General features: G+C 72.7%; 45 protein-coding genes, 1 tRNA gene and 1 riboswitch (2 of these 47 only partly in view). Of the genes, 17 read left to right on the plus strand and 29 right to left on the minus strand.

The window, feature by feature from the left end; genetic code table 11:
* A protein-coding gene (locus ACFYP3_RS16610) for an allantoate amidohydrolase (protein ID WP_388832633.1) crosses the window boundary here: on the minus strand, positions 1-180 show its 5' end (the start). It extends 1011 nt beyond the left edge of the window; 180 of the gene's 1191 nt are visible here — the first part of the coding sequence; it begins with the start codon at positions 178-180; its stop codon lies beyond the left edge, outside the window.
* An 11-nt stretch (positions 181-191) separates the two neighbouring features.
* Complete coding sequence (hutU, locus tag ACFYP3_RS16615) at positions 192-1856, minus strand: urocanate hydratase (RefSeq protein WP_388832334.1); 1665 nt, start codon at positions 1854-1856, stop codon at positions 192-194.
* A gap of 104 nt (positions 1857-1960) precedes the next feature.
* On the opposite strand from hutU, the gene ACFYP3_RS16620 reads away from it, so the two are divergent.
* Positions 1961-3325, plus strand: a complete 1365-nt coding sequence (locus ACFYP3_RS16620; RefSeq protein WP_388832337.1) for a diaminopimelate decarboxylase — start codon at positions 1961-1963, stop codon at positions 3323-3325.
* A 124-nt stretch (positions 3326-3449) separates the two neighbouring features.
* Here ACFYP3_RS16620 and ACFYP3_RS16625 read toward each other — a convergent pair whose 3' ends face one another.
* Positions 3450-4292: a MurR/RpiR family transcriptional regulator gene (locus ACFYP3_RS16625; RefSeq protein ID WP_388832340.1), complete on the minus strand. Its 843-nt coding sequence runs from the start codon at positions 4290-4292 to the stop codon at positions 3450-3452.
* Between the two features lie 160 nt (positions 4293-4452).
* Here ACFYP3_RS16625 and ACFYP3_RS16630 point away from each other — a divergent pair, with 160 nt between their 5' ends.
* Positions 4453-4827, plus strand: a complete 375-nt coding sequence (locus tag ACFYP3_RS16630) for a hypothetical protein (RefSeq protein WP_388832343.1) — start codon at positions 4453-4455, stop codon at positions 4825-4827.
* Positions 4828-5113: 286 nt separating this feature from the next.
* On the opposite strand, the gene ACFYP3_RS16635 is transcribed toward ACFYP3_RS16630, so the two are convergent.
* Entirely contained in the window at positions 5114-6496 is a 1383-nt protein-coding gene (locus ACFYP3_RS16635) for a cystathionine beta-synthase (RefSeq protein WP_030659799.1), read from the minus strand.
* A 128-nt stretch (positions 6497-6624) separates the two neighbouring features.
* Between ACFYP3_RS16635 and ACFYP3_RS16640 the strand changes: the two genes are divergently transcribed.
* From ACFYP3_RS16640 to ACFYP3_RS16650, 3 genes are all read left to right on the plus strand, one after another.
* Positions 6625-7659, plus strand: a complete 1035-nt coding sequence (locus ACFYP3_RS16640; protein ID WP_388832346.1) for an SGNH/GDSL hydrolase family protein — start codon at positions 6625-6627, stop codon at positions 7657-7659.
* Between the two features lie 276 nt (positions 7660-7935).
* Positions 7936-9156: an acetyl-CoA C-acetyltransferase gene (locus ACFYP3_RS16645; RefSeq protein ID WP_388832349.1), complete on the plus strand. Its 1221-nt coding sequence runs from the start codon at positions 7936-7938 to the stop codon at positions 9154-9156.
* 295 nt (positions 9157-9451) lie between these two features.
* Positions 9452-10267, plus strand: coding sequence for a hypothetical protein (locus tag ACFYP3_RS16650; RefSeq protein ID WP_388832636.1), 816 nt, complete (start codon positions 9452-9454; stop codon positions 10265-10267).
* On the opposite strand, the gene ACFYP3_RS16655 is transcribed toward ACFYP3_RS16650, so the two are convergent.
* Positions 10251-10595, minus strand: a complete 345-nt coding sequence (locus ACFYP3_RS16655) for a hypothetical protein (RefSeq protein WP_388832352.1) — start codon at positions 10593-10595, stop codon at positions 10251-10253. The genes ACFYP3_RS16650 and ACFYP3_RS16655 overlap by 17 nt on opposite strands.
* A gap of 101 nt (positions 10596-10696) precedes the next feature.
* Here ACFYP3_RS16655 and ACFYP3_RS16660 point away from each other — a divergent pair, with 101 nt between their 5' ends.
* Complete coding sequence (locus ACFYP3_RS16660; protein ID WP_030716449.1) at positions 10697-10927, plus strand: DUF4287 domain-containing protein; 231 nt, start codon at positions 10697-10699, stop codon at positions 10925-10927.
* 115 nt (positions 10928-11042) lie between these two features.
* Here the strand turns inward: ACFYP3_RS16660 and ACFYP3_RS16665 are convergent, their stop codons facing one another.
* Positions 11043-11894, minus strand: coding sequence for a Bax inhibitor-1/YccA family protein (locus ACFYP3_RS16665; protein ID WP_388832355.1), 852 nt, complete (start codon positions 11892-11894; stop codon positions 11043-11045).
* A 145-nt stretch (positions 11895-12039) separates the two neighbouring features.
* Positions 12040-12121, minus strand: a tRNA-Leu gene (locus ACFYP3_RS16670).
* A 410-nt stretch (positions 12122-12531) separates the two neighbouring features.
* Here ACFYP3_RS16670 and ACFYP3_RS16675 point away from each other — a divergent pair.
* The gene (locus ACFYP3_RS16675) at positions 12532-13296 is read left to right on the plus strand and encodes an ABC transporter ATP-binding protein (RefSeq protein WP_388832639.1); all 765 of its coding nucleotides are present in this window, start codon (positions 12532-12534) and stop codon (positions 13294-13296) included.
* 58 nt (positions 13297-13354) lie between these two features.
* Positions 13355-15907: an ABC transporter permease gene (locus ACFYP3_RS16680; RefSeq protein ID WP_388832358.1), complete on the plus strand. Its 2553-nt coding sequence runs from the start codon at positions 13355-13357 to the stop codon at positions 15905-15907.
* An 85-nt stretch (positions 15908-15992) separates the two neighbouring features.
* On the opposite strand, the gene ACFYP3_RS16685 is transcribed toward ACFYP3_RS16680, so the two are convergent.
* The 9 genes from ACFYP3_RS16685 to ACFYP3_RS16725 form a co-directional block, all read right to left on the minus strand.
* Positions 15993-17462, minus strand: a complete 1470-nt coding sequence (locus ACFYP3_RS16685) for a class I SAM-dependent methyltransferase (RefSeq protein ID WP_388832361.1) — start codon at positions 17460-17462, stop codon at positions 15993-15995.
* Between the two features lie 145 nt (positions 17463-17607).
* Positions 17608-18984, minus strand: coding sequence for an NAD(P)/FAD-dependent oxidoreductase (locus ACFYP3_RS16690; protein WP_388832364.1), 1377 nt, complete (start codon positions 18982-18984; stop codon positions 17608-17610).
* Between the two features lie 579 nt (positions 18985-19563).
* The gene (locus tag ACFYP3_RS16695) at positions 19564-20559 is read right to left on the minus strand and encodes an exopolyphosphatase (protein WP_388832367.1); all 996 of its coding nucleotides are present in this window, start codon (positions 20557-20559) and stop codon (positions 19564-19566) included.
* Positions 20556-21098: a DUF501 domain-containing protein gene (locus ACFYP3_RS16700; protein WP_388832370.1), complete on the minus strand. Its 543-nt coding sequence runs from the start codon at positions 21096-21098 to the stop codon at positions 20556-20558. Before ACFYP3_RS16700 ends, ACFYP3_RS16695 begins: the two co-directional genes overlap by 4 nt.
* Positions 21099-21144: 46 nt before the next feature.
* A complete protein-coding gene (locus ACFYP3_RS16705; protein ID WP_388832372.1) occupies positions 21145-21633 on the minus strand; it encodes a septum formation initiator family protein in 489 nt (162 codons plus the stop codon).
* A gap of 91 nt (positions 21634-21724) precedes the next feature.
* Entirely contained in the window at positions 21725-23011 is a 1287-nt protein-coding gene (eno, locus tag ACFYP3_RS16710) for a phosphopyruvate hydratase (protein WP_266787795.1), read from the minus strand.
* Between the two features lie 274 nt (positions 23012-23285).
* Positions 23286-23987: a transglycosylase family protein gene (locus ACFYP3_RS16715; protein WP_388832376.1), complete on the minus strand. Its 702-nt coding sequence runs from the start codon at positions 23985-23987 to the stop codon at positions 23286-23288.
* A 3-nt stretch (positions 23988-23990) separates the two neighbouring features.
* Positions 23991-24163, minus strand: a riboswitch (cyclic di-AMP (ydaO/yuaA leader).
* 279 nt (positions 24164-24442) lie between these two features.
* Complete coding sequence (locus ACFYP3_RS16720) at positions 24443-25477, minus strand: transglycosylase family protein (RefSeq protein WP_388832379.1); 1035 nt, start codon at positions 25475-25477, stop codon at positions 24443-24445.
* Positions 25478-25547: 70 nt separating this feature from the next.
* Complete coding sequence (locus tag ACFYP3_RS16725) at positions 25548-26858, minus strand: cytochrome P450 (protein WP_388832382.1); 1311 nt, start codon at positions 26856-26858, stop codon at positions 25548-25550.
* 121 nt (positions 26859-26979) lie between these two features.
* Here ACFYP3_RS16725 and ACFYP3_RS16730 point away from each other — a divergent pair, with 121 nt between their 5' ends.
* Positions 26980-28206: a globin domain-containing protein gene (locus ACFYP3_RS16730; RefSeq protein ID WP_388832385.1), complete on the plus strand. Its 1227-nt coding sequence runs from the start codon at positions 26980-26982 to the stop codon at positions 28204-28206.
* A 42-nt stretch (positions 28207-28248) separates the two neighbouring features.
* On the opposite strand, the gene ACFYP3_RS16735 is transcribed toward ACFYP3_RS16730, so the two are convergent.
* Both ACFYP3_RS16735 and ACFYP3_RS16740 read right to left on the minus strand, forming a co-directional pair.
* Positions 28249-29241 (minus strand): nucleoside triphosphate pyrophosphohydrolase, encoded by a 993-nt coding sequence (locus tag ACFYP3_RS16735; RefSeq protein WP_388832388.1) that lies wholly within the window; start codon positions 29239-29241, stop codon positions 28249-28251.
* Between the two features lie 28 nt (positions 29242-29269).
* Complete coding sequence (locus ACFYP3_RS16740; protein ID WP_388832391.1) at positions 29270-29893, minus strand: SurA N-terminal domain-containing protein; 624 nt, start codon at positions 29891-29893, stop codon at positions 29270-29272.
* Positions 29894-30070: 177 nt separating this feature from the next.
* On the opposite strand from ACFYP3_RS16740, the gene ACFYP3_RS16745 reads away from it, so the two are divergent.
* Positions 30071-32425 (plus strand): YfhO family protein, encoded by a 2355-nt coding sequence (locus tag ACFYP3_RS16745; protein ID WP_388832394.1) that lies wholly within the window; start codon positions 30071-30073, stop codon positions 32423-32425.
* Here ACFYP3_RS16745 and ACFYP3_RS16750 read toward each other — a convergent pair.
* The 3 genes from ACFYP3_RS16750 to mfd all read right to left on the minus strand — a co-directional run bounded on the left by ACFYP3_RS16750 (position 32413) and on the right by mfd (position 38311).
* A complete protein-coding gene (locus ACFYP3_RS16750; protein WP_388832397.1) occupies positions 32413-33933 on the minus strand; it encodes a protein kinase in 1521 nt (506 codons plus the stop codon). The two genes, ACFYP3_RS16745 and ACFYP3_RS16750, sit on opposite strands and share 13 nt — an antisense overlap.
* Entirely contained in the window at positions 33930-34553 is a 624-nt protein-coding gene (locus ACFYP3_RS16755; protein WP_388832400.1) for a hypothetical protein, read from the minus strand. The genes ACFYP3_RS16750 and ACFYP3_RS16755 overlap by 4 nt, the downstream gene beginning before the upstream one ends.
* A 227-nt stretch (positions 34554-34780) precedes the next feature.
* The gene (gene mfd, locus ACFYP3_RS16760) at positions 34781-38311 is read right to left on the minus strand and encodes a transcription-repair coupling factor (RefSeq protein WP_388832403.1); all 3531 of its coding nucleotides are present in this window, start codon (positions 38309-38311) and stop codon (positions 34781-34783) included.
* A gap of 249 nt (positions 38312-38560) precedes the next feature.
* Between mfd and ACFYP3_RS16765 the strand changes: the two genes are divergently transcribed.
* Complete coding sequence (locus ACFYP3_RS16765) at positions 38561-39997, plus strand: DUF2079 domain-containing protein (protein ID WP_388832406.1); 1437 nt, start codon at positions 38561-38563, stop codon at positions 39995-39997.
* Between the two features lie 86 nt (positions 39998-40083).
* On the opposite strand, the gene ACFYP3_RS16770 is transcribed toward ACFYP3_RS16765, so the two are convergent.
* Positions 40084-42669 (minus strand): ABC transporter permease, encoded by a 2586-nt coding sequence (locus ACFYP3_RS16770; RefSeq protein ID WP_388832409.1) that lies wholly within the window; start codon positions 42667-42669, stop codon positions 40084-40086.
* Positions 42666-43442 carry an ABC transporter ATP-binding protein gene (locus ACFYP3_RS16775; protein WP_388832412.1) on the minus strand — a complete coding sequence of 259 codons (777 nt, stop codon included), beginning with the start codon at positions 43440-43442 and terminating at the stop codon, positions 42666-42668. Before ACFYP3_RS16775 ends, ACFYP3_RS16770 begins: the two co-directional genes overlap by 4 nt.
* 589 nt (positions 43443-44031) lie before the next feature.
* Here ACFYP3_RS16775 and ACFYP3_RS16780 point away from each other — a divergent pair.
* Positions 44032-45489: an MFS transporter gene (locus ACFYP3_RS16780; RefSeq protein ID WP_388832642.1), complete on the plus strand. Its 1458-nt coding sequence runs from the start codon at positions 44032-44034 to the stop codon at positions 45487-45489.
* Between the two features lie 90 nt (positions 45490-45579).
* Positions 45580-46494 (plus strand): hypothetical protein, encoded by a 915-nt coding sequence (locus ACFYP3_RS16785; protein WP_388832415.1) that lies wholly within the window; start codon positions 45580-45582, stop codon positions 46492-46494.
* Here the strand turns inward: ACFYP3_RS16785 and ACFYP3_RS16790 are convergent.
* Positions 46491-47399, minus strand: coding sequence for a LysR family transcriptional regulator (locus ACFYP3_RS16790; protein WP_388832645.1), 909 nt, complete (start codon positions 47397-47399; stop codon positions 46491-46493). The genes ACFYP3_RS16785 and ACFYP3_RS16790 overlap by 4 nt on opposite strands.
* Before the next feature lie 72 nt (positions 47400-47471).
* On the opposite strand from ACFYP3_RS16790, the gene ACFYP3_RS16795 reads away from it, so the two are divergent.
* Complete coding sequence (locus tag ACFYP3_RS16795) at positions 47472-47861, plus strand: RidA family protein (RefSeq protein WP_388832418.1); 390 nt, start codon at positions 47472-47474, stop codon at positions 47859-47861.
* 384 nt (positions 47862-48245) lie between these two features.
* Here ACFYP3_RS16795 and ACFYP3_RS16800 read toward each other — a convergent pair whose 3' ends face one another.
* Positions 48246-48809: a CGNR zinc finger domain-containing protein gene (locus ACFYP3_RS16800; RefSeq protein WP_388832420.1), complete on the minus strand. Its 564-nt coding sequence runs from the start codon at positions 48807-48809 to the stop codon at positions 48246-48248.
* A gap of 81 nt (positions 48810-48890) precedes the next feature.
* On the opposite strand from ACFYP3_RS16800, the gene ACFYP3_RS16805 reads away from it, so the two are divergent.
* On the plus strand, positions 48891-49802 hold the full coding sequence (locus tag ACFYP3_RS16805; RefSeq protein ID WP_388832422.1) for an alpha/beta fold hydrolase: 912 nt from the start codon (positions 48891-48893) through the stop codon (positions 49800-49802).
* A gap of 52 nt (positions 49803-49854) precedes the next feature.
* On the opposite strand, the gene ACFYP3_RS16810 is transcribed toward ACFYP3_RS16805, so the two are convergent.
* The 3 genes from ACFYP3_RS16810 to ACFYP3_RS16820 all read right to left on the minus strand — a co-directional run bounded on the left by ACFYP3_RS16810 (position 49855) and on the right by ACFYP3_RS16820 (position 54408).
* The gene (locus tag ACFYP3_RS16810) at positions 49855-50727 is read right to left on the minus strand and encodes a cellulose-binding protein (RefSeq protein ID WP_388832425.1); all 873 of its coding nucleotides are present in this window, start codon (positions 50725-50727) and stop codon (positions 49855-49857) included.
* A gap of 134 nt (positions 50728-50861) precedes the next feature.
* Entirely contained in the window at positions 50862-53387 is a 2526-nt protein-coding gene (locus tag ACFYP3_RS16815) for an SUKH-4 family immunity protein (protein ID WP_388832428.1), read from the minus strand.
* A gap of 7 nt (positions 53388-53394) precedes the next feature.
* Positions 53395-54408, minus strand: a complete 1014-nt coding sequence (locus tag ACFYP3_RS16820) for an SMI1/KNR4 family protein (protein ID WP_388832431.1) — start codon at positions 54406-54408, stop codon at positions 53395-53397.
* A 230-nt stretch (positions 54409-54638) separates the two neighbouring features.
* Between ACFYP3_RS16820 and ACFYP3_RS16825 the strand changes: the two genes are divergently transcribed.
* Both ACFYP3_RS16825 and ACFYP3_RS16830 read left to right on the plus strand, forming a co-directional pair.
* Positions 54639-55217 (plus strand): YwqJ-related putative deaminase, encoded by a 579-nt coding sequence (locus ACFYP3_RS16825; RefSeq protein ID WP_388832434.1) that lies wholly within the window; start codon positions 54639-54641, stop codon positions 55215-55217.
* Positions 55218-55219: 2 nt separating this feature from the next.
* On the plus strand, positions 55220-55729 hold the full coding sequence (locus tag ACFYP3_RS16830; RefSeq protein WP_388832437.1) for an SUKH-3 domain-containing protein: 510 nt from the start codon (positions 55220-55222) through the stop codon (positions 55727-55729).
* Positions 55730-56430: 701 nt separating this feature from the next.
* Here ACFYP3_RS16830 and ACFYP3_RS16835 read toward each other — a convergent pair.
* Positions 56431-57230, minus strand: the 3' portion of a protein-coding gene (locus ACFYP3_RS16835) for a sensor histidine kinase (protein WP_388832440.1). Its footprint extends 565 nt past the window's final position; only the last 800 of its 1365 coding nucleotides appear in the window; its start codon lies off the right edge, out of view; it ends in the stop codon at positions 56431-56433.

Below are 57230 nucleotides of genomic sequence, written 5' to 3' on the forward strand. Positions count from 1 at the left end.
GAGGGGGTCGCCGAGCCAGGCCCACTGGTTGCCGTTGCGGTCGGTCTCGTACGTCAGCCCGCGCGCCTCGGCCTGCTCCTGGAACCAGGTCCGGCAGTCGGCGTCGGCCCCGCTCCAGGCGTAGCGGCGGTACCCGCCGCTGTCGGCGTGGCGGCCGACGGGTGCGAGCTCGGCCCACATCTCGTGGAAGGTCACGCGGAGTCGCCCTCGCGCATCGGGACCCGCACGCCGCGCTCGTCGGCGACCGACTCCGCGATGTCGTAGCCGGCGTCGACGTGGCGGATGACGCCCATGCCCGGGTCGTTGGTGAGGACGCGGCGGATCTTCTCGCCGGCGAGCTTGGTGCCGTCGGCGACGGTGACCTGGCCGGCGTGGATGGAGCGGCCCATGCCGACGCCGCCGCCGTGGTGGATCGAGACCCAGGAGGCGCCGGAGGCGACATTGACCATGGCGTTGAGCAGCGGCCAGTCGGCGATGGCGTCCGAGCCGTCGAGCATGGCCTCGGTCTCGCGGTACGGGGAGGCCACCGAGCCGCAGTCGAGGTGGTCGCGGCCGATGACCAGCGGGGCGGCGAGGGTGCCGTCGGCGACCATCTCGTTGAAGCGCTCGCCGGCCTTGTCGCGCTCGCCGTAGCCGAGCCAGCAGATGCGCGCGGGCAGGCCCTGGAAGTGGACGCGCTCGCCCGCCATCTTGATCCAGCGGTGCAGGGACTCGTTCTCGGGGAAGAGCTCCAGCATCGCCTTGTCGGTCTTGTGGATGTCCGAGGCCTCGCCGGACAGCGCCGCCCAGCGGAAGGGGCCCTTGCCCTCGCAGAACAGCGGTCGGATGTAGGCGGGGACGAAGCCGGGGAAGGCGAAGGCGCGGTCGTAGCCGGCCAGCTGGGCCTCGCCGCGGATGGAGTTGCCGTAGTCGAAGACCTCGGCGCCGGCGTCCATGAAGCCGACCATGGCCTCGACGTGCCGGGCCATGGACTCGCGGGCGCGGGTGGTGAAGCCGGCCGGGTCCTTGGCGGCGTAGGCGGCCATGTCGTCGAAGTCGACGCCGACGGGGAGGTACGCGAGCGGGTCGTGGGCCGAGGTCTGGTCGGTCACGATGTCGATGGGCGCGCCCTCGGCCAGCATCTGCGGGAGCAGCTCGGCGGCGTTGCCGAGGAGGCCGATGGAGAGGGGCTTGCGGGCGTCGCGGGCCTCGACGGCCAGCTGGAGGGCGTGGCGGAGGTTGTCGGCCTTGACGTCCAGGTAGCGGTGCTCGATGCGGCGGTCGATGGCGCGCGGGTCGACGTCGATGCAGATGGCGACGCCGTCGTTCATCGTCACGGCCAGGGGCTGGGCGCCGCCCATGCCGCCGAGGCCGGCGGTCAGGGTGATGGTGCCGGCGAGGGTGCCGTCGAACTTCTTGGCCGCGACGGCCGCGAAGGTCTCGTAGGTGCCCTGGAGGATGCCCTGGGTGCCGATGTAGATCCACGAGCCGGCCGTCATCTGGCCGTACATGGTGAGGCCGAGGTGCTCCAGGCGGCGGAACTCCTCCCAGTTGGCCCAGTCGCCCACCAGGTTGGAGTTGGCGAGCAGGACGCGCGGCGCCCACTCGTGGGTCTGCATCACGCCGACCGGGCGGCCGGACTGGACGAGCATCGTCTCGTCCTGCTTGAGGGTCTGGAGGGTGCGGACCATGGCGTCGTACGAGCGCCAGTCGCGGGCGGCCTTGCCGGTGCCGCCGTAGACGACGAGCTTGTCGGGGTGCTCGGCGACCTCGGGGTCGAGGTTGTTCTGGAGCATCCGCAGCGCGGCCTCCTGCTGCCATCCCAGGGTGCTGAGCTCGCTGCCTCGCGCGGCACGTACGGGGCGGGGTCCTGACATGGCGTTGCCTCCTCCGATGTTGGTCAATCTATTCACATCCTGACTCCCTGAATAGATTCAGTCAACAGCTGCGGGCCGACCCGCCGGGTGATTGGCTGACGGACATGGCTGTCGAGACGCACACGGCGGCGGGCGCGGCGGGCGCCGCGGCGCGCCGGGACCTGGCCGTACGGGCCGCGGTCGAGCAGGGTCTGGTGGGCGGGACGGATGCCGCGGAGCCCCTGGTCTGCCTGCTGGACGTGACCGGGATCCGCTCCTCCGTCGCCGCCCTGACCAGCGCCTTCGCAGCCGCGGTGGCGCCCGGCACCCCCGTCCTGCACGCCTTCGCGGTGAAGGCGTGCCCGCTCGTGCCGGTGCTGCGGCTGCTCGCGGACGGCGGCCTCGGCTGCGAGGTCGCGAGCCCCGGCGAGCTGGCGCTGGCCCGGGCGGCCGGGGTGCAGCCGGAGCGGACCGTGCTGGACTCCCCCGCCAAGACCGTGGCCGAGCTGCGCGAGGCGCTGGCGCTCGGGATCGCCGTCAACGCCGACAACCCGGAGGAACTGGAACGCCTGGACGCGCTGGTCGCCGAAGCCCCCACGGCGGCCCCTCTGGGGATCCGGATCAACCCGCAGACGGGCGCGGGCACGATCGACGCCCTCTCCACGGCCACCGCGACGTCGAAGTTCGGGATCGCGCTGCGGGACCCCGGGGCGCGCGAGTGGCTCGTCCGGGCCTTCCTGGACCGGCCGTGGCTGACCCGGCTGCACACCCACTCGGGCTCCCAGGGCGTGCCCCTGCCCCTGATCGCGGAGGGGGTCCGCGTCCTCCACTGCCTGGCGGAGGAGATCAACGCGGCGGCCGGCCGCCGCCAGGTCGACACCCTCGACATCGGCGGGGGCCTGCCGGTGAACTTCGCGTCGGACGCCGAGACCCCGACGTACGCGCAGTACGTGGCGGCCCTCCGCGAGGCCGCCCCGGCGCTCTTCTCGGGCCGCTACGGCCTGGTGACGGAGTTCGGCAGGTCCCTGCTGGCCAAGCACGGGCTGGTGCTCTCCCGGGTCGAGTACACGAAGGCCACCGGGGGCCGCCCGATCGCCCTCACGCACGCCGGGGTCCAGCTGGCGACCCGTACGGTCTACGCACCGGCGGCGTGGCCGCTGCGGATCCTGCCGTACGACGCGAAGGGCACCCCGAAGACGGGCCCGCCCGTCGCCCAGGACATCGCGGGCCCGGCGTGCTTCGCGGGCGACCTGCTGGCGACGGCCCGGGAACTGCCGGAACTGGCTCCGGGGGACCTGGTGGCGGTCCCGGACACGGGCGCGTACTTCTTCACGGCCCACTACGGCTACAACAGCCTTCCGCGCCCGGCGGTCCACGGCTTCACCACGATGCCCGGGGGCACGGTCCGTTTCGCCCTGGCCCGCCCGGCCCAGTCGGCGGCATCGATCGTGGCGGAGGCGGGGGGCGGTGAGCGGGACGCGCTGGTGTGACCGGGGCGACGGAGACCGCTGACCGGCACCGGCGGCCACCGCCACCAAGGCCGCTCGGGCGAGGGCAGGAACGACGACCAGGGTGGTTCCTGGGCGGCACGGGGCATGCGGCCCCGCCACGCCCCTACTCCACGAACAGCCCCCGCGCCGCCGCCCGCGCGTCGAAGGCCTCCAGGCGGGCCTGTGCGTCCGGGAGGGCGTCCGCCATCGCCTCCAGCAGGACCCGCCCCAACAGCATCGGCGCGCACGCCGTGTCGAAGGCCAGCCCCGTCCCGACGGGCGCCGGGATCAGCAGGTCCGAGTGGCGGGCCACCGGCGCGAAGGGCGATTCGGCGACCGTCACCACGGTCAGCCCGGCCGCCCGCGCGTGCTCCAGCGCCTCCGCCACCTCCCGGGGGTGGCGCGGCAGCGCGAAGCACAGCAGCGCCGAGGCCCCCGCGCCGGCGGCCGCGTCGATGCGGTCGGCGAGCATCGAGCCGCCCTCGTCGAGGAGGCGTACGTCCGGGTGCACCTTGGCGGCGAAGTACGCGAACCCGCGCGCCTGCGACGACGCCGCCCGCAGCCCGAGCACCGGCAGCGGGGCCGACGCGGCGAGCAGCCGCCCCGCCTCCTCCACCGGCGCGGGATCGGCGAGCATCTCCGCCAGCTGCCGCAGGTTCTCGATCTCGCCCAGGACGGCCTGCTGGTACTCGTTGTACGCGTCCCCCTGCGCGGCCTCGACCCGCTCGGCGGGAGCCACCTCGCGCAGGTGCCGGCGCAGTGCGGGATATCCGTCGAAGCCCAGGGCCACCGCGAACCGGGTCACCGACGGCTGGCTCACCCCGGCCAGCTCGGCGAGCTCGACGCTCGACAGGAAGGGCACCTCCGCCGCCCCGCGGACCATGCAGTGCGCGATGCGCCGCTGCGTCGGCGTCAGCCGGTGCCCCTCGAACAGCTTCTGCAGCCGCGCGGCCGGGCTGTCGCTCATTCCCGTCCCCTCCGTCCCCGTCGATCCATTCAGTCACCGAGCACTCTGCATGTGGTTATGCAGCACGGCAAGCCGCGCCCGCGATGCGGATGGGGCGGACACGGCGGATACGGGGGCTAGCCCCAGTGCCGGGGCCCGCGGCGCTTCCTACGGTGGGGGTATGGACGCCCACGCCCAAGAGCTGAAGAAGGAACTCGACGCCACGCTGGACGCCCGGCGGGAGCTGGGTCCGGAGTACGAGGCCGCGCTGGTGGACTCGTTCGTCGAGAAGGTCGACACCCAGGTCCGACGGCGCCTCGCGGAGGAACGCCTGTCCGCGGCCCGCGGCGACACCCGCCCCGCCGCCTCGTCGGCGGACGGGAACTTCGGCGAACGCTTCGGCTTCGCGATCATCACGCTGGTGCTGGCGGTCCCGCTGTCGGCCATCGCCGCCGCGCAGGCGCACTTCAGCGGTCTTCTGGTCGCCTGGGCCGGGATCGTGGGCGTGAACTTCATCCACGCCAACAAGCGCTTCCGGCGCCGGTCCGCCGCATAGGCAGATGCGCGGGGACCGCCGCACCCTCGGTTGCCCGAGGGGCGGGACGACGGCGGTCCCCGCGAAGGACACGGCCGGGTCAGGGCCGTCCGCGTCCGTGACGTCCGCGCGGTCCGGGAGCCGCTCCGGAGGTGCGCGTACGCCGTTCGGTGGTGCCGGCCGGGCTCCGGTCTCCCGGTCTTCCCTGCCGACGACCACCACTGTGCCCCAGCCGTGTTAAGCCGGTGCTGCCGTCACGTGTCGTGCCCGTACCGTTTGCACGAAGGCCACGCGCGGCCCGTACGGGCTACTTGGGCGACTTGGCCAGGAAGGCCAGCAGGTCCTGACGGCTCACCACACCGGTGGGCTTGCCCTCGACGAGCACGATCGCCGCGTCCGCCTCGCCGAGCACCGCCATCAGCTCGGACACCGGCTCGCCGGAGCCGACCTGCGGCAGCGGGGAGCTCATGTGCTTCTCCAGCGGGTCGGTCAGGGAGGCCCGCTGCGCGAACAGCGCCGCCAGCAGCTCCTTCTCGACCACGGAGCCGATGACCTCGGCGGCCATCACGTCCGGGTGACCGGCGCCCGGCTTGACGATCGGCATCTGCGAGACGCCGTACTCCCGCAGGACCTCGATGGCCTCGCCGACGGTCTCCTCGGGGTGCATGTGGACGAGGGAGGGGATGCCGCCCTCCTTGTCGTTCAGCACGTCACCGATGCGCGCGGCGGGGCCGGCCTCCTCCAGGAAGCCGTGTCCCGCCATCCACTCGTCGCTGAAGATCTTGCTGAGGTAGCCGCGGCCGCTGTCGGGCAGCAGGACGACGACCACGTCGTCCGGGCCGAGCCCCTCGGCGGCCTTCAGCGCCGCGACGACCGCCATGCCGCAGGAGCCGCCGACGAGCAGGCCCTCCTCCTTGGCGAGGCGGCGGGTCATCTGGAAGGAGTCCTTGTCCGACACCGCGATGATCTCGTCGGTGACGTTCGGGTCGTAGGCGGTCGGCCAGAAGTCCTCGCCGACGCCCTCGACCAGGTACGGCCGGCCCGAGCCGCCGGAGTAGACCGAGCCCTCGGGGTCGGCGCCGATGACCTTGACCTTGCCGCCGGACACCTCCTTGAGGTAGTTGCCGGTACCGGAGATCGTGCCGCCCGTGCCGACGCCCGCGACGAAGTGGGTGATCTTCCCGTCCGTCTGCTCCCACAGCTCGGGACCGGTGGTCTCGTAGTGCGAACGGGGGTTGTTCGGGTTGCTGTACTGGTCGGGCTTCCAGGCGCCGGGCTCGCGCGCGAGGCGGTCGGACACGTTGTAGTACGAGTCCGGGTGCTCGGGGTCGACGGCGGTCGGGCAGACCACGACCTCGGCGCCGTACGCGCGCATCACGTTGATCTTGTCCATGGACACCTTGTCAGGGCAGACGAAGATGCACTTGTAGCCCTTCTGCTGGGCCACGATGGCGAGTCCTACACCCGTGTTGCCGCTGGTCGGCTCCACGATGGTGCCGCCGGGCTTGAGGGCTCCGCTCTGCTCGGCGGCCTCGATCATCCGTACGGCGATCCGGTCCTTCACGGATCCACCGGGATTGAAGTACTCGACCTTCGCAAGGACGGTGGCCTGCAGGCCTTCGGTCACACGGTTGAGCTTCACCAGCGGGGTGTTGCCGACGAGGCTGATCATCGAGTCGTGGAATTGCACCATGTTCTCCAAGGAGGGGACTCCACGGGTTCTCCGGGAGGTCTGGCCAGAGTATGCGTAAAGGGATTGGCCGACCGTGCGTACGGGGCAGGTAGGGATCAATGAGGACCGAGGAGGTGGCCTGAAGGGTGTCCAGGGCGAGAACGGCCCGCCGGATCGCGGCGGGGGCAGCGTACGGCGGAGGCGGACTCGGACTGGTCGGGGCCGCCGCGGTGGGTCTGGTGCTGGCCGAGGTGCAGTTCGCCAAGCGCACGGTGGGCACCGGTCTGGGCGATCCGCCGCGCGCCGACGGGCTGTACGGCAGCGAGTTCGGCGGCCCGGAACAGAGCCCGGGACCGCTGCGTCTGGGCATGCTGGGCGATTCCACGGCCGCGGGACTCGGCGTACGGCGGGCCCGGCAGACGCCGGCGGCCCTGCTGGCGTCCGGGCTGGCGGCGGTGGCCGAGCGCCCGGTGGAGCTGCGCAACGTGGCCCTGTCGGGGGCCATGTCGGACGATCTGGACCGGCAGGTGGGGCTGCTGCTGAACGACGAGACCCCCGCCCCGGACGTCTGCGTGATCATGATCGGGGCGAACGACGTGACGCGCCGGATGCCGCCGACGCAGTCCGTGCGCTGCCTGACCTCGGCCGTGCGGCGGCTGCGGATGGCGGGCGCCGAGGTCGTCGTGGGCACCTGCCCCGACCTGGGCACGATCGAGCCGGTGTACCAGCCGCTGCGCTGGATGGCCCGGCGGGTCTCGCGGCAGCTGGCCGCCGCGCAGACCATAGGAGTGGTCGCGCTGGGTGCCCGTACGGTCTCCATGGGCGACCTGCTGGGCCCGGAGTTCGCCGCGAACCCGCGCGAGATGTTCGGCCCGGACTCCTACCACCCTTCGGCGGAGGGGTACGCGACCGCCGCCATGGCCGTGCTGCCGACGCTGTGCGCGGCGCTCGGCCTGTGGCCGGAGTCGGACCGGCTGGACGTGTCCCGCGACGAGGACATGCTCCCGGTGGCGAAGGCAGCGTCCGCCGCGGCGGACCAGGCGGGCACGGAGGTCACGGCCGCCCGCGGTCCGTGGGTCCTCCTCAAGCACCGGCGCCGCCGCCGGGTACCGGGCGAGGACCCGACCCCCGCGCCCGGCTCCGGCACGGGTACCGCCGCCGGGGTCTCCGGCCCGGCCTGACCGCCCGCACCGGCCGCCCCGACCTCGCGCCCTCTCAGCCCCCCGCGCCTGAGGCGCGGGGCCGGGTTCGCTCTCCCCGCCCCGGCGGCGTTTTGCGGCGCGGGGTCCGGGGCAGGGCCCCAGCAGCGGCGCCGCACATCTCGACCTGCGGGCCCCGCCCGAGGGACCGCACCCGCGCGGGAGCGACCGGCATCACACTCCCACCCCGGTGACCTCGACCGTACGGGGCGGTAACTTCGCATGCGGTCCCGCAACGACGCACCCCTTGGAGTCCCGATGCCCGAAGCCGTCATCGTTTCCACCGCCCGCTCTCCCATCGGGCGCGCCGGCAAGGGGTCCCTCAAGGACGTCCGCCCGGACGACCTCACCGCGACGATCATCCAGGCCGCGCTCGCCAAGATCCCCGAGCTGGACCCGCGCCAGATCGACGACCTGATGCTCGGCTGCGGCCTGCCCGGCGGCGAGCAGGGTCACAACCTGGCCCGCATCGTGGCCGTGCAGATGGGCATGGACTACCTGCCGGGCACCACGATCACCCGCTACTGTTCCTCCTCGCTCCAGACCTCCCGCATGGCGCTGCACGCCATCAAGGCCGGCGAGGGCGACGTCTTCATCTCCGCGGGCGTCGAGACGGTCTCCCGGTTCGCGAAGGGCTCCTCGGACGGCCTGCCGGACACGCACAACCCGCTCTTCGCCGACGCGGAGGCCCGTACGGCCGCCGTCGCGCAGAGCGAGGGCTCCTCCTGGCACGACCCGCGCGAGGACGGCCTGATCCCGGACGCCTACATCTCGATGGGGCAGACCGCGGAGAACCTGGCCCGCCTCAAGGGCGTGACCCGCCAGGACATGGACGAGTTCGGCGTGCGCTCGCAGAACCTCGCCGAAGAGGCCATCAAGAACGGCTTCTGGGCCCGTGAGATCACCCCGGTCACCACCCCGGACGGCACGGTCGTCTCGACCGACGACGGCCCGCGCGCCGGCGTGACCCTGGAAGGCGTGCAGGGCCTCAAGCCCGTCTTCCGCCCCGACGGCCTGGTCACGGCCGGCAACTGCTGCCCGCTCAACGACGGCGCCGCGGCGCTGGTCATCATGAGCGACACCAAGGCCCGCGAGCTGGGTCTGACCCCGCTGGCCCGGATCGTCTCCACCGGCGTCACGGCCCTCTCCCCCGAGATCATGGGCCTGGGCCCGGTCGAGGCGTCGAAGCAGGCCCTGAAGCGGGCCGGCCTGACGGTCGGCGACATCGACCTGTTCGAGATCAACGAGGCCTTCGCGGCCCAGGTCATCCCGTCGTACCGGGACCTGGAGATCCCCCTCGACAAGCTGAACGTCAACGGCGGGGCCATCGCCGTCGGTCACCCCTTCGGGATGACCGGTGCCCGCATCACCGGCACTCTGATCAACGGCCTGCAGTTCCACGACAAGCAGTTCGGTCTCGAGACGATGTGCGTCGGCGGCGGCCAGGGCATGGCCATGGTCATCGAGCGCCTGAGCTAATTGGATCACGTCGGGTGCCCAGGCGCCGCAAGGGATCCCGCCGGATCCCTTGCGGCGTACCGGCCCCGGATCCAACCCCGTCGCGGCCTACCTGTGACCGAATCTCCCCCAGGATGTGACCTATCTCCTGGGGGATCGGCATTTGTGCAGGTCAGCAGCGGTTCAGGGGGCGCCGGTGTGACCAAAGCCCTGTCCAATTCGTGACGTAATGCACTGCACGCCATTCCCAGGTCGGGACACTCTGATGTAGGAAGTCGGGGGATCGAATCACCTCAGGAGTTAGTCAGTGAGCGCCATGTCTCTTGCCCTGCTGCTGACCACTGCCGCCGCCGCGGCCGTGGGCGCTGCTGCGCTGCACGCCGTCCACGGTCTGCGCAAGCAGGTCACCGCCCTGCGCACCGAGCTGGCGGCGCCGGTCCGGCACCGCGGTGCGACCGTCCCGCACGCCCGCGGCGCCGTGGAGTCCCCCGCCGCCGAGATACGAGCCGCCGTGGCCGAGGCCCTGGCCGAGGAGCGCGAGCGGGAGCTGGCCGAGGCGCGCGCCTTCTGGGCCGCGCAGGAGGCCCGCGACGCCGCCGACGCCCCGTCGCTGCTGGGCGGCCTGGCCGGGCTCGGCGAGGACAGCCCCGTCTTCCTGCCCCGGCAGGCCGACATGGTGGGTCTGGAGCCCGTCCTGGGCGAGGAGGTCCTCGACGAGCTCCCCGGCTACCCCGAGGACTCGGCCGAGCTGGCCGCCGCCCGCCGGCGCCACCCCTCGCACCCCGACTTCGTACCGGTCCAGGCCTCGCACCCCGGCGCCGACCACGAGCGCACCGTGAGCCGCCTGGAGGAGCTCGCGGAGGCCCGTACGGCCCTCGCCGACGTCCGCCCCGGCCCGCTGGGCACGCTCGACGTGTACGTCTTCACCGACGGCACGACGCTGTGCATGACCCCCGGGCACCGGGAGACCGCCGAGCGCCTCGCCGAGGCCCTGCGTTCGGGCACCGCCCCGGTCCTGCTGGGCGGCTCGGGCATCTCCGGCGCCTACGCGCTGACCTTCTCCTGCGGTGACTCCGAGGACCCCGACAGCAACGTCTACATCCTCGCGGACCGCGTCATCGCATCGCTCTGATCTCCGCCTGCTCCACCAGCCCCACGGCCTCGTCCAGCACCTCGGACGGGGCCGTCGCGCCGTCCGGGCCGGCCGTCGCGGCGCGCAGCGCCTCGGCGAGGTCCAGCCCGGCCACGGCCACCTGGTCCCCGACGACGAACAGGCCGGCGTCCGGCAGCTCCCGCGGCGCCCGTTCGGGGGTCTCCAGCCGCTGCGCCCGTACGGAGAGCTCGCGGGCCAGTTCCAGGGCCACGGCGGCGGCTCCCTGCTGCAGGCGGCTCTGCGGCGCGGCCCGCAGCCGGTCGGCGAAACGTTCCACGACGGCGGTCAGGGGCGAAGTATCAAGCACCCGGCCGACCTTACGCGCCGCCCGGGCACCATTGCCAACGGGCGAACTCTCCGGCACGGTGGCGTGAAGAGAACAGCACGGCGATACCTCCGGAGGCGCCCATGTCCGTAGAGTTCTCCGAACAGACACACCGCAACATGATCGACAGAATCCCCCAGACCACCGGTCGTGAGGTCTCCGACTGGCTCCGCACCGTCGACGAGGGCCCCTCACTCGTCCGGTTCGAGGAGAAGGTCAGCTGGCTCCGCGGCGCGCACGAGCTGTCGTACGGTCAGGCCAAGGCGATCATCCACGAGTACGACCTGCGCAGAGCAGCGCGCCGGTTCGGCTGACCCCCTCCCCCGACCCCCGTTCCCCGGACGCGGGAAGGCCCCGCGAGCGGTGTGCTCGCGGGGCCTTCCCCATGCCGTGTACCGCGCCGCAGGCCGAGGTGGCCTGCGGGTCCTGCTAGTCGTCGCCCGAGAGGATCGAGAAGATGCGCAGCATCTCCACGTAGATCCACGCCAGGGTGACGGTGAGTCCGAGGGCCGCCAGCCAGGCCTCGTCGCGCGGGGCGCCGTAGGCGATGCCGTCCTCGACCTGCTTGAAGTCCAGGGCGAGGAAGCACGCGCCCAGGATGACGCCGATGGCACCGAACAGCAGGCCGAGGCCGCCGGTACGGAAGCCGAGGCCGTCACCGCCGCCGAAGACCGCGAACAGCGTGTTCGTGAGCATCAGGAGGACGAAGCCGAGGGTCGCAGCCATCACGAAGCCGTAGAAACGGCGCGTGACGCGGATCCAGCCCATCTTGTACCCGAGGAGCACGGCGGCGAAGACGCACATCGTGCCCATGACGGCCTGGATGACCACGCCGGGGCTGAGGTAGGTGCTGACGGCGGCGCTGATGACCCCGAGGAAGACACCCTCGAACGCCGCGTAGCCGAGGATCAGGCCGGGGACGGCCTTGCGCTTGAAGGACTGAACGATCACCAGGATGAAGGCGACCAGGGCCGCGGCGAAGCCGATGGCGTACGACTTGCCGAGGTTGGCCGGGTCGACCGGCAGCAGCACCCAGGAAAGGGTCGCCGTGACGATGAGCGTGCCGAGCGTCATGGCCGTACGGCTCACGACGTCGTCCATGGTCATCGCGTCGGCGCGCGCCGGTGCCTGCGGCATCCCCGTGGTCGGGTCGGTCGCGTACGGGTTCGTCGCGTACGGGTTGGTCCCGGCCTGCTGGTGCTGCGGCGTCGCAAAGCCCGCGTGGCCACCGTTGTCGCGGCTGAACCCCCGTCGCGAGAAGACCGGGTTACTGCTCCTCATCTCACTCCTCCGTGGCCGCCGAGCGCGGCCTTGCAACAAGAGTAATGCGCTCGCAAAGAAAGCACCCTACTGCTGGAGGAGGATCTTAGGAGAAGGCAGGGCGAAGCGCAGGAGATAAAGAGCGGGCCTCGCGAGAACTGCGGAGTGCCCGGAGCCGGACTTGAACCGGCACGGCCCGAAGGCCAGCGAGGTTTAAGCTCGCCGTGTCTGCATTCCACCATCCGGGCAGGGCGTGGCGGCCCCCGTGGAAAAAGCCTTCGACGCTTGATCCGAGCCTATCCGTAACGCCGTCGCCGCTGACCGGCCGTCAACCCGATGTTGTCTGATTTTATTGGCGCTTGAGGGTTCGTCAGGCCCGAGAATGCACGGTCGGCCCGTTCGGGACGCCGCTCACCACCTGTACGGGATTGACGGGATTTCGACGGCCGCGCCACCCCGCGCGCCACCCTCCCCGCCACCCCGGGCCACCGCCCCGCGGATCAGGGCTCCTGTCATACCAGAGGAGGAGGCGCGACGCTCCTTGTCAGACTCCAGTGGGCCGGGAAACAAGCTCGACGGCTGATCCGGAGCGGGGGTGCGCGCGGCGAGGATGGGAACGTCCCCGCACCGCAGATCGAGGAGCCGTCCTGTGACCACCATGAACTACGCCCCGCACACCACCCAGGCCGTGGCCGCCCGCGCCACCGGCCTCTCCAAGGTGTACGGCCAGGGCGAGACCCAGGTGGTCGCCCTGGACAACGTCTCGGTGGACTTCGGGCAGGGGCAGTTCACCGCGATCATGGGCCCCTCGGGCTCCGGCAAGTCCACGCTGATGCACTGCGTCGCCGGCCTGGACACCTTCTCCGCCGGCTCCGTCCGCATAGGCGAGACCGAGCTCGGCGCCCTCAAGGACAAGCAGCTCACCCAGCTGCGCCGGGACAAGATCGGCTTCATCTTCCAGGCCTTCAACCTGCTGCCGACGTTGACGGCCCTGGAGAACATCACGCTCCCCATGGACATCGCCGGCCGCAAGCCCGACCAGCAGTGGCTGGACAACGTGATCAGCATGGTCGGCCTCACCGGCCGGCTGAGCCACCGCCCCACCCAGCTCTCCGGCGGCCAGCAGCAGCGCGTGGCCGTGGCCCGCGCCCTGGCCTCCCGCCCCGAGATCATCTTCGGTGACGAGCCCACCGGAAACCTCGACTCCCGCTCCGGCGCCGAGGTCCTCGGCTTCCTGCGCAACTCGGTGCGCGAGCTCGGCCAGACCGTCGTGATGGTCACCCACGACCCGGTGGCCGCCTCCTACGCGGACCGCGTCATCTTCCTGGCCGACGGCCGGATCGTCGACGAGATGTACGGGCCCACCGCCGACGGCGTGCTCGACCGCATGAAGGCGTTCGACGCCAAGGGCCGCACCAGCTGACCGGGATCTCCCTCCCCGCGCCCTCCTCCAGACCCCAGCCCCAGGACTGAGATCCCCCATGTTCCGTACCGCCCTGCGCAACGTCCTCGCGCACAAGGCCCGGCTGCTGATGACGGTCCTCGCCGTCACCCTCGGCGTCGCCTTCGTCTCCGGCACCCTCGTCTTCACCGACACCCTCAAGAAGTCCCTCTCCGGCCAGTCCGCCAAGAGCTACGAAGGCGTGGCCGTCTCCGTCACCTCGTACGGCCAGGGCCGCGGCGAGAACGGCGAGCGGGAGGGCGAGCCCGGCCTCAGCCAGCAGACCCTCGACAAGGTCAGGGCCCTCGGCGGGGTCGAGTCCGTCTCCGGCCGCGTCTCCGGCTTCGCCGGCGTGGGCGACGAGAACGGCAAGCTGATCGGCGCCGGCTGGTCCAACAAGGGCTCCAACTACGCCCCCGCCAAGGACGGCAAGGACCCGCACTACGCCTTCGTCCAGGGCGCCGGCCCGGCCAAGGCCGAGGAGATCGCGCTCGACCGGGCCACCGCGGACGCGGGCGGCTACCACGTCGGCGACAAGGTCCGCGTCGCCACCAACGGCCCGGTCAAGGAGTACTCCCTCGCCGGCGTCTTCACCACCGAGGACGGCGCCGTCCAGGCCGGCGGCAGCCTCGTGCTGTTCGACACCAAGGTCGCCCAGGAGCTCTACCTCAAGCCCGGCTACTTCCAGGAGCTGTCGGTGGCCGCCAAGGCCGGCGTCCCCGCCGACCAGCTGCTCGCCGAGATCAAGCCGCTGCTCGACGACAAGCACACCAAGGCGCAGACCGGCGCGGCACTCGCCAAGGAGCAGGCCGAGCAGATCGAGAAGGGCCTGAGCAACATGAGCACCATGCTGCTCGTGTTCGCCGGCATCTCGCTCTTCGTCGGGGTCTTCCTGATCTACAACACCTTCACCATGCTGGTCACCCAGCGCACCAAGGAGCTGGCCCTGCTGCGCGCCGTCGGCGCGAACCGCGGCCAGGTCGTGCGCTCGGTCCTCGCCGAGGCCCTGGTCGTCGGCGCCGTGTCCGCCGCCATCGGCCTGCTCAGCGGCCTCGGCCTGGCGATCGGCATGCGCTCCCTGATCGGCTCCTTCGGCGCCAAGCTGCCGGGCGGCGACCTCGTGGTCGCCCCGGGCACGATCATCGCGGCCCTGGTCATCGGCGTCCTGGTCACCACGCTGGCCGCGCTGCTGCCCGCCTGGCGCACCGGCCGGATCGCCCCCGTCGCCGCCATGGGCAGCGCCCACCTGCCGGCTTCGGCGAAGTCCCTCCTCGTGCGCAACGTCATCGGCTCCGTCATCGGCGTCCTCGCCGTCGGCCTGGTCCTGCTGGGCGTGGACAAGGGCGGCTCCACCGGCCGCATGATCATGGGTGCGGGCGCGTTCTTCATGCTCATCGGCCTGATCGTGCTGCTGCCGCTGCTCTCGAAGCCGGTCATCTCGGCGGTCCGCCCCCTGCTCCAGAAGGTGTTCGGGGTTCCCGGCAAGCTGGCCGCGCAGAACGCCGTCCGCAACCCGCGCCGCACCGCCGTCACCGCCGCCTCCCTGGCGATCGGCCTGACCCTGGTCACCACCCTGTCCGTGCTCGGCATCACCGTCGGCAAGGTCGTCGACCGCATGAGCACCGAGAAGCTCAAGGCGGACTACCGGGTCTCCATGGCGGGCGACATGGGCAGCCTGGACAAGTCGGTGGCCGAGACCCTGGCCAAGGCTCCCGGCATCAAGGCGGTCTCCCCGCAGACGGCGGGCCTCCTCAAGATCGGCGAGGACTTCCGCGCGACCTCCGGTGTCACCCCCGGCGCCATCGAACAGATGCTCAACATCGAGGTCGTCAGCGGGTCGCTGGACGCCCTCGGCAAGGGCGAGCTGGCGGTCGCCGAGAAGACCGCCAAGAAGGCGAACCTGGCCGTCGGCTCCACGCTCCGGGTCCAGTTCGACGACGGCGAGCAGAGCACCCTGAAGGTCGGCGCGGTCTACGCGGACCTGGAGGGCCTGCTCTCCCCGTACGTCATCGACAACAAGATCCTCAGCGCCCACACCGAGGAGCAGTACACCCCTGAGGTGTACGTCAACGTCGACGGCGGAGCCTCCGCGGCCGGCCAGCAGAAGGTCGTCGACGCCCTCGGCAAGAACCCGGCCATCACCGTCGCCACCCAGCAGGACATGCGCAACGAGATGGGCGGCGTGATCAACACGATGCTGAACGTCATGTACGGCCTGCTCGGCATGGCGCTGATCATCTCGGTGCTCGGTGTGGTCAACACCCTGGCGATGTCCGTCTTCGAGCGGACCCAGGAGATCGGCATGCTCCGGGCGATCGGCCTCGACCGCAGCCGGGTGAAGAACATGATCCGCCTGGAGGCCGTGGTGATCTCGCTCTTCGGCGCGGTCCTGGGTGTCGCCATCGGCGTCTTCCTCGCCTGGGCGGTCGGCACCACCCTCGCGAAGGCCATGCCGAACTACGAGCTGGTCCTCCCGTGGGACCGGATCGGCATCTTCCTCCTGCTGGCCGCCGTGGTCGGCGTCCTGGCCGCCATGTGGCCGGCCCGCAGCGCCGCCCGCCTGAACATGCTGACGGCCATCAAGACCGAGTAGCGGGAGCGGGACACGGAACGACACCGAGACAGGGCCCCGGGGCAACACGCCCCGGGGCCCTGCCCGTTGTGCACATACGTTTCCGCTACGGGGTTCCCGCCACCCCCCAGGTGCGCAGCCGCAGCGGCAGGCCCGAGTCGCCGTCCGCCGCCGACTTGACCGCGAGGACCTGGTTGACGCCGAGCCTGCCGTGCTCGAAGCCGAGGGCGGAGGCCGCCATGTAGAGCTGCCAGACCCGGGCCCGGCCCGGCGAGGTCAGCCGGACCGCCTCGTCCCAGTGCTCCTGGAGCCCCGCCACCCAGGCCCGCAGGGTCAGCGCGTAGTGCTCGCGCAGCGCCTCCACGTCGCGGACCTCGAAGCCGGCCCGTTCCAGCTCGCCGACGGTGGTGCCGAGCGGGGAGAGCTCGCCGTCGGGGAAGACGTAGGCGTCGATGAACTCGTCGATGCGGTACGCCTCCTCGTCGGACTCCGGCGGGCGGGCGATCTGGTGGTTCAGCAGCCGCCCGCCGGGGCGCAGCAGGGCGTGCAGGGTGCGGGCGTACTCCCGGTAGCGGTCGGATCCGACGTGTTCGGCCATCCCGATGGAGGAAATCGCGTCGTAGGGGCCGTCCCTGACGTCCCGGTAGTCCTGGATGCGCAGCTCGACGAGGTCGGCCAGGCCCGCCTCGGCGACCCGCTTGCGGCCGTACGTCGCCTGCTCGCGCGAGAGCGTGATCCCGGTGACCCGGACCCCGTACTCGCGGGCCGCGTGCAGCGCCATGGAGCCCCAGCCGCAGCCGACGTCGAGGAGGCGGTCGCCGGGCCGCAGGGCGAGCTTGCGGCACACCAGGTCGAGCTTGTCCCGCTGGGCCTGCTCCAGGGTGGAGCCGGGGCTCCAGTAGGCGCAGGAGTACACCATCGAGGGGCCGAGCACCCGCTCGTAGAAGTCGTTTCCGACGTCGTAGTGGTGGCTGATGGCCTGGCGGTCGCGCCCTTTGCTGTGCCGCGTCCCGCCGCGCCGGGTCGCCTCCTCGGCGGGGGGCGTGGGCGGCGGCAGGGGGCCGGCGAGCGCGATCAGCTCCCGTACGGCCGCCCGGTGCGCCGGGTCCCGCCAGGTGGCCCCCGGCAGGTCGGGCAGCCGGGGCAGTCGGGGCAGCCGCGGGAGGCCCGCGATGCCCTTGCGGGCCGGCCGGGGACCCGGACGGCCACCCGGCGCGGCGGCGGCCGCGGGGGATGGTTCCTGGCCCGCCGTGGGCGTCCCCGCGGTCCCGGCGGGGGCGGTGGGGGCGGCGGGCAGGGGGTCGCGGACGCGTTCCCACAGGACCCCCGCCACCCGGTCCAGGAGGGCGAACAGGTCGCCGTCGACGGTCAGTTCCCCCGCCACCCATGCGCGCGCCAGGCCCAGCTCCCCGGGCTTCCACAGCACCCGCCGCAGGGCGCGGCGGTCGTGGACGACGAGCACGGGGCCGCCCGGCGGCCCGGCCTCGCTGCCGTCCCAGGCCCGGACGCGCACCGGCAGCGGGGCACCCAGCAGTGTCTCGGCAACAGCGGCCAGCCGCGGCGCGGCGTCGGTCATGGCGCACCTCCACAAAAGGTCCGACCCATCGGTCTACCCATCCGGGGCCCCGGGTACGCCGAAGGGGCCGCCCGCACCACGGATGGCGGGCGGCCCCTTCGGGGACGTGCAGGTACTGCTCAGGGTCCTGCCGGCTGGCGCCGGGTCAGGAAGCCTTGGCCTTCTGGGCCGTGGCGGCCGGAGCCGGGGCCGGCTTGGCGGCCTCGTAGAACTCCTCGCGGGGAGTTTCGAGAGCACCCAGCGAGACGACCTCGCGCTTGAGGAACATGCCGAGGGTCCAGTCGGCGAAGACGCGGATCTTGCGGTTCCAGGTCGGCATGGCCATGCCGTGGTAGCCACGGTGCATGTACCAGGCGAGCCGGCCCTTGAGCTTGATCTTCATCTTGCCCATGACGATCATCGCGACGCCCTTGTGGAGGCCGAGGCCCGCCACCGCACCCTTGTTGGAGTGCGCGTACTCGGCCTGCGGGAAGCCCCGCATGCCCGAGATGACGTTGTCGCCGAGGACCTTGGCCTGGCGCAGCGCGTGCTGGGCGTTCGGCGGGCACCAGGCGTTCTCGACGCCGGCCTTGCGGGCGGCCATGTCGGGAACCTGGGCGTTGTCGCCGGCGGTCCAGATGTAGTCGGTGCCCGTGACCTGGAGGGTCGGCTGGGCGTCGACGTGACCGCGGGGGCCGAGCGGGAGGCCGTAGCGGGCCAGCACCGGGTTGGGCTTGACGCCGGCGGTCCACACGATGGTGTTGGAGTCGACCTCGAGGCCGTTCTTCAGCACCACGTGGCCGTCCACGCAGGAGTCCATGGAGGTGTTGAGGTAGATCTCGATGCCGCGGGACTCGAGGTGCTCCTTGCCCCAGGTGCCGAGCTTGGGCCCGACCTCGGGAAGGATCTTGTCGGCCGCGTCGACCAGGATGAAGCGCATGTCCTCGCGCTTGATCGTGGAGTAGTACTTCGCGGCGTCGCGGGCCATGTCCTCGACCTCGCCGATCGTCTCGGCACCGGCGAAGCCGCCGCCGACGAAGACGAAGGTGAGGGCCTTGCGGCGGACGTTCTCGTCCGTCGTGGATTCGGCCTTGTCGAGCTGTTCGAGGACGTGGTTGCGCAGGCCGATGCCCTCTTCGACGCCCTTCATGCCGATGCCCTGTTCGGCGAGGCCGGGGATCGGGAAGGTGCGGGAGACGGCGCCGAGCGCGACCACCAGGTAGTCGAAGGGCAGCTCGTACGCCTCGCCGACGAGCGGCGTGACGACGGCGACCTTGCGGTCCTGGTCGATGCTGGTGACCCGGCCGGTGAGAACCTCTGCCTTGGGCAGCACGCGTCGCAGCGGGACGACGACGTGCCGAGGCGAGATGCTGCCTGCGGCCACTTCAGGGAGGAAGGGCTGGTAGGTCATGTACGAGCGCGGGTCGACGACCGTGACGGTCGCCTCGCCGTAGCGCATCTTCTTCATGATGCGCTTGGCTGCGTACAGGCCTACGTACCCACCTCCTACAACGAGGATCCTGGGACGCTCCGTGGTGCTCATGGAACGAGTATCCAGCACCCAAAGGGGTGTCGCTCGTGAGCCCCTTCACAAGGAGTCGGAAGGCCTCTGCTACACTCCGCCGCCCACGTGACGGACGTCATGGCGCGCAACGGGAACCACCGTGTCACGGGAGTCGTTGTTCACCCGTCCTGAACTGGCCTCCAAGGCCTGGAGCGGACTGGACCACAGGGGTTCGTCCATACCTCTGACGCGGAACCCGCAGCGTCCGCGGATCACACCAACGCGCGCGAAAAAGGGCCCGGGAGCCTCCGGAGAGGACCAAATGGCCCATCCGTCGGCCCCACAGGCCCCTTTTCCTTGTGAAGAACTTCACGAACTTTATGTGGATCACGGCCCCGAAGACCCCCCAACCCCAGGTTCGAAGGTCGTTCAGGCGATCGACCAGGCGATTGCGCCCAGCATCCCCCGTGAACCTGCGGCAGGTTGGCGCTGCACCAACGCATTGCGGGCGCGCGAGGCAGCGGCCGTCCTCGCCGAGGGCGGACCGTCTGAACGCAGAACACGGCGGCGGCGCTCCGGGGAACTCACCGGAGCGCCGCCGTTCGGCCGGGCAGCAGGTCAGGGATGCCGCCTGTCGGCCTCGACCTCTTCTGCCGTCTTCCATGCGATGCCGTCGAGGATGTCGTGCTCGGAGACGATGACCTCGGTGGCGCCGATCCTTTCCATGATCGCTAGGAGCACCAGCACGCCGGCCCCGATCACGTCCACCCGGCCCGGGTGCATCACGGGGATCGCCGCGCGCTCGGCGTGGGTCGCGGTCAGCATCCGCTCGCTGACCTCGCGGACCTGCTCGTAGGAGATCCGCGCGTGGTGGATCTCCGAGGAGATGTACTCCGGCAGGCCGAGGACGATCCCGGCGACCGTGGTCACCGAGCCGGCCAGGCCCACCAGGGTGCGCGCCTCGGCCAGCGGGACGCTCTCGGCGGCCAGGTCGAGGGCGGCCTCGATGTCGGCCCGCATCGCGGCGACCTGCGCCGGGGACGGCGGGTCGGTGACGACCCCGTCCACGACCAGGTGGCGCTCGGTCATCCGGACGCAGCCCACGTCCACCGAGCGGGCGGCGCGCACGCGGTCCTCGCCGACCACGAACTCGGTCGAACCGCCGCCGATGTCCACCACCAGGAACGGCCGTTCCAGGTGCTCGTGGGCGACGAGCTCCTTGGTGGCGCCGGTGAAGGAGAACTCGGCCTCCTGGTCGCCGGAGATCACCTCGGGCTCGACGCCCAGGATGTCCTTGACGCCCTGCACGAACACGTCGCGGTTCTCGGCGTCCCGGGAGGCGGAGGTGGCCACGAAGCGCACTCGCTCCGCGCCGAGCTCCTCGATGATCGCGGCGTACTCGCGGCAGGCGGCGAAGGTGCGCTCCAGCGCCTCCGGGGCGAGGCGCCCGGTCCGGTCCACGCCCTGGCCGAGGCGGACGATGATCATCCGCCGGTCCAGCTCGATCAGCTCGCCGGTGGCACCCGCGCCGGAGGCGCTGTCGGACACCGTGCAGTCCGCGACGAGGAGCCGGATGGAGTTCGTACCGCAGTCGATGGCCGCGACCCGGGTCACCGGGACTCCTCTTCCGTCTTCTCCCCGCACGGGGTGACGCAGGCGCCCTTGGCCCACCACTCGGGCAGCATCGCCAGGGCCTCGTCACCGAACGGGTTCACGCCCGGGCCCGCGGCCAGGGAGTGACCGACCAGCACGTGCAGGCACTTCACCCGGTCCGGCATCCCGCCGGCGCTCGGGAACCCCTGGAGCACCTCGATGGCGTCGCGGCGCCGGATGTAGTCCTCGTGCGCGGCCCGGTAGGCGGCGGCGAGCTCCGGGTCCTCGGCGAGCCGGGCCTGCATCTCCTTCATGACGCCGTTGGCCTCCAGCGTGCCGATCGCGGAGGCCGCGCGCGGGCACGTCAGGTAGTACAGCGTGGGGAAGGGGGTGCCGTCGGGGAGCCGCGGGGCGGTCTCCACCACGTCCGGCTGCCCGCAGGGGCAGCGGTGCGCGATGGCGCGCAGCCCGCGCGGCGGGCGGCCGAGCTGCTGCTCGAACGCCTCGATGTCCGCGTCGGTCGGCTCGGTCCGGTCGGTCTGGGGCGGGGGCGTCTGCATGCCTGGAGGAAGTCTCTTCGTTCGGTTCTCTGACGGATGGATCTGTTCAGTCGCCGGGGCGGTCGGCCTTGTCGACGCCGTCCCAGACGTTCGAGTACCAGGGACGGTCGGAGCCGGCCTGGCCGGTCCGGTGCGGTTCCTGGGGCTGGGCCCCGGGGTCGCTCATGATGTAGCCGATCTCCCCCGGACGCAGGAAGTGCAGGTGCCTGCGCGCCTGCTGCTCCGCGTAGGCGTCGTCCTGCCAGCGCGCCTTCTCGTCGCGCAGCCGCTCCAGGCGGTCCCGCGCGGTGGCGGCGGCCCGCTGCTGCTCCGCGATCTCCGAACGCTGGGACACGTACTGGCGCATCGGATACGCGAGGGCGACGACCAGGGTACAGAGGACGAGCACGAGGAGCGCGGCCCGGCCGGTGAGGCGGCTGCGTCGGACCTGCCGGCGCGACTGCGAGCGGTAGACGTGGGCGGCGGTCCGCTCACCGAGCTGCTTGAGCCTGGTCGCGGTGGAGAAGGTGGCGAACCGATCCCGGTTCCCGGCCATGGGTCCGCCTCCCCTGTGTGCGCACTACGCAAATACGTCCCCGCACACGGTACGGGACCGAGTGCGGGGACGTACGGAGGCAAGAGCGTGATTAGCCCTTGAAGCGCGGGAAGGCGCTGCGGCCCGCGTACACCGCGGCGTCGTCGAGGATCTCCTCGATGCGCAGCAGCTGGTTGTACTTGGCGACGCGGTCCGAGCGGGCCGGGGCGCCGGTCTTGATCTGACCGCAGTTCACGGCGACGGCGAGGTCGGCGATGGTGACGTCCTCGGTCTCACCGGAGCGGTGCGACATCATGCACTTGAAGCCGTTGCGCTGGGCCATCTCGACGGCGTCCAGGGTCTCGGTCAGCGAACCGATCTGGTTCACCTTCACGAGCAGGGCGTTCGCGGAGCCCTCCTCGATACCGCGGGCCAGGCGCTCCGGGTTGGTGACGAAGAGGTCGTCGCCGACGATCTGGACCTTGGTGCCCAGGCGGTCGGTGATGGTCTTCCAGCCGGCCCAGTCGTCCTCGAACAGCGGGTCCTCGATGGAGACCAGCGGGTACGCCTCGACGAGCTCGGCGTAGTAGTCGGTCATCTCGGCGGCCGAGCGGGACTGGCCCTCGAACTCGTACTTGCCGTCCTTGTAGAACTCGGACGCGGCGACGTCGAGCGCGAGCGCGATGTCCTTGCCCGGGGTGTAGCCGGCCTGCTTGATGGCCTCGACGATGAGGTCGAGCGCGGCGCGGTTGGACTCCAGGTTCGGCGCGAAGCCGCCCTCGTCGCCCAGACCGGTGGAGAGGCCCTTGGTGTGCAGGACCTTCTTGAGGGTGTGGTAGACCTCGGCACCCCAACGCAGCGCCTCGGAGAAGGACTCCGCGCCGATCGGGGCGATCATGAACTCCTGGATGTCGACGTTGGAGTCGGCGTGCGACCCACCGTTGAGGATGTTCATCATCGGAACGGGCAGCAGGTGCGCGTTCGGACCGCCGAGGTAGCGGAAGAGCGGGAGGTCCGAGGCCTCGGACGCGGCGTGCGCGACGGCGAGGGAGACGCCGAGGATGGCGTTGGCGCCGAGGGAGCCCTTGTTGTCGGTGGCATCCAGGTCGAACATGGCCTGGTCGATCAGGCGCTGCTCGGTGGCGTCGTAGCCGACGAGCTCCGGGCCGATCTGCTCGATGACGGCGAGGACGGCCTTCTCGACACCCTTGCCGAAGTAACGGTTGGGGTCACCGTCACGGAGCTCGATGGCCTCGAATGCACCGGTGGAGGCGCCGGACGGGACGGCAGCACGGCCGGTGCTGCCATCGTCGAGGCCCACCTCGACCTCGACCGTGGGGTTGCCTCGGGAGTCCAGGATTTCCCGGGCTACGACGACGTCGATGGACGGCACGAGCATCTCCTTCTGGGATGTGACGCTGGGTGTGCGGTGGCGTGTCAGGCCGTGGGACGGCCTTGCCGCTTAGAGCCTAACCGGCCCGGGGCAGTCGACCGGCCGACCGCCCGACCCCTGGGACGAAAAAGGGGCCGAATACCCCTCTTCCGGGACATAGGTCTCGGCATCCTCGCCCGTCACCCGGCACGCACACCGCCGCCCGGCGCGTGGGGGGAGACGCGCCGGGCGGCGGGAACGCTGTGCGTTGCGTACGCTCCTGCGGCTATTGCCGCAGTGTTCAGCTGAGCTTCAGCTTCTGACCCGGGAAGATCAGGTCGGCGTCCGAGACGATGTCCTTGTTCAGCTCGAAGACCTTCTCCCAGCCGCCCTTGACGCCGTTGGCCTCGGCGATGGTGCCCAGGGTGTCGCCGGCCTTGACCTCGTACGAGCCGTTGCCGGTCTTCGGGGCCTCGGGGGCCGCGGGGCGCTCGGAGCGGGTGGTCGGGGCCTCGGAGCGCTTGGTCTCCTTCTTCGGCGCGGCCTTCGGGGCGACCTTCGTCTCGGTCTTCTTCGCGTCGGCCTTCGGCTTGTTCTGCGTCGAGCCCTCCGTACCGCCACCGGTGGAGGAGGAGTTCGACAGGCCCTTGCCGCAGCTCGGCCAGGCGCCCTTGCCCTGGGCCTTGAGGACCTTCTCGGCGACGGCTATCTGCTGGGCCTTCGAGGCCTGGTTGGCCTGCGCGGCGTACGACTTGCCGCCGAAGGCGGCCCACGTGGAGGACGAGAACTGCAGTCCTCCGTAGTAGCCGTTGCCCGTGTCGATGGACCAGTTGCCACCGGACTCGCACTGCGCGACCTTGTCCCACTCGGACGCGGTGGCGGCGCCGGCGGTGCCCGCGGCCATCAGGGGGGCGGCGACGGCCACACCGGCGACACCGGCGAGCGTGACGATGCGGACGGCCTTGGAGCCGCGACGGTGCTTGCCCTTGCCGGAAAGCAGCATGGATTTTCTCCTCACCGACGCCTACGAGGTGAGCTGTCGGGTTCGGGCGAGTGAGTTGCCCGGCCGTGCGACCTAGCGCACGTCTTGACCCCTAGCCGGTGGCGTGACCGTCTCTCAACGGCCGCTCCCGGCGCCTACCTTGGTTCCCCCGCTCCTGCCTTCGGCGCTTGACGCGACGACTGTTCCCCCCGTCCGCCGGCAGGATTCGGCGATGCGGTCGAAGGAGCCCGCGGTGGCGGGCGACTCAGAAGGTAGACAGGTCTCTCCCCGATGTTCAACGAGGAACATCGGGGAGAGGGGGTCCCTACTTGCGCTGTTCCCGGGGGCGTTTGCGCAGGTGAGGGCGGGGTTTGCGGAAGCCCCGGGGCGGGACACGCCAGTTGACCGGAAGAGACACATGTCTCACTTACAGATAACCGACAATCAGTTCTTTCCGGGCGCCTGAAGTGTCCTTATTACACGGTTAGATCCAGGTTCTGGCCGGGCTTGATCAGGTTGGCGTCCTCGCCGATGACCTGCTCGTTGGCCTCGTAGAGGCCGTTCCAGCCGCCCTTGACTCCCTTGGCAACCGCGATGGTCGCCAGGCTGTCGCCCTCCTGGACCGTGTACGTGGGGGTCGACGCGGCGTCAGACGGGACGGGCGCCTCGGTCGCGGGCGCCCCGCGGTGCTTGCCGCTGCCCTCGGTCGGAGTGGCGCCCGGAGTGGCGCCCGGGGTCGCCGGGGCGGTCGGGGCCGCCGGGTCCGTCGGGGTCGCACCCGGGGTGGTGGGCGGGGTGGTGGGCGCCGAGGGATCCACCGGGAGGGTCGGAGCCGTCGGGTCGACGGGCGGCAGCGGCGTGGTGCCCGGGGTGCCGGGGAGCGTCGGCGCGGACGGGTCGACGGGCGGCGTCGTGGGGGCGTCCGGCGCCGGCATGACGGGCAGTCCGACGGACGGCGCGTCGGGGATCAGGAAGGGGCTGCCGGTCGGACTGGGGGCCGCGTGGGTCGGGGCGCCGAAGTCCTTGGCCGGCTCGCCGCCGGTGGTGGACGGCACGGCGTCGTCCGGGCGGGAGGGCGAGGGGGCGATCGGGCCGGAGCTGCCGGGCAGACCGGGATCCACCTTGGCGGCGGGGCCCTGCTGCTCCAGGCCGGCCGAGGTGGCGCACAGCGGCCACGCCTGCGGACCCTGCGAGGCCAGCACCCGCTCGGCCACGGCGATCTGCTGGGACCGGCTCGCGAGGTCGGCCCGCTCGGCGAAGTCGAGTCCGCCGGCGTTCTGCCACTCCTCCTGGGTGAACTGCAGCCCGCCGTACGCGCCGGTGCCGGAGTTGGCACTCCAGGAGCCGCCGCTCTCGCACTCGGCGACCTTGTCCCAGGTCGCGGTGTCGGCAGCGGTGGCATTGGTGGCGGCTAGCAGCGGCAGAGCCAGCGCGGAGCCAGTGACTCCGGCTGTGACTACCAGCGCGGGGACCTGGCGGGGGCGTCTGTGGCGGCCGTTCCCGGAACGCATGAGGGTGCACCTTTCGCATAACAGCGGGGTAACGGCAGAACCTAGCGGCCTTCGAACGATTGTCACAAGTTCAAGCCGGATCTGACTTTTCATCAGAAGCGGCGCAAGTGTTTTGAGCCGTGAACCGGACGGGAAGAGTACGGAGCCCCCGCATGATCAACCCCCCGCGCCAGCGCAGGTCTTGGGGCGGAACAGCCAGTTCCAGATCCGGCAGGCGCGTCAGCAGCGTCGCGAGCGCCGTCTGTCCTTCGAGGCGCGCGAGCGGGGCCCCCAGGCAGTAGTGGATGCCGTGCCCGTACCCGAGGTGCTGGTTGTCGGTCCGGGAGAGGTCGAGGGTATCGGGTTCCGCGAACCGCTCGGGGTCGCGGTCGGCGGCCGCGAGGACGACCAGGACCGGGTCCCCGGCCTCGATCCGCCGCCCGCCGAGGGTCAGCGGCTCGGTGGCGAACCGCCACGTCGCCAGCTCCACGGGGCCGTCGTAGCGCAGGAGTTCCTCGACCCCGGTGGTCAGCAGGCCGCTCTCGCCGGCGGCGAGGGAGCGCTGGAGGCGCTCGCGCTGGCCGGGGTTCATGAAGAGGGAGTGGACCCCGTTCCCGATGAGGTTCACGGTCGTCTCGAAGCCGGCGAAGAGCAGGATGAAGGCCATGGCGGTGGCCTCGGCCTCGCTGAGGTGGTCGCCGTGGTCGCTCGCCCGGATCAGGTCGGAGATGAGGTCATTGCCCAGATCATCCCTTTTGCGATGGATGAGTTCGCCGAGATAGGTGCGCATCTGCTTCACCGAGCGGGCGACGCCACCGCGCGGGCCGCCCCCGTGCCGGATCATCATCCCGGCCCAGTCGCGGAAGTCGTCCTGGTCCTCGCGCGGTACGCCGAGCATCTCGCAGATGGCGTAGATGGGGAGCGGGAAGGCGAACTCGTGGATGAGGTCCGCCTCCCCCTTCGCCGCGAAGGCGTCGATCAGGTGGTCGGTGAGGGCCTGCACGCGCGGAGTGAACTCGGCGACCCGGCGCGGGGTGAACGCCTTCGACACCAGACGCCGCAGCCGGGTGTGGTCCGGCGGGTCGATGTTGAGCAGGTGCGTCATCAGCTCCGCCTTGCGCTCCCCCGGGATCCCGGTCTTGCCCTTGGCGTGCGCGGGCTCCGCGTGGTGCGCCGGATTCTTGCTCAGCCGCTGGTCGGCGAGGGCCTGGCGGGCGTCGGCGTACCGGGTGACCAGCCAGGCGTCGACTCCGCTGGGGAGCTTGGTGCGGTGCACCGGTGAGTGCTCGCGCAGCCAGGCGTAGGCCGGGTAGGGGTCGGTCGCGAACTCCCAGTCGAAGAGGGTCGGGCCCTCGGGGGAAGAAGGGGTGTCGGCGGGGTCTGCGGGGGTCTGCTCATGCACGGCACGACCGTATCCCGGCGCCGGACCTCCATCCCATATGGCCCGTTCGTCGCGGCTGTCCGTAGATCGGCCATCGCTTGACCTCACCTTCCCCGGCCTTCCTACTTTCGGTTTTGTGGATGTGAGGATCTTGAAAAGCAGTTTCGCGGTGGTGGAGAGACGGGCCGAGCACGCGGTCAAGTTCTTCTACTCCCACCTCTTCTGGCACAACCCCGGCATCCGTGAGCTCTTCCCGGCCTCCTCCGAGGACATGGAACGGCAGCGGGACCGCGTCTTCGCCGCGCTCACCCACGTGATCGCCCACCTCGACGACGAGAGCCTCCTCCCCTATCTCCGCGACCTCGGGCGCGACCACCGCAAGTTCCTGGCCCGCCCCGAGCACTACGTGGCCGTGGGCTCCAGCCTCCTCGCCGCACTCGCCGCGACCTCCGGAGAGGCCTGGACCCCGCAGGTCGAGAAGGCCTGGGCCGAGGCCTACCAGGTGATCGCCGACACGATGACGGCCGGCGCCGACGAGAGCGAGGACCCGCCCTGGTGGGACGCCGAGGTCGTGCGCCACCTGCGGTACGGGCAGGACATCGGGGTGCTGACCCTGCGGCCGCACGCCCCCTTCCCCTATGTCCCGGGCCAGTACACGAGCGTGTGCAGCGAGCGGGTCCCGGCGACGTGGCGCACCTACTCCCTGGGCAACGCCCCCCGCCCCGACGGCACCGTCGACCTCCACGTCAGCCGGATCGACCAGGGGCGGGTCAGCACCGCACTGGTCGGCGAGACGCTGCCGGGCGAGGTCCTGCGGCTCGGGGCCGCCGGCGGGCAGCTGACCTTCCGCCGCGCCGGCCGTCCCGTCAGCCTCATCGCCGCCGGCACCGGCTGGGCGCCGATCCGGGCGATGCTGGAGGACCTCGCGGAACACCCTCCCGATCAGGACGTACGGCTCTTCGTCGTGGCGCGGGACGGCGCGCACCTCTACGACCGCCCGCTCATCGACACGTACGCCGCCTCCTGCCGCTGGCTCGGCGTCACCTACATCACGCCCGCCCCCGGCCAGCACCGCAACCAGGCCACGGACCGGCTCGCGACGGCGCTCGGCCACCGCGGGCTGTGGCCGGACCAGGACGTCTACCTCAGCGGCCCGCCGCAGTTCGTCGAGGAGACCGTCCACCTCCTGTGGGGACTGGGCGCCAGCCCCGGCCGCCTCTTCCACGACGCCGTGCCCGTCGCGGGCAAGGGCCACGGTCCCGGGGGCCGCCCGCTCGGCTTCGGCGAGTGGTTCCTGAACCGCCCCTCGCCGCACTGGCACGACCCCGCGGCCCGCGCGCCCCGGGAGTACGGGGAGTACGGGGAGTAGGTACGGGGACGACCGAACGCCGGCCGGGCGTACGGGCCGGGGCTACGCGCCCAGGCCCTCGGCGGCGCGGATCGCGTCCCGGTAGACGCGGGCCGCCGCACGGAGCGCGGTCTCGGGGTCGGTCCCCTCCGCCTCGGCGCGCGCCGCCAGTGCCAGCAGTTCGTACCCGATGCCCTCGCCGCGGGGCAGTTCCACGGGCACGCCGCCCGTGCGGACACGGCCCGCGAGCTTGGCCGCGAGCGCCAGACCGGGCTGGCCCACCGGGACCCCGTCGGTGACCGACTCCCGCTGCTTCTCGATCGCCTTGGTGCGCTGCCAGTGCGCGTTCACGTCCTCCGGGGTCTCGGCCTCGGCGTCACCGAAGACGTGCGGGTGCCGGCGGATCAGCTTCTCCACGAGCGCCCCGGCCACGTCGTCGATGGAGAACGCCTCGTCGGGATCCTCGTGCTCCTCGGCGATCCGCGCGTGGAAGACCACCTGGAGCAGGACGTCCCCGAGCTCCTCGCGCAGCTCCTCCCGGTCCCCGTCCTCGATGGCCTCGACGAGCTCGTACGCCTCCTCGATCGCGTACTTGGCCAGGACCTCGTGGGTCTGCCGCGAGGTCCACGGGCATTCGCGCCGGACCCGGTCCATCACCTGGACCAGGTCGAGCAGGCGCGCGCCCGGCAGGTCGTACGAGCCGGGGAGCAGCTCCAGGTCGGGCATCGAGACGCGGCCGGAGCCGGCCAGGCGGGCCAGCCCGTCGGTGAGGCGCTGGTCGCCCTCCCCGCTCGGGAGCAGCACGACGGTGCGGCCGCCCGCGCAGGCCTCGACCAGCTCGAGCGCGTCCAGGGTCCCGAAGGAGACGTCGACGCCCGCCTCCCGCAGGTACGGCAGCTGCGGGTGGCCGGGGTCGGCGCACAGCACCCGGTCCGCGGCGTGCAGGGTCTGCCACGCCGGCCAGGACAGCACGCCCGGGGCGACCCGGTGGCTGGTGGTCAGCAGGACGATGCGGCCGGTGGGCTCGGCGGCGGTGGGCTCGGAGTGCTCGGTCACCCTCCGAACCTACCTCCGGCCGGACGCGTCAGGCTCCGGCGGGTACCTGCTCGGGCTGGGTCCGCTGGGTGATCCAGGGGGTCTCCCCGGCGCCGAGCTTGATCTGCTTGACGTCCCAGGCGCCGTAGCGCGGGTTGACCGCGATGTGCAGGTCCGTCGCGGCGGCCCGGGCGGGCTCCTCCAGCTTCCCCTGGCCGTACTTCGCGGTCAGCTTGGTCAGCAGGACCCGGTCCCGCAGGAAGCGGTCCACCTGGCCGGGGGCCATGGCGCCCTTCTGCAGGAGCAGCGCCTCGAACTGCTCGGCCCCCTTGTTCTCCTCCACGTACGCCTGGCGTTCGTCCTCGATCTCCTTGACGGAGACGGACACGCCGGCGGTCTCGGCCATCTTGTCGATGACGTGGCTCTGGAGCATCGAGTCGAGCTTCTGGCGCTCCAGGTTGGGGGTGCTCGCGATGAGTTCGGCGGCGGCCTGCCCGGTCCGGTTCTGCGCCACACGGACGTCGTTGACCTGGGCCTGGAGGGCGGAGGTGGTGATGCGTTCGCCGCCGACGACGGCCGCGGTGCCGGGCCGGGCCTCGCCCGAGCAGGCGGACAGCAGGGGCGCCGCCAGGAGCAGGGCGGCGGAGACGGAGAGCGCTGTGCGACGGTGCAAAGGAGCCTCCAGGGCCGGGAGATTGTGCGTCGGTGCACAAGGGCCGTGCGGTGATCGATGGTATGCAGTCGGGGTGGTCCGGGCCACCGGTTCGACCAACGATTCCCGAGGTGTCGGGGTGCGCGTTCATCTCGCGGCCATCCTTCGGTCCTCCGGTGGTGCCAGGGTCGGCCCACCATGTCGACACCGCACCGCTCACAGCACCGCTCGCCGCGCCGCCTGAGCCTGTCCGGCTCGGCGCTCGCCGCCCTGCTCACGGCGGTGGCCGTGTGTGCCGGGGACACCGCCGCCCGCGTCTTCCCGTACGGACCGCGCCACCGCAGCATCAACGACCTCGGCAATCAGTTCGTACCGTTCCACGCGCACCTGTGGGACCTCCTGCACGGCCGCGCGGAGGGCGGACTGCTGTTCAACTGGCAGTCCGGGTACGGCACCAGCTTCCTGCCCGACCTGGGCACCTATCTGACGAGCCCGCTCTCCGTCCTCGTGGGGCTCTTCCCGCGCGCGGAGATAGACCTCGCGGTGTACGTGGTGACCGTGCTCAAGATGACGGTCGCGGCCGCGGCGATGGCGTGGCTGCTGCGCACCCAGCGGCGCGGGCCGTGGTGGGCGGCGGGGCTGCTCGGCGCCTCGTACGCGCTGTGCGGCTGGTCGGTGATCGAGGCCTCCTACAACCCGATGTGGCTGGACGGGCTGATCGCCTTCCCGCTGCTGTGCCTGACCGGCGAATGGGCCCTGCGCGGGCGCCGGCCCGTGCTCGCGCCGCTGGTCGTCGCCGTCTGCTGGACGGCGAACTTCTACACCGCCTACATGGCGACCCTGGGGGCGGCGCTGGTGCTGGTGGTGCGGGTGGCGCTGACCCGGGAGGGTCTGCGGACCCGGACGGCGGTGATCGCGCGGGCGGCCGGGACGACCCTGCTCGGGATCCTGTTCGCGGCCCCGGTGCTCGTCCCCCTCTTCCTCAGCTCGGGGCAGGCCTACCCGGGGTGGGTGAAGGAGTTCCGGCCGGTGTCCTGGGCGGACCTCTTCGCGCGGCTGCTGCCCGCGACGTACTCCTTCTCCTCCCCCGCCGTCTTCGTGGGCACCGGGACCCTGCTCCTGGTGGCCGCGTTGCCCTTCCACCGGGCGGTGCCGGTGCGCGCCCGGCTGTGGTGGGCGGGGCTGACGGTGGCCGTGGCGCTCTCGCTCCAGTGGGCCCCGACCCACCTGGCCTGGCACCTGTTCGCCACCCCGAACGGAAGCCCGTACCGGCAGACCTTCGTGCTCGCCGGGATCGCCGTGATCGCCGCCTGGACCGGGCTCGCGGCGGGCCTGCCGCGGCCGCCGGCACTGGCGGCGGGGGCGGGCCTGCTCACGGCCGCCGTGCTCTGGTCGCGCGGGAGCACGCTGGGGACGCACTGGGGGTACGCGCTGTTCGCGGGCGGGCTGGCCCTGGCGGGTGCGGGCTGGTGGGCGCTGCGCCACCGCCGGCTGGCGCTCCCGGCGGCCGGGCTGCTGGCGGCGGTCCTGCTGGCGCAGGCCGCCGCGACGACCGCGTACGGGCACAAGGGGAAGCTGGGCGGCCTCGACGACTACCCGTCCTGGGGGGCGGCCCACACCGCGCGCGCCGAGGCGCTGGCGGCCGCGGAGGGCTGGCCGGCGTACCGCACCGACCCGAGCCGGCCCGCCCTGTCGGGCAACGACCCGATGCTGCTGGGCGGGGAGGGCGGCTCGTACTACAGCAGCCACACCCCGGAGGTGTTCACCCGCACGATGGTCGCCCTCGGAGCCGGCTGGACCTCGCGCGGACGCAACGTGCAGAGCATCGACAACCCGGTGACGGACGCCGTGTTCGCGGTCGGCGCGCGGCTGCGGCCCGACGGCACGGTCCGCCGCGCCGAGGTGCCCCCGCTGGTGACGACCCGCCCGCCCGGCGCGCCCCTCGCCTACGGCGACTCCCCCTTCGCCAACCAGGAACTGCTCCTGGGCGCCCGGGTGTACGAGGACCCCCTCGCGCCGGGTGTCTGCCGGGCGGGCACGGAGGCCTACCTGTGGGCGCCGGAGTACAACGCCACGGCCCGGCTCGCGGACGGGCCGGCCTTCCGCCTGAACGGCAACGCCCCCCGCAACCGGGCGGCCCTGCAACCGATGGGCGTCTCCCGCGGGGCCTCCTCGGCCCTGGTCTTCGACGCGGCCCCGCCCGCGCGGTGGACCCTGTCCTGCCTGGACCGGGACCGCCTCGCCGGCGCGGTGGCCGTCCTGCGCGCCACGGCGGCGACCTCCCTGCACATCGGGTCCGCGACGATCCAGGCCGAACTGCCCCCGGGGGCCAAGGGGACGGCGGTCCTCTCCGTCCCCGCGATCGCCGGCTGGACGTGCAACGGCCGCCCGGCCACGGCCCATCTGGGGCTGGTCGCCCTTCCCCTGGACGGCCGCACCACCACGCTCAGCTGCTCGTTCCGCCCGCCGGGGCTGGTCCCCGGCGCGGCGGCGGCGGGGCTCGCCCTCGTGGTCCTGACCGTCCTGGTGCTGCGGCGGCGTCAGCGCATCTGACCGAGCCACTGCAGGGTGCGGCGGATCTCGGACGGGAAGGGGTGCGCCGGGCCGTGCAGGCGGTCCGCGTCGAACAGCAGCCGGGCCAGGGTCTCGTGGGCCGCCTGCCGGTCGCCGAGGGAGAGCAGCAGGTGCGCGATCCGGCGGCGGACCTCCAGCGGCAGACCCGGGTCCGGGTTGGCGTAGTGGTTCTCGAAGAGCGGGAGCAGCGAGCGGTACTCGGCCAGGGCGGCGGCCGGTTCGCCGAGCTGCTCCAGGCACTGGGCCGCGTCGTAGCGGAAGCGCAGGGACTGCGGGTCGCCGGCCGGGAACTCGTCGGCGAGGCGGCGCAGTTCCGGCAGGGCACGGCGGTACTGGCCGTCGTCCATCAGCGTGGCGGCGTACTGCTTGCGCAGGGAGCGGACCACCGGGGAGTGCTCGCCGTGCTCGGCGGCCGCCGCCGGGAGGATGCCGCCGAGGATGTCCCCGGCCTGGGTGAGCCGCCCCTGGTCCAGGAGCTTGCGGGCCTCGTCGACGGCGCCGGGGATGTCGGGCCGGGAGGGCGTCGGGACCGGGGTGGGCGGTGAGGTCGGCTGCGGCGGGATCACGGTGGCCCGGTCCGGCCAGGGGGCGTGCGGGCGCAGGAAGGGGCGGGTCGGATCGAGGGGGCCCGCGGGGGCCCGGCTGCCGCCGGCGGGCAGCAGCGGGGCGAGGGCCTCGTACACGGCCTGCGCGGAGGCGGGCCGGTCCTGCGGGTCCTTGGCGAGCAGCCGCATCAGGAGCGTCTCCAGCTCCTGCGGGATCTCCGGGCGCTTGGGCCGGACCAGGGCCGGAGGCTCGTACAGGTGGCGGTGGAGCACGCCGAGGGCGGTGGAGCCGGCGAAGGGGACGTTGCCGCTGAGGAGTTCGTAGAGCAGCACGCCCAGGGCGTAGAGGTCGGTGTACGGGCCGACGGCGCCGCTCATGGCCTGCTCGGGCGCCATGTACGCGGGGCTGCCGATGGGGGTGCCGGTGCTGGTGAGGCGGGTGGTGTCGGTGTCCATCACCGAGGCCACACCGAGGTCCAGGACGAGCACGGTGCCGTCCGGGCGGACCATCACGTTGCGCGGCTTGAGGTCGCGGTGGACGATCGGCACCGCGTGCACGGCGGAGAGCACCGAGCACAGCTGCGCGACGACGGCGACCGCCCACTGCCAGGGGTAGGGGCCGTGCTCGGCGAGGTGGTCGGCGAGGTCGGTGCCCTCGACGTAGCCCATGACGAGGAAGAGCTCGTCGCCGTCGCTGCCGGCGTCGTGCACGGTGACCAGGCCGGGGTGGTCGACCTGCGCGGTCACCCGGCACTCGCGCACGAAGCGGCGGCGCAGTTCCTCGGCGACGGTGCCGGGGCCGGCGACCTTGTCGGGGCGCAGCAGCTTGACGGCGACGCGGCGGTCCAGGCGCTTGTCGTACGCGGTCCAGACCTGGCCCATGCCGCCCTGGCCCAGGATGGAGGCCAGCTGGTAGCGGTCCCCGATGAGGCGGTCCGTCACTGATTCGGGTCCTGGACCGCGGTCTGGTTCGGGTCCTGGTAGGGGCCGCCGGGCGGCGGGGTCTGCTTGCGCAGCAGCTCGCTCAGCTCGTCGAGTTCGGCGCGGACCTGCCCGATGCGCGGGGGCGGGGTCGGCTGCGGCGGCGCCTGCGGCGGGACCGGCGCGGCGGGCTGCCGGGGCACGGGCGTCTGGGCGGGCGGGTACCCGTAGGCGGGCGAGGCCTGCTGCGGGTGGGCGTAGGGCGCGGACGGGTACCCGTAGGCGGGCAGTGCGGTCCGGCGGGCCTCGTGGTGCTTGATGTCCGCGACGAGGAAGTACACGCAGACGGCGAAACCGGTGAAGATCGAGCCACCGGCGCCGAGGTTGCCCTGCCAGCCGTTGACGTCGGGCGTCGGGTCGAGCTGGATCAGCGTCATCCACAGCACGGCGAGCGCGCCGGTGACGACCAGCAGCACCCAGTCGCGGGACTTGCGGGTCACCAGGGCGAGCCGCAGCATCGCGCCCCAGGCCAGGAAGCCGCAGCTCAGGATGGGCAGCAGCATGAACACCACGCGCAGTGCCACCACGCCCCCGTCGGTGGACTGGGGGGCGTGCTGCGGCGGAAGACCGGGGCCGTGCATCGCTGCTCCTGACGGGCCGTGCGGAAGAGGTTTCGGCTCTGAGGGTATACAGCGTTCCCGGCCAGGAGTGAGGGGATGCGCGCAACCGTTGCACGGTCGCTGCACGGCAGTTCACCCGCGCCCGGAACGCCCCCCGGAGGGCGAATCGCCCCGGATGTGCGCGGCGTCGGGACGGGCCGGGCGTCCGCGATGCGGACGCCCGGCGGCCAGGGCTGCCGTCGCGGTGGTCAGGAGCCGAGGATGGTGGTGAGGAACTCTCCCGTCCAGGCCAGCAGTTCCCGCCCGACCACCGGCTTGCCGCCGATCTTGCCCGCCTTCGGGCGCGGGACGAGCACCTGCGAGGTGGCGGGCTTGAGCACCGTCCCCGGGTAGAGCCGCTTGAGGCGCAGCTCCTGCGACTCGCGCAGTTCCACCGGCCCGAAGCGGACGTTGTTGCCCTGGAGGGTGATGTCCCCGACCCCGCAGGCCCGGGCGAGCATCCGCAGCCCGGCCACCAGCAGCAGGTTCTCCACCGGCTCGGGCAGCTTGCCGTAGCGGTCGGTGAGTTCCTCCCGGACGGCCTTGATGTCCGCCTCGGAGTTCGCCGACGCGATCGAGCGGTACGCCTGCAGGCGCAGCCGCTCGCCGGGGGCGTAGTCGTGCGGGACGTGCGCGTCCACCGGAAGCTCGATCTTGACCTCCAGCGCCGGCTCCTCCTCGACCCCTCCCTCGACGGCCGCCCGGTAGTCGGCCACGGCCTCGCCGACCATCCGGATGTAGAGGTCGAAGCCGACGCCCGCGATGTGGCCGGACTGCTCGCCGCCGAGCAGGTTGCCCGCGCCGCGGATCTCCAGGTCCTTCATGGCCACGTACATGCCGGCGCCCATCTCGGTGTGCTGGGCGATCGTCGCGAGCCGCTCGTGGGCGGTCTCGGTCAGCGGCTTCTCCGGCGGGTAGAGGAAGTACGCGTACCCGCGCTCGCGGCCGCGGCCCACGCGGCCGCGCAGCTGGTGCAGCTGGGACAGGCCGAAGTTGTCGCCGCGCTCCACGATCAGGGTGTTGGCGTTGGAGATGTCGATGCCGGACTCGACGATCGTCGTCGAGACGAGCACGTCGAACTTCTTCTCCCAGAAGTCCACGACGACCTGCTCCAGGGCCTGCTCCGACATCTGGCCGTGCGCCGTCGCGATCCGCGCCTCGGGCACGATCTCGCGCAGCCTGGCGGCCGCCCGGTCGATGGACTCCACCCGGTTGTGGATGTAGAAGCACTGGCCCTCGCGCAGCAGTTCGCGGCGGACGGCCGCGCCGATCTGCTTCTCCTCGTACGGGCCGACGAAGGTGAGCACCGGGTGCCGCTCCTCCGGCGGGGTGGTGATCGTCGACATCTCGCGGATGCCGGTCACCGCCATCTCCAGGGTGCGCGGGATCGGGGTCGCGGACATGGTGAGCACGTCCACGTTGGCGCGGAGCTTCTTCAGCTGCTCCTTGTGCTCGACGCCGAAGCGCTGCTCCTCGTCGACGATGACCAGGCCCAGGTCCTTGAACCTGGTCTCCTGCGAGAAGAGCCGGTGGGTGCCGATCACGATGTCGACCGAGCCCTCCTTCAGCCCCTCCAGAGTGGCCTTCGACTCGGTTTCGCTCTGGAAGCGGGACAGCGCCTTCACCTTGACCGGGAACTGCGCGTACCGCTCGGAGAAGGTGCCGAAGTGCTGCTGCACGAGCAGCGTGGTCGGCACGAGGACGGCGACCTGCTTGCCGTCCTGGACCGCCTTGAAGGCCGCCCGGACGGCGATCTCGGTCTTGCCGTAGCCGACGTCGCCACAGATCAGCCGGTCCATGGGGACCGACTTCTCCATGTCCTCCTTCACCTCGGCGATGGTGGTGAGCTGGTCGGGCGTCTCCGCGTACGGGAAGGCGTCCTCCAGCTCGCGCTGCCAGGGGGTGTCCGGGCCGAAGCTGTGGCCGGGGGCCGCCATGCGGGCGCTGTAGAGCTTGATGAGGTCGGCGGCGATCTCCTTGACCGCCTTCTTCGCGCGCGCCTTGGTCTTGGTCCAGTCGGCGCCGCCGAGCCGGTGCAGGGTCGGGGCCTCGCCGCCCACGTACTTGGTGACCTGTTCCAGCTGGTCGGTGGGGATGTAGAGGCGGTCGCCGGGCTGGCCGCGCTTGGCCGGCGCGTACTCCACCAGCAGGTACTCGCGGGTGGCGCCCTGCACGGTCCGCTGCACCATCTCGACGTAGCGGCCGACGCCGTGCTGCTCGTGGACGATGTAGTCGCCGGCCTCCAGGGTGAGGGGGTCGATGGACTTGCGGCGCCGGGTCGGCATCCGGCCCAGGTCCTTGGTGGCGGTGCGCTGGCCGGTCAGGTCCGTCTCGGTGAGGACGGCGATCTTCAGGGCCGGGTCGACGAACCCGTTGTCGAGCGAGCCGCAGGCGACCTGGACGATCGACGGCTCCAGGGTGCGCAGCTCGGACTCCAGCCGGGCCGGGATGCCCTCGCCGCCGAGCACCTCGACGGTACGGGCGGCCGGGCCGTGGCCCTCGGTCAGGTAGACGGTGTGCCAGCCGTCGGCGATCCAGCCCTTGGTGTCGGCCAGTGCCCGGGCGGTGTCGCCCCGGTAGGCCTCCGGCGCGTGCATGCCGAGCTTGAGGGTGTCCCCGCCCACCGACTCGTCGGCGGCGAAGGGGGAGACCGACCACCACATCATGTTCAGCTCGCGCGCCCTGTCGCGGACGTCCGCGATCCCGCGCAGCGAGGCCGCGCCGACGTCGATGGGGGCCTCGCCGCCGCCCGCGGTGGCCGCCCAGGAGGCCGTCAGGAACTCCTGGCTCGTCGCGACGAGGTCGGCGGCCCGGGTGCGGACCCGTTCGGGGTCGCAGACCACGGCCATCGCCCCGGCCGGCAGGACGTCGATCAGCAGCTCCATGTCGTCGACGAGGACCGGGGCCAGGGACTCCATGCCCTCGACGGCGATCCCCTCGGCGATCTTGTTCAGCAGTTCGCCGAGCTCGGGATGGGCCTCGGCGACGGCCGCGGCCCGCTCCCGTACGGCGTCGGTCAGCAGCAGCTCGCGGCAGGGCGGTGCCCACAGCCCGTGCTCGGCCACTTCCAGGGAGCGCTGGTCGGCGACCTTGAAGTAGCGGATCTCCTCGACCTCGTCGCCCCAGAACTCGACGCGCAGCGGGTGTTCCTCGGTGGGCGGGAACACGTCGAGGATGCCGCCGCGCACGGCGAACTCCCCGCGCTTCTCGACGAGCTCGACGCGTGCGTACGCGGCGGCGGCCAGCGCCGCCGTGATCTCCCCGAGGTCGGCGCTCCCGCCCTGGCGCAGGCTGACCGGGGCCAGGTCCCCGAGCCCCTTGACCTGCGGCTGGAGCACGGACCGGATGGGGGCGACGATGACGCTCACGGGACCTGCCGCCGGGTCGTCCTTGCTCGGGTGCACCAGGCGGCGCAGGACGGCGAGCCGGCGGCCCATGGTGTCGCTGCGCGGGCTGAGCCGCTCGTGCGGGAGCGTCTCCCAGGAGGGGTAGTCCACCACCTCGTCGGGGGGCAGCAGGGAGCGCAGGGCGGCGGCCAGGTCCTCGGCCTCCCGCCCGGTGGCGGTGACCGCGAGCACCGTCCGCTCGGTCCGCCGGGCCAGCGCGGCGATCGCGAAGGGCCGTGCGGCGGCGGGGCCGACCAGGTCCACGTGCATGCGGTTGCCGTCCCCGGCCGCGGTGACCGCCTCGGCGAGGGCGGGGTCCCGGGTGACGGCGTCGAGCAGTCCGTGCAGGCTCATGAAGGAGGCTTTCCGTCCGGTGAAGGGGCAACGCGAAGGACCCGACACGTCGTACGGGCCGGGGGTTCCCACCCTACGACGCTCCCCGCCGCCACGCGCGGGGGATTCGGGTCGCCCGTGCGGGTGACGGCCCGGGCGCCCGCGCGGGCCCGGACCGAGGGGCCCACGGACGCAACCGGGGGTGCGTTCGAGCCCCTCTACGATGTCGAGGTACTGACGTCAGAGCTCGCCGAGGGGGGCACGAAGGCCGTGACGAGCGATGCCATAGTCCGGCCGGACACCGCGGCGGATCCGGCGCGGCCGGCCGCGGCTCCGGCGAAACCGGTGCGGCCGAAACCCGTCGGGAGCCGGTGGGCCGGGCCGTACGCGGTCGCCGCCGGCCTGTTCCTCGTCTACCTCGTCCTGTCCGTCGGGCGGTTCCGGCGGATGGACTGGGCCTCCTGGGACCTGGGCATCTTCGAGCAGGCGATCCGTGCGTACGCGCACCTTCAGGAGCCCGTCGCGGACCTGAAGGGGCCGGGCGCCAACATCCTCGGCGACCACTTCAGCCCGATCATCGCGCTCGCCGCCCCCGTCTACCGGCTCTTCCCCGGCCCGATCACCCTGCTCGTCGTGCAGGCCGCGCTGTTCGCGCTCTCCGCCGTACCCGTCACCAGGGCGGCCGGACGGCTCCTGGGCCGGGCCCGCGGCGTCGCGGTCGGCATCGCGTACGGGCTCTCCTGGGGCGTCCAGCGGGCGGTGGAGTTCGATTTCCACGAGATCGCCTTCGCCATGCCGCTGCTGGCCTTCTCCCTGGAGGCGGTGCTCGCCCGGCGCTGGCGGGCCGCGCTGCTGTGGGCCCTTCCGCTGGTCCTCGTCAAGGAGGACCTCGGCTTCACGCTCGCCGCCCTGGCCGTGGTGGTCGCCTGGCGGGCCCGGACCACCGACCGCAGCACCGCGTGGACCGCGCTCGGCGTCGCCGCCCTCGGCGCCGTCTTCGCCGCCCTGGTGTTCACCGTCGTCATACCGGCCTTCGCCACCGAGGGCTACGGCTACTGGCACAAGATCGACGGCGGCGGGCCCTTCGCCGGCGCCGGTACCAAGCTCGCCACCCTGGGGTGGGTGCTGATCCCCACCTCCGGGCTGCTCGCCCTGCGCTCACCGCTGCTGCTGGTCGCCGCGCCCACCCTCGGCTGGCGGTTCCTGTCCGGGGACGACCACTACTGGTCCACCGACTGGCACTACAGCGCCGTGCTCATGCCCGTCGTCTCCCTCGCCCTCGTCGACGCGATCGACATGTTCCGGCGCAGCGGGCGGCCCCGGCTGCGCGCCTACTCCCTCCAGCTGCCCACCGCCGTCCTCGCCGCCGGCCTCGCCCTGGCCGCGACGGCCATGCCGACCGCCAAGCTCATGGAGGCGCGTACGTACGAGAAGCCCGAGCGGGTCTCGGCCGTCGAGCGGCTCCTCGCCCGGATCCCCGACGGGGCCACCGTGGAGGCCGACACCACCCCGCTGACCCGGCTGACCGCCCGCTGCCGCGTCCTGTGGATCGGCGGCAGCAAGGGCGTGGTCCCCGACTGGATCACCCTCGACAACTCCTCCCGGTGGGCCGGCGACCCGGTCGTCTACGCCGGCCAGCTGCACCCCGGCGAGCGGTACACCCAGGTGGGCGAGGCCGCCGGGATCGTCCTGCTGCGGCGCGGCTGACGCGCCGCCGGCCGGCGGAGCACAAGGCGCCGGCCCGGAACCCAAGGTCCCGGGCCGGCGCCCTCCCCCGTACGACCGCGCGGCGGTTACTCGCTCGCGATCGCGTTCAGGACGTTCATCCGACCTGCCCGGAAGGCCGGGACCAGTGCGGCGAACAGGCCCACGAAGGCCGAGGCGACGAGCACCCCGATGATCGTCGGCCACGGGATCTCCAGGACCTTCAGGCCCTGGAGCGCCAGCAGCTTCTGGGCGCTGGCGCCCCAGCCCATGCCCAGCCCGAGGCCGAGCAGGGCGCCGAAGAGGGCGATGACCACCGACTCCAGGCGGATCATGCGGCGCAGCTGGCGGCGGGAGAGGCCGATGGCGCGCATCAGGCCGATCTCGCGGGTCCGCTCGACCACCGACAGGGCCAGGGTGTTCACGACACCCAGGACCGCGATGACGATGGCGAGGCCGAGGAGGCCGTAGACCAGGTTGAGCAGCTGGCCGACTTGGTCCTTCAGTGCCTGCTTGTAGTCGGCCTGGTTGCGCACCGAGTACTGCGGGTACTCCGCCATGGCCGTCTTGACCGCCTTGTACGCGGCGGTGTCGGACTGCCCGTCCTTCGCGCTGGCCAGCAGCATGAAGGGCAGCGGCAGCCGGTCGGCCGGGACGTTGGCCCGGGCGGTCTCGGTGCTGACGTACTTCATGGTCTTGTCGATGTTGCCGTCGTCGCTGGTGATCGCGGCGACCTTCAGCTTGACGGTGTTGCCGCCGGTGAAGGCGACCGTGAGCTCGTCACCGAGCTTGATGCCGTGCCGGGTGGCGTACTCCGAGCCCACCGACATGGAGCCCTTGCCGTACGCCGCCGCGTGCTCCCCGGCGACCATCTTGCGCCGGATGTCCTTGGCGTACGTCGGGTCGGTGGCGCCGAGCCCCTCCTCTTCGGAGGCGCCGTCGGGGGCGGTGATCGTGGCCGGCACCTCCCGGTAGGCGGTGACGTGGTCCAGGCCGCCGGTGGCGCGCAGCGCCTGCTCGGCCTGGGGCAGCACGGGCTGCCCGGTCTCGGAGTTGATGATGTAGTCCGCGCCGACGGACTTGTCGAGCTCGTCGGTGGCGGAGGCCACCATCGAGGAGCCGACCACCGACAGGCAGGCGACCAGCGCCAGGCCGATCATCAGCGCGGCGGCGGTGGCGCCGGTGCGGCGCGGGTTGCGCAGGGCGTTGCGCTCGGCGAGCCGGCCCACCGAGCCGAAGGGCCGCAGCACCAGACCGGCGAGCACCCGCACCACGCCCGCGGCGAGCAGCGGGCCGATCACGATGAAGCCGATGAGGCTGAAGAAGACACCCAGAGCCAGCCACAGCGATCCGGTGCCGGCCTTCTCGGCGGCCGCGGCGAGGAAGAGCCCGGCGCCGCCGATGCCGGTGAGGACCACGCCGATGACGGCGCGACGGACGCCGGCCTTCTTGTCCCCGGGGGTGCCGGACTCGCGCAGGGCCGCCATCGGGGAGACCTTGCCGGCGCGGCGGGCCGGGATGTAGGCGGAGACGATGGTGACGACGATGCCGAGGAAGATGCCGACGACCGGGGTGTACCAGGCGACGGTCAGATCGTCGGTGGACAGGTGCATGCCCATCTGGCCCATGAGCTTCATCAGGCCGACGGCCAGGCCGACGCCCGCGCCGACGCCGAGGACCGAGCCGACGACACCGAGGAGGAAGGCCTCCACGACGACGGACTTGAGGACCTGTCCGCTGTCGGCGCCGATGGCGCGCATCAGGCCGATCTCGCGGGTGCGCTGGGCGACCAGCATCGAGAAGGTGTTGAAGATCAGGAAGATGCCGACGAGGAAGGCGATGAGGGCGAAGCCGAACATCACGTACTTCATGACGTCGAGGAAGGAGCCGACGTCCTTGCGGTTGGCGTCCGCGGCTTCCTTGGCGGTCTGCAGCTTGTACGTGTCCGCGCCGACGGCGGTGGCGATGTCCTGCTTGAGCTGCTCGTCGCTCACGCCGTCCTTGGCCATGACGTTGACGTGCGTGAAGGAGCCGGCGGAGCCGAGCAGCGCCTGCTGCGCGGTGGCCGTGTCGAAGTAGACGACGGCCGCACCCGGGTTGGTCACGGTGAAGGTGGCGATACCGCTGATCCTCGCGCGGATGTCGCCGGTGATCGCGATGGTCCGCAGCTCGTCACCGAGCCCGAGGCCGTGCTTCTTCGCGGTGTCGGCGTCGACCATCACCTCGGTGGGGCCGCGCGGCGCCTGGCCCGAGGTGATCTTCATGGACTTGAGCTCGTTGTCGCTCCAGTTGCCGGCGATGGTCGGGGCGCCGGTGGTCGAGCCCATGTTCTCGTTCTTGGCGTTGACCACGGTGACGGACATCGAGACGACGCCGCCCTCGGCGCTCTTGACGCCCTCGGCCTTCCTGACCTGCTCGACGACGGAGCCCGCGAGCATCTCGGGCTTGCCGCGGTCGGGGGTCTCCTCGCCGTCCTTGGCCGCCTTCGGGCTGACGGTCACGTCGGAGTTGGTGACGGCGAACAGCTTGTCGAAGGTGGTGTTCATGGTGTCGGTGAACACCAGGGTGCCGCAGACGAAGGCGACGGAGAGCAGGATCGCGACGGCGGAGAGCGCCATCCGCCCCTTGTGCGCGACGAAGTTGCGCCGCGAGGTCTTCAGGACGGTGTTGCTCATGACGTCCGCCCGCGCGCGTCGAAGTCCTTCATGCGGTCCAGGACCTGGTCGGCGGTGGGCCCGTACATCTCGTCGACGATCCGGCCGTCGGCCAGGAAGATGACGCGGTCCGCGTAGGAGGCGGCCACCGGGTCGTGGGTGACCATGACGATGGTCTGGCCCAGCTCGTCCACCGAACGGCGCAGGAAGCCGAGTACCTCGGCGCCGGCGCGGGAGTCCAGGTTTCCGGTCGGCTCGTCGCCGAAGATGATCTGCGGGCGGGCGGCGAGGGCGCGGGCGACCGCGACGCGCTGCTGCTGGCCACCGGAGAGCTCGGTGGGGCGGTGCTTGAGCCGGCCGGCGAGGCCGACGGTCTCCACGACCCGGTTCAGCCACTCCGCGTCGGGCTTGCGGCCCGCGATGTCCATGGGGAGCGTGATGTTCTCCAGGGCGTTGAGCGTGGGCAGCAGGTTGAAAGCCTGGAAGATGAAGCCGATCCGGTCCCGGCGCAGCTGCGTGAGCTTCTTGTCCTTCAGCCCCGTGATCTCGGTGTCGTCCAGGTGGATCCGGCCGCTGGTCACCGTGTCGAGACCGGCGAGGCAGTGCATCAGCGTGGACTTGCCGGAGCCGGAGGGGCCCATGATCGCGGTGAACTGGCCGCGCATGACGTCCACGTCCACGTCGTCGAGGGCGACGACGCGCGTCTCCCCCGAGCCGTACGCCTTGACGAGCTTCCGCGCCCGGGCCGCGACGGCTTCATGCCCTCCAGTACCCCCGTGCCTGGTTTCGGTCATAGCCGTTGTCACGGTCTTTCTCCCTTTTCGCCTGTGTGCGTCTGCCGGCCGCGTGCGTCCGTGTGCGTGCGTCCGTGTGCGGGTGTCGTCGTCATGAAGTCTGCGGCGGGTGGGGGTCCCGGCACGCTGGTGCCCATCGCCGTATCCACCCGGGGGTTATCCCCACCCCCCACCTCCCGGTCCGTGTGTTCCAGTCAAGAAGACGAGGGGGGCCCGCACCTCCTCCGCCGGGAGGAACCGCCCCTGGCCCGTTGTGTGGAGGGACCCCTAGGGGATGTCCACCCTTCGAACGAGAGGGCCTGGGGGATACCGCGGGGCGCGGGGGCGGTGAGAAGGTGTTCCCCGCAGTTACGTGCAGGGGGAAGGAATCTCGGTGGCCGCAGCGGAGAGCACGGGCGGAGGCCAGGACGGCATACCCGCGGGGCCTTCGGACCACGCGCCGGGGACGGCGGGGGCGGCCGTTTCGGCCACGGGCTCCCAGGCCCGGGCCGGGGTGCCGGGCGGCGGGGACGCGGCCGGGGCCGCGGCCGGCGCCGGCGGTACCGGGAAGGCCGGCGGCGGACCACCGACCCCCGTGGTCGCCTCGCTGATGCTCGGCATGGCCCTCGTCGCCCTCGACAGCACCATCGTCGCCACCGCCGTCCCGCAGATCGTCGGTGACCTCGGCGGGTTCTCCGTCTTCTCCTGGCTCTTCTCCGGCTATCTGCTGGCCGTCACCGTCACCCTGCCCGTCTACGGGAAGCTGTCCGACACCTTCGGCCGCAAGCCCGTCCTCCTCTTCGGCATCGGCCTCTTCCTCGTCGGCTCGCTGCTGTGCGCCCTCGCCTGGAACATGGCCGCCCTCATCGCCTTCCGGATCGTGCAGGGCCTGGGCGGCGGCGCCCTCCAGGGCACGGTCCAGACCCTGGCCGCCGACCTGTACCCGCTCAGGGAACGCCCGAGGATCCAGGCCCGGATGTCCAGCGTCTGGGCCACCTCGGCCGTGGCCGGCCCGGCGCTCGGCGGGCTCCTCGCCTCGTACGCGCACTGGCGCTGGATCTTCCTGCTCAACCTGCCGCTGGCCGCCCTCGCCCTGTGGATGGTCACCCGTCACCTGGTGGAGCCCGTACGGTCCCCGGGGCGCCGGGGTCCCGTCGACTGGGCGGGTGCCCTGGCCGTCTTCGCCTGTGGCGGGCTGCTGCTCTTCGCGCTCGTCCAGGGCGGGGTCGCCTGGCCGTGGCTGTCCGCGCCCTCGCTGGGGCTGCTCGGCGCGAGCGCGGTGCTGGCCGCGGTGGTGGTCGCGGTGGAACGCCGGGCCGAGGAGCCGATCCTGCCGGGCTGGGTCTGGCGGCGGCGCACCATCGCCGCGGTCAACCTGGCCCTGGCCGCGCTCGGCCTGCTGATGGTCGCCCCGATGGTGTTCATGCCGACGTACGCCCAGTCCGTGCTCGGCCTCGGGCCCGTCAGCGCCGGGCTGGTGATGTCGGTGATGACCCTGAGCTGGCCCATCAGCGCCGCCCTCAGCCAGCACGTCTACCGGCGCATCGGCTTCCGGAACACCGCGGCCGTCGGGATCGGCCTCGCCGCGGTGATCCTGTTCTCCTTCACCCTGCTGCCGCACCCCGCCCGGCCCTGGCAGCCCGCGCTGATCATGCTGCTGCTGGGCGGGGCCCTCGGCCTCTTCCAGCTGCCGCTGATCGTCGGGGTCCAGTCCACGGTGGGCTGGGCCGAGCGCGGGACCACCACCGCCTCGGTGCTCTTCTGCCGGCAGGTCGGCCAGAGCGTGGGCGCCGCCCTGCTCGCCGCCGTGGCCAACGCCACCATCGCCGCCCGCCTGGCCGGCGCGCCCGTACCGGGACTCCCCGACCACCTCGACGACGTCGCGAAGGCACTGGAGCGGCCGGGGCTGCTCCCTGAGGCCGCCGCCGACTACCTGCGCGAGGCCGTCGCCGCCGCCGTGGAGCACATCTTCCTCGGCGCGAGCCTGGCCGCCGTGGCCGCGCTGCTGGTCCTGCTGTTCGTGGCGCCGCGCAGGTTCCCGGTCCTGCCGGAACTGCGCGAGGAGTAGCGGGGCAACGGCCGGGCGGCGAGCCGGACTTGTCATGGTCGGGCCAGTGGGAGACCCTCGTACGCAGCACCGTCATCCGGGGGGAACGACATGGCATCCGCACTGTGCGCACTGCTGTTACTGGCCGCGCTGGCCGGTCCGATCGGCCTGCGGCTGCGCGGGAACCCGGCGTTCGTCACCGGCCGCGACGGCCGGCTCTCCACCTCCACGGCGCTCGCCCTGGCCTGGACGGTGATCCTCGTCTGGCTGCTGCTCGCGATCCTCGCGTACGGGCTCACCGCGGGCGGCGGCGTCGCCTACTTCCGGCCCGCCGACGGCCCCTTGTCCCAGCTGACCACGGTGTACCTGCCGCTGCTCGGCGGCCCGTACGTGGCGCTGATCGCGGCGAAGACGGTCGTCGGGCTGCGCGTGGAGAACGGCACGCTGGCCAAGCCGGCCGCGAAGCCGACGCCGTCGGGGCGGCGGCCGCTGCGGGAGCTGATCGCCAACGACAGCGGGCGCACGGACCTGGTCGACCTCCAGTACGTCGCGCTCAGCGCGGTCACCATGCTGTACGTGGTGCTGTTCTTCCTCGCGGACGTGGGCGCCGGGCTGCCCCGGCTGCCCGCCGAGATGTGGGCCCTGACGGGCGCCCCGGCCGGCGCCTACCTGGTGAACAAGCTGGCCGTCCGCGCCAACCCGGTGATCACCGACGTCTCCGTGGCCGACGGCCTGCTCACCGTCGAGGGCGGTGGCTTCGCCCCCGGCCCCGCCGGCACCCCGGCCCGGGTGAGCGTGGACGGCGCCGCCGCCCCGGCCGTCCTCGACCCCGCGACAGGCGCCCTGAGCGCCCCGCTCCCGCAGGGCGCGACCGCCCCGTTCGCGGTGACGGTCACGGCCCGGGGCCTGCGCAGCGACCCCTACCTGTACGAGCCCCCGGCCGCACCGGCCACACCGGCCACACCGGCCCTGCCCACGCAGGCGGACCGAGCCGCCCGGCAACAACAGCAGCAGCCGGCCGGCTAGGCCCTGTCCGGCGGATCTTGATTGAGAGCTGCCAAGAGGCGTAGGACCAGGGGGTTTGCATCGTTCTTGCGCCACGCGACGGCCACTCGTGTGCGCGCGGTGCCCGGCTCGATCCCGCGGAAGGCGACGCCCTTGAGGCGGATGCGGCGGATGCTCTCCGGGGCCAGCGATACGCCCAGGCCGGTTTCCACCAGGGCGCAGACGGTCTGCCATTCCACGGCGTGCTGGGTCACTTGGGGGGTGAAGCCCGCAGTGGTGCACAGGTTGGTGATCTGGTCGTACAGCGACGGGCCGACGGCGCGGGGCAGGAGGACGAAGGGGCATTCTGCCAACTGCTCGACTCTGATGGTCCGTTGTGCTGTGAGTGGGTGCGAGGAGGGCAGGACGGCCACGAACGGTTCGGTCAACACGGTCTTGAATCCGAGGTCCGCGTCATGGGCGGGCGGTTCACGCAACAGGCCGATGTCGATCGTCCTCTCGCGCAGAGCGGCCAGTTGCGGTGTGGTGGCCATCTCCTGGATGTCCAGGTCCACGGCGGGAAACCGTTCCCGGAAGGTGCGCAGCAGGCCGGGGAGGACAGTGAGGGCGAGAGAGGCGGCGAAGCCGATCCGCAGGCGGCCAGCGCTGCCGCTGCCGACTTCTCTGGCTGCGGTCAGGCCCTCTGCCAGGCCGGTGAGGGCATGCCGGGCAGCGGGCAGGAGTTCCCGGCCCGCCGGAGTGAGACCGATATTCCCGGGTTCGCGGCTGAAGAGCGCGTACCCGACCTTGTCTTCCAGGCGGCGGATCTGCTGGCTCAGCGGCGGCTGGGCGATGCCCAAGCGGGTGGCGGCGCGGCCGAAGTGGAGTTCTTCGGCGAGCACGACGAAGGCGTGCAGCTGCGGCAGGGGAAGTTCAGGGCGCTCCATACGCATAGAGATATCATTCCATGCTCGAAAGTGCATTAGACGTATCAGTGCTGGTCACTTAGCGTTCGGCGCATGACAGAGCGACGTTCCATCCTCAGCGGCTCGACGTTCGAGGAGCAGATCGGCTACGCCCGCGCCGTGGTCGACGGTGACTGGGTTCATGTGTCCGGGACGACCGGGTTCGACTACACCGCCATGACGATCTCGGACAGCGTGGTGGAGCAGGCCGAGCAGTGCCTGCGCAACATCGAGGCCGCCTTGACCGAAGCGGAGTGCACCTTCGCTGACGTGGTGCGGGTGCGCTATCTGCTGCCCGACCGGGCCGACTTCGAGCCCTGCTGGCCGGTGCTGCGTCGCGCCTTCGGAGAGGTCCGGCCGGCCGCCACCATGCTCATGTGCGGCCTCGCCGATCCCCGCATGAAGATCGAGATCGAGGTGTATGCCCGACAGATCACCGTGTGACCGCGTAATTCGGTCTGGGCGAACGGGGGCACCGTGCCGGACCGTCCGAAGCGAAGCGCAGGACACGACAGCGTCCAGTGGAGGGGGCGGGTTCCGCAGCCCCTCCAAGGTTCCGCGTCGTCGGCCCGCTGACCGGTGACGTACTCCTCGCCTGGGGCGACCATTACTACAACGGCTCCAAGGCGGGGGAGAAATCTAGTTGCTACTGGCACCTGCCCACCACCTGGTAGCGGCCCCGGACGTCTGCTGACCCCAGCCGCAAGGTAGCGCAGGCGCGGCCCGGAACCCGCGTCGCGCGCCGGGGCGTCCACTGCACCCGGGACGGCGGACGGCCTCGATCGGGGTGAGCCGGCGCTGCGGGATGCGGGCGGCCCCTGCGGCCCGTCACTCGTCCGGCTGCCCCTTGTGGCGGGCGTAGTAGCGGGCGACCCGGGCGCGGTTGCCGCACGCCGAGGCCACGCACCAGCGGCGGCGGGGGTGGGCCGGCAGGAAGAGCAGCACGCAGTCGTGCGCCTCGCATGCACGGACCTGCCCCACCCGGGGATCCGTCAGGAGTTCCGCGACCGCCTCGGCCAGTTCGGCGGCGAGCCGCGGGGTCGGATCCGCCGAGCGGTGCGCGGGGGCGGTGGTGCCGCCCTCCGGCGTCCAGGCCAGCACCCGGTGGGACGGCGCCGCGGCCAGCGCCCCGTTCAGCGCGGCCAGCGCCCCGGCCGGGGGCCGCTCGCCGCGCCGGGCCGCGTCGAGCGCCGGGCGCGCGGCCTCCCGTACGGCCCGTACGGCGGCCACCTGGGCCGCGCCCACCGCGCCCACCGGGGTCAGCCGGGCGGCCTGCACGTCCAGCCAGGCCGCGAGGCCCTCCGGGTCGGCGACGAGGTCGCCTTCCGCGGTACGGGTGTTGAGGAGGTCCAGCGCGAGGGGCTCACCGGTGAGCGGGAAGGTCACTGTCACCCAACTAATGCTACTGCAACCACTTGACCCATTAGTGATCACCGGCAAGACTAATGGGACCGAGGCCGCAGGAGGCATGTGATGACCGCTCGTCGCACCATCCCCACCGTCCAGCACCGCACCGTCGACGTGGACGGAGTCCGCGTCGCCTACCGCGAGAGCGGCCCCGCCGACGGCCCCGTGCTGCTGCTCCTGCACGGCTTCCCCACCGCCTCGCACCAGTTCGCCCGCCTGATGGACGCCCTCGGCGACACCCCCTACCGCCTGATCGCCCCCGACTACCCCGGCTCCGGCCGGACCGAGGCCCCGGCCGGGTTCACGTACACCTTCGACCGGCTCGCCGACGTCGTGGAGGGCTTCACCGACGCCCTCGGCCTCGACCGCTACGCCCTGTACGTCTTCGACTTCGGCGCCCCCGTCGGACTGCGGCTCGCCACGCGCCGCCCGGAGCGGGTGACCGGGCTGATCGTCCAGAACGGCAACGCCTACGAGGAGGGCCTCTCCGACGCGGCCCGCGCGTTCGCCGGTCTCCGGCGCGAGGTCCCGGGCGACGAGGAGCGGATCCGCGGCCTCTTCACCCTGGAGGGCACCCGCTTCCAGTACGAGACCGGCGTCGCCGACACCGGCCTGATCTCCCCCGACGGCCCGACCCTCGACGTGCACCACCTCGGCCTGCCGGGACGCGCCGACGCCCAGGCCGACCTCGCCTTCGACTACGCCTCCAACTTCGCGCACTACCCCGCCTGGCAGGCGTGGCTGCGGAGCGCGGGGGTGCCGGTGCTGGTCGTCTGGGGCGCGGGCGACCCCTTCTTCACCCCGGCGGGCGCCAAGGCCTACCTCCGGGACGCCCCGGACGCCGCCGTCCACGTCTTCGAGGGCGCGGGCCACTTCGCCCTCGAAACCCACCTCCCGCAGATCGCCCCGCTGATCGAGGACTTCCTCACCGGCCTGACCGCTGCCGGCCCCGCCCCCTCCGGCTCCGCCGCCGTCTGAGGCGCTCCGGCCCCGCCGTCGCGCGGGGCGGCGCCGCGCGGGCGACCCCGCGTCAGCCCTCCGCGGGGGCCCGGCCCGTCAGGGCCGCGAGGCTGGCGCGGACGTGGTTCATGTGGGCCCGCATCTCCTCCTGCGCCTCCGCGTGCTCCCGCAGGACGCGCTCGGTCTCCCGCCCGACCCGCTCCTCCCGCACCCGCGCCGCCGCCACCAGCTCCGCGGCCCGCGCCTCCGCGTCCTCCTGGCCGTGCCGCGCCGACTCCTCCGCCTCCGCGAACCCCCGCCGGGCCTCCGCCAGGCGGGCCTGCGCGTGCTGCTCCAGCTCGGCGTGGCGCGCCTCCAGCTCCGCCTCCCGCGTCGCCAGGGCCCGCCCCGCCGTCTCCCAGCGCTCCGTCTGCTCCTGCTCGCGCTCCGCCCGCTCCGCGTCCGCCCGCCGCCGCGTCTCCGCCAGCGCGGCCGCCGCCTCCGCCCGCCAGGCCGCCGCGTCCTCCCGGGCCTGCGCCCGGAGGTCGTCGGCCTCGCGTTGCGCCCGCAGCAGCCCCTGGCGGACCCGGACCTCCGTCTGCTCGCGCACCGCCTCCGCGTCGCCCCGCGCCAGCTCCGCCGCCCGGTCGGCGCGCGCCTCGGCCGCCCCGAGCGTCGCGGACGCGTCCGCCCGCGCGTCCATCCGTACGGCGTCGGCCTCCTCCTGCGCCAGCAGCAGGATCCGCCGGGCCCGCTCGCCCAGTTCGTCGTACGTCTGCGGGGCGAGCCCGGCCACCACCTCCCGCAGCCGCGCCGCCTCCGCCTCCATCTGCTTGGCCAGGACCGTCAGCCGTGCCACCCGCTCCCAGGCGTCGTCGCGGCTCCCGGAGAGCCGGGCGAGATACCGGTCGACCTCTTCCATGCGGTAGCCGCGACCGCGCACGGTCGCCATGGGTGCACTCATCCTGGATGCGCCTCTCTCGCGGGGATTCCCGTCAAGGATGCGCCATTTGATCCCAGAAGCCCGAATGGCCGGGCCGAGACCCCCTCGGAGGGTCCCGACCCGGCCATTCCACCGGTCACCCGATCAGGGCGACCTCAGAGCAGTCCGTCCCACATCTGCTCCAGCAGCACCGACCACCAGCTTTCCGGCGACGCGAGCGCCGCGCTGTCGAGCCCGGCCAGATTCGCCTGGAAATCGACGGTCCACCGGCCCGCCTGCTCCGGCGTCAGATGCTGGCGCAGCCGCCACATGTGACCCAGCATCGCCAGCGAACGCACGAACTGCGGCAGGCTCGAGTTCACGAACTGCGGCGGCACCGGAGCACCGCCGGGACCGCCCTCCACCGGTACCGCCACGATGTGCGCGGTCCCGTACTGCACGCAGAGCGCCTTGCCGAAGTCGCTGCCGACCACGAGGTACGAGCCCGCGTCCGAGGCCGGATGCACCTGCCGCTGCGCGGCCATCTCGGCGAGCGTCGGCACCGGCTGACCCGGCACCGCCTGCGCCCAGAAGAACGGCCCGAAGTCGACCGGCAGACCCGACCACATCAGCGTCTGCGCCACGATCTCCGGCACACCCTGACGGGACACCGCCCGCTGGTCGAAGCGGAACACGCCCTGCGGACCGAACGCCCCCGTCAGCTCCTGCGCGATCGCCTCCAGCGGGATCGCCGGCTGCAGCGGGACCTGCGGCAGGGGCGCCCGTACCGGCGCGGGGCGCGCCGGACCGTCCGCCACCTGGTGCAGCTCGCCCTGATGGGTGAGCAGGTGCCGCATGCCGGCCTGCCGGCCCGCGTGGTCCTTCCCGTACGGGGCCACGCTGGTGATCCGCACCTGCGGCCAGGTCTCCCGGATCATCCGCGCGCAGTAACCGCCGGGCAGCTCACAGGACTCCAGCTCGGTGTGCAGTTCCAGCACCTGCTGCGGCGGCACGTTCATGGCGCGCAGCTCGTGCAGGATCTGCCACTCCGGGTGCGGGGTGCCGGGCGCCGAACGGCGGATGAGCTGCTGCTCGGAGCCGTCGGGCGCGCGGTAGCGCAGCACGGCCTGGTAGCCGGGGCCGACCGTGGGCGCACCGGTCGGGACCTGGACCGGGGGCTGCGCCGCGGGTCCGCCCGGCGGCGGGCCGGGCGGGCCGGGCGGCTGCGGTACGCCGGGACCGGCCAGCATCGTCGCGGCGTGGTCGAGCCCGCCACCGGGTGCGCCGGGAGCCCCCGGCGGACCGGGCGGCTGCGGTACGCCGGGACCCGCGAGCATCGTCGCGGCGTGATGCGCCCCGCCCCCGGGCACACCGGGCGCGCCCGGGGCACCGGGCGGGCCGGGCGGCGCGGGCGGCTGACCGGTCACGGCCGGACCGGCCAGCATCGTCGCGGCATGGTCCAGCCCGCGGCCGAGCGACCCGGGAGCCCCGGGCGGACCGGGCGGGCCGGGAGGCTGGGGCGCGCCGGCGCGCGGGGCACCGGGCGGGCCGGGCGGCGCGGGCGGCTGACCGGTCACGGCGGGACCGGCCAGCATCGTCGCGGCATGGTCCAGCCCGCGGCCGAGCGACCCGGGAGCCCCGGGCGGACCGGGAGGCGCGGGCGGCTGACCCGCACCCGGGGCACCGGGGGCACCGGGCGGGCCGGGGGGCTGCGGTACGCCGGGACCCGCGAGCATCGTCGCCGCGTGATGGGCGCCGGGCGCACCGGGCGGACCCGGCGGCGTCGACTGCTGCCCCGCGCCCGCACCCGGCGCACCGGGGGCTCCGGGGGCTCCGGGGGCGGCGGGAGGCGTCGACTGCCGGCCCGCGGACCCACCCGGCCGGGAGACCTGGGCCTTGCTCGTCGGCGCGTCGGCGATGTCGGCGGAAGGCGAGCCCAGCGCGGGCACCACGGCGGTCCGCGGCAGCTGGCTGCCGCCCGGCATCAGCGTGGTCTTGGCCTCCGGGGCCACACCGGAGGACGGCCGGTCCTCCAGGTCCGACCCGGACAGCGGCGGCGCGAACACGGTCGCGGGCAGCGGCACGGACGCGTCGTCCGTGCCGGAGTTCACATCGGTACCCGCCCACGGCGTGGCACCGGTCGGCACCACGGCCGCGGCCGGGGCCGGTTCGGCCGCCGGCACGCCGTCGTTGGCGGTCGGCTCGTAGGGGATCTCGCCCCCGCGCCGCAGCGGCACCGCTTCCACCGGCGCCGGAGCCGGGGCCGCAGCCGCGGCGGCCGGCTCATCGGCAACGGAAGCCGGAGCCGGCGCGGGCGCCGGCGGAATGCCCGCCCGGTCCGCGGCCTCCTGCAGCCACTCCGGCGGACTCAGCATGAACGAGGTCTGCTCCGAGTCGATCCGCGGCGGCGGAACCGAAGCCTCCGAAGCGGCCGAGGCGGCGACCGCCCCGTACTCCTCCTCGTACCGGCGGATCACCTCACCCACCGGCAGCCCCGGCCACAGCGTCACCTCCCCGCTGTCCCGCGCGATGACCAGCCGCTGCCGGCCACCCCCGGACACCGGACCCGCCGCACGGTCCTCCGCCCACACCACGAACCCGAGCCCGAACTCCCGTACGCGCACCTCGCGGTGCTGGTAGGCGGGCACGTCCCCGTTGATCCACTCCTCGGCGCGCTCCTGCGCCTGCGCAAACGTCACCATCGCGCCGTCACCCCTCATCCGAACCGGGCCGCACCGACGGAACCGGTCCCGCCACGGGAACCGAGCGTGCGAATCCGCCGTCCACCATCAGACCGGCCACCGTCTCCAGCTCCGGCGGGTTGCCCGCCAGCCGCTCCAGAAAGGCGTCGAAATCAGCACCGCACGGCAGCAACAGCCGCTCCACGCGCTCCTGTACCGACCAGCCGTCCTGGTCGCGCGCATCGTCGTACGGGGAGAACCACATCGAGCCGATGGCCCCGCCCTTCACCTTCAGGGCGAGCAGCCCGCCCTGCGCGAAAGCCACGCACAGGTAGTCCTTCGTCAGGTGGTCCCGCAGGCACTTGTTGACGTACACCAGGTCGTTGACCGCCGCCTCCTCACGCACCGTGAAGAACGGCTGGTCCACCAGCAGACCCAGCTCCACGTCCAGGCCGGCGCCCATCGGCGCGCAGCCGCCCGCGGCCTTCAGGAACGAGCGGTAGGCCTCCGGCAGCCGGTAGCCGAGGTCCTCCTCGACCCCCTGGACCTGCTCCTCGGACACCGAGACCACCGACTTCGGCAGCCCCAGGTGCACCGGGCGCAGCTCCTGCAACGGCCGCGTCCCGCGCTTCTCGTGGTCCACCGGAGCGGTCGCCAGCCCCGCGTGGTGCCGCAGCAGGGCCTTCACCTCGACCGGGACCAGCTCCATGCGCCGCGAACCCGCCACGTGGTGCCAGGTCCAGCCGTGCGGGGTCGCCACCGGCCCGACCGTGTCCCACAACTCGTGCCCGGCGGCCTTCATCGCGGCGTTCGCGGAGACGTAGTCCGTCAGCCGCAACTCGTCGACGCCGAACCCCTCCGGGGGCTCGGCGATCTCCACGGCCGCACGCGCGTACGCGGAGAAGTCCGGATGCCCGTTGCCGTCCATCCGCACCCCGTGGGGATGCCGAGCGGCCCGGACCGGGTCCGGGAAATGCACGACCTGCCCCGAGTAAGCGGCGTTGGGTGGCGCGGCCTGCTGCCCGAGCCGACCTGTCGTCATGGCGGTAGCCCCCTGCTGGATCTGGCTGGTTCACCACAGCCTATGCGCTGGGGCAAGAGCCTCACCCGCGCGCGACCGGCGCACCCACCGCGGGGCCAGGAACATCCGAATTGATACGAATATTCGACCCCGCTTCCGCATGACAGGTGACATTTGACAGGCTGTCCCCGCAGCACGGGGGCGTGCGCGACAGCGGTCACCACCGCCGCCACGGGAGGGAAAGCGCGACCATGCACCACACGGCAACACGTACAGAACCGGGCGACACCGCCCCGGAAGCACCGGGCACGCCGGCAGCCGCGGCCCCGGCCGGCGAGGCGATCGGCCCCGCCGGCGACCCCCGCCTGCGCTGGAGCAGCACCGACGGCCGCCCCGTCGCACCCGTCCTGCGCTTCCGCCGCGACGGCATCCTCCCCACCGTCGCCGCCGCCCTCTCCGTACGCGGCGAGACCCTCACCGGCACCGCGGGCAAGGCCGACCAGCCCCCCGTGCTCCACCCCCTCGTCCAGGACTTCCTCGACACCCTCACGAGCGGCCAGCGCGAACGTTTCACCGGCCGGTGCCCCGAGGCGATACTGCTCTCCCGCCACCTCGCCGCGGTCGAGGCGGCCCGCTCCCGGCGCGCCTCCCGCAAACCGCTCTCCGCGAGCGAGGCCCGCCGCTCCCTCAAGCACTCCAAGATCACAGCACGCCGCATCCGCGAGGACGGCGACCCGCTCCACGGCAGCTACGCACCGCCCTGCCGCTCCTGCGACGCCCTCCTCGCCCACTTCGGCGTACGCCCCGTCGACCTCACCCCAGCCGAGTAGCCATGACCCCCACCTCCGCCTCCTACGACCGCTCCTCGGCCACCCGCTTCCCGGTCGCCGTGGACTCCGCCCTGCGCACGGCCGGCTGGGAACCCGGCCGCTGGGACATCAAGCAGGCCGAGTACTGGGCCGACGCGCTCCGGGACCACACCACGCCCGCCGGGCACCGGCACACCGTCTTCCCCGCCGCCGTCGAGGCCTGGGCCGAGTTCGGCGGCCTCACCGTCAGCGCGCCCGGACCCGGCCGCCAGATCGCCCCCACCCCGGTCCGGCTCGACCCGCTCACGGGCCTCCACCTCGCGCGCACCTTCGCCGACCTCGGCCGGGCGCTGTCCACCCAGCTCTGCCCCCTCGGCGTCGAGGCCGACGGCGGGTCCCACCTGGCCCTCGACCGCGAGGGCCGCGTCTACGGCATCGACCACACCGGCGACTGGTACCTCGGCTCCACCCTCGACGAAGCCCTCACCCTCCTCCTGACCGGCCTCCAACCCACCCGCCTCACCACGGCCTGACGCAGGGCCGTGCGGCGGATCCGGGGGGGGCGTGGCTCAAAGCCCGGGGCTCCGCCCCGCACCCCGCGCCTCAAACGCCGGCGAGGCTGAATTAGCGCGGCGAAGCCCAGAGCCGTGCGGCTCCAAGATCGGGGCTCCGCCCCGCACCCCGCGCCTCAAACGCCGGCGAGGCTGAATTGGCGCGGCGAAGCCCAGAGCCGTGCGGCTCCAAGATCGGGGCTCCGCCCCGCGCCCCGCGCCTCAAACGCCGGCGGGGCTGAGTTTGTGCGGCGGAGGCCGGAGTCGTGCGGCTCAAAGATCGGGGCTCCGCCCCGGACCCCGCGCCTCAAACGCCGGCGGGGCTGAATTTGCGCGGCGTAACTGAAAGGGTGCGGCCAGGCTGAATGGGTGCGGCGTAGCCGAAGGGGTTGCGGCCGGGCTGGGTGGTGCGTCGGCACTGGGTAGCAGGCGGGTCGGTTGGGGTGGGGGTGTGTGTCGGGGTGATCCCCGCAGGGCGTCGAACGCACTGCCGCCGAGCTGTCCGGCCCCTCGTCACGTTCGGCGCCCGAGGAGACGCCCCGGCGCGCGCCCCCCCCCACACCAACCGACCCCCACGCCGACCCCGCCCAAGCGGCGCAGCCAAAGCGCGCCCGCCCCCCACCCAACCGACCCGCACCCCCCGACCCCGCAAGCGCGGCTCAGCCAACCGCCAAGGCCAGCGCCTAGCGAACCGGCAGGACCGCCGACACCCTGAACCCACCCGCCTCGGTCGGCCCGGACACGAAGACCCCGCCCAGCCCGAGCACTCGCTCCCGCATCCCGAGCAGCCCGTTCCCACCGCTCGGCAGGGCGACCCCGGCCGCCTTCCCCTCGCACGGCCCGTTCTCCACCTGCATCGCCACCTCCCCGTCCCGATGGGCGAGCCGCACCACGACCCGCGCCCCCGGGGCGTGTTTGTGGCAGTTGGTCAGGGCCTCCTGCACCACGCGGTACGCCGTCTGCTCGACCTCCGCCGCGTACCCCGCGCCCGTCCCCTCCCCCTGCACGAGCATCTCCACGACCATTCCGGCCGCCCGGGACTGCCCGACCAGCACCTCCAGCTCGTCGAGCGAGGGCCCGTCCTCGGCACCCCCGACGAGCGCGACCGCACCCACCGGCACGACGCCCACCGCGCCCCCGGCGCCCCCGGCGCCCACCGCGGCCACGCCCGGTCCACCGGGCCCGCCGGATCCACCGGGTCCGCCCCGGACCACACCCGCACCCGCCCCCTCCGCCGCGACCGGCTTGGCCGCGGCCCTGAGCACGCCGAGCATCTCCCGCAGTTCCGTCAGCGCCTGGCGCCCCATGTCCCCCACCAGTGCGGCGTTCTTCGCCGCCCGCGCCGGGTCCTTGACCGCCACCGCCTCCAGCGCGGCCGCGTGCACCACCATCAGCGACACCCGGTGCGCGACCACGTCGTGCATCTCGCGCGCGATGCGGGTCCGCTCCTCCGTGCGGGCCCACTCGGCCCGTTCCTCCGCCC

The organism is Streptomyces sp. NPDC005533, from assembly GCF_042871845.1.
GTDB lineage: Bacteria > Actinomycetota > Actinomycetes > Streptomycetales > Streptomycetaceae > Streptomyces.

Bases quoted from the DNA above. Each gene is read 5' to 3' on its own strand.
- hutU (WP_388832334.1), bottom strand. From the start codon at position 1,856: ATGTCAGGACCCCGCCCCGTACGTGCCGCGCGAGGCAGCGAGCTCAGC.
- ACFYP3_RS16620 (WP_388832337.1), top strand. From the start codon at position 1,961: ATGGCTGTCGAGACGCACACGGCGGCGGGCGCGGCGGGCGCCGCGGCG.
- ACFYP3_RS16625 (WP_388832340.1), bottom strand. From the start codon at position 4,292: ATGAGCGACAGCCCGGCCGCGCGGCTGCAGAAGCTGTTCGAGGGGCAC.
- ACFYP3_RS16630 (WP_388832343.1), top strand. From the start codon at position 4,453: ATGGACGCCCACGCCCAAGAGCTGAAGAAGGAACTCGACGCCACGCTG.
- ACFYP3_RS16645 (WP_388832349.1), top strand. From the start codon at position 7,936: ATGCCCGAAGCCGTCATCGTTTCCACCGCCCGCTCTCCCATCGGGCGC.
- ACFYP3_RS16650 (WP_388832636.1), top strand. From the start codon at position 9,452: ATGTCTCTTGCCCTGCTGCTGACCACTGCCGCCGCCGCGGCCGTGGGC.
- ACFYP3_RS16660 (WP_030716449.1), top strand. From the start codon at position 10,697: ATGTCCGTAGAGTTCTCCGAACAGACACACCGCAACATGATCGACAGA.
- ACFYP3_RS16665 (WP_388832355.1), bottom strand. From the start codon at position 11,894: ATGAGGAGCAGTAACCCGGTCTTCTCGCGACGGGGGTTCAGCCGCGAC.
- ACFYP3_RS16675 (WP_388832639.1), top strand. From the start codon at position 12,532: ATGAACTACGCCCCGCACACCACCCAGGCCGTGGCCGCCCGCGCCACC.
- ACFYP3_RS16680 (WP_388832358.1), top strand. From the start codon at position 13,355: ATGTTCCGTACCGCCCTGCGCAACGTCCTCGCGCACAAGGCCCGGCTG.
- ACFYP3_RS16685 (WP_388832361.1), bottom strand. From the start codon at position 17,462: ATGACCGACGCCGCGCCGCGGCTGGCCGCTGTTGCCGAGACACTGCTG.
- ACFYP3_RS16690 (WP_388832364.1), bottom strand. From the start codon at position 18,984: ATGAGCACCACGGAGCGTCCCAGGATCCTCGTTGTAGGAGGTGGGTAC.
- ACFYP3_RS16700 (WP_388832370.1), bottom strand. From the start codon at position 21,098: ATGCAGACGCCCCCGCCCCAGACCGACCGGACCGAGCCGACCGACGCG.
- ACFYP3_RS16705 (WP_388832372.1), bottom strand. From the start codon at position 21,633: ATGGCCGGGAACCGGGATCGGTTCGCCACCTTCTCCACCGCGACCAGG.
- eno (WP_266787795.1), bottom strand. From the start codon at position 23,011: ATGCTCGTGCCGTCCATCGACGTCGTCGTAGCCCGGGAAATCCTGGAC.
- ACFYP3_RS16715 (WP_388832376.1), bottom strand. From the start codon at position 23,987: ATGCTGCTTTCCGGCAAGGGCAAGCACCGTCGCGGCTCCAAGGCCGTC.
- ACFYP3_RS16720 (WP_388832379.1), bottom strand. From the start codon at position 25,477: ATGCGTTCCGGGAACGGCCGCCACAGACGCCCCCGCCAGGTCCCCGCG.
- ACFYP3_RS16745 (WP_388832394.1), top strand. From the start codon at position 30,071: ATGTCGACACCGCACCGCTCACAGCACCGCTCGCCGCGCCGCCTGAGC.
- ACFYP3_RS16755 (WP_388832400.1), bottom strand. From the start codon at position 34,553: ATGCACGGCCCCGGTCTTCCGCCGCAGCACGCCCCCCAGTCCACCGAC.
- mfd (WP_388832403.1), bottom strand. From the start codon at position 38,311: ATGAGCCTGCACGGACTGCTCGACGCCGTCACCCGGGACCCCGCCCTC.
- ACFYP3_RS16770 (WP_388832409.1), bottom strand. From the start codon at position 42,669: ATGAGCAACACCGTCCTGAAGACCTCGCGGCGCAACTTCGTCGCGCAC.
- ACFYP3_RS16775 (WP_388832412.1), bottom strand. From the start codon at position 43,442: ATGACCGAAACCAGGCACGGGGGTACTGGAGGGCATGAAGCCGTCGCG.
- ACFYP3_RS16780 (WP_388832642.1), top strand. From the start codon at position 44,032: ATGCTCGGCATGGCCCTCGTCGCCCTCGACAGCACCATCGTCGCCACC.
- ACFYP3_RS16785 (WP_388832415.1), top strand. From the start codon at position 45,580: ATGGCATCCGCACTGTGCGCACTGCTGTTACTGGCCGCGCTGGCCGGT.
- ACFYP3_RS16790 (WP_388832645.1), bottom strand. From the start codon at position 47,399: ATGGAGCGCCCTGAACTTCCCCTGCCGCAGCTGCACGCCTTCGTCGTG.
- ACFYP3_RS16795 (WP_388832418.1), top strand. From the start codon at position 47,472: ATGACAGAGCGACGTTCCATCCTCAGCGGCTCGACGTTCGAGGAGCAG.
- ACFYP3_RS16805 (WP_388832422.1), top strand. From the start codon at position 48,891: ATGACCGCTCGTCGCACCATCCCCACCGTCCAGCACCGCACCGTCGAC.
- ACFYP3_RS16810 (WP_388832425.1), bottom strand. From the start codon at position 50,727: ATGAGTGCACCCATGGCGACCGTGCGCGGTCGCGGCTACCGCATGGAA.
- ACFYP3_RS16815 (WP_388832428.1), bottom strand. From the start codon at position 53,387: ATGGTGACGTTTGCGCAGGCGCAGGAGCGCGCCGAGGAGTGGATCAAC.
- ACFYP3_RS16820 (WP_388832431.1), bottom strand. From the start codon at position 54,408: ATGACGACAGGTCGGCTCGGGCAGCAGGCCGCGCCACCCAACGCCGCT.
- ACFYP3_RS16825 (WP_388832434.1), top strand. From the start codon at position 54,639: ATGCACCACACGGCAACACGTACAGAACCGGGCGACACCGCCCCGGAA.
- ACFYP3_RS16830 (WP_388832437.1), top strand. From the start codon at position 55,220: ATGACCCCCACCTCCGCCTCCTACGACCGCTCCTCGGCCACCCGCTTC.